The organism is Nonomuraea sp. NPDC050451, assembly GCF_044458585.1.
In genome coordinates, this window is record NZ_JBITHZ010000055.1 from 1 (window position 1) to 56,476 (window position 56,476).

General features: G+C 70.0%; 53 protein-coding genes and 2 pseudogenes. 39 read left to right on the top strand and 16 right to left on the bottom strand.

What is annotated here, in order from left to right:
• Positions 1-459 precede the first annotated feature (459 nt).
• The 3 genes and pseudogenes from ACIBI9_RS62565 to ACIBI9_RS62575 all read left to right on the top strand — a co-directional run bounded on the left by ACIBI9_RS62565 (position 460) and on the right by ACIBI9_RS62575 (position 2,389).
• Positions 460-1,155, top strand: a complete 696-nt coding sequence (locus ACIBI9_RS62565; protein ID WP_397237858.1) for a DUF6431 domain-containing protein — start codon at positions 460-462, stop codon at positions 1,153-1,155.
• A pseudogene (locus ACIBI9_RS62570) lies at positions 1,121-1,447 on the top strand (IS3 family transposase); the annotation flags it as partial. The gene ACIBI9_RS62565 and the pseudogene ACIBI9_RS62570, both read left to right, overlap by 35 nt.
• A gap of 90 nt (positions 1,448-1,537) precedes the next feature.
• Complete coding sequence (locus ACIBI9_RS62575; protein WP_397237746.1) at positions 1,538-2,389, top strand: hypothetical protein; 852 nt, start codon at positions 1,538-1,540, stop codon at positions 2,387-2,389.
• 157 nt (positions 2,390-2,546) lie between these two features.
• Here ACIBI9_RS62575 and ACIBI9_RS62580 read toward each other — a convergent pair whose 3' ends face one another.
• Positions 2,547-3,530: a transposase gene (locus ACIBI9_RS62580; protein WP_397237748.1), complete on the bottom strand. Its 984-nt coding sequence runs from the start codon at positions 3,528-3,530 to the stop codon at positions 2,547-2,549.
• Between the two features lie 259 nt (positions 3,531-3,789).
• Between ACIBI9_RS62580 and ACIBI9_RS62585 the strand changes: the two genes are divergently transcribed.
• From ACIBI9_RS62585 to ACIBI9_RS62600, 4 genes are all read left to right on the top strand, one after another.
• Positions 3,790-4,758 (top strand): alpha/beta fold hydrolase, encoded by a 969-nt coding sequence (locus ACIBI9_RS62585; protein ID WP_397237750.1) that lies wholly within the window; start codon positions 3,790-3,792, stop codon positions 4,756-4,758.
• A 359-nt stretch (positions 4,759-5,117) separates the two neighbouring features.
• Positions 5,118-5,543 carry a hypothetical protein gene (locus ACIBI9_RS62590; RefSeq protein ID WP_397237752.1) on the top strand — a complete coding sequence of 142 codons (426 nt, stop codon included), beginning with the start codon at positions 5,118-5,120 and terminating at the stop codon, positions 5,541-5,543.
• Between the two features lie 32 nt (positions 5,544-5,575).
• The gene (locus ACIBI9_RS62595; RefSeq protein ID WP_397237754.1) at positions 5,576-5,698 is read left to right on the top strand and encodes a hypothetical protein; all 123 of its coding nucleotides are present in this window, start codon (positions 5,576-5,578) and stop codon (positions 5,696-5,698) included.
• A 15-nt stretch (positions 5,699-5,713) separates the two neighbouring features.
• Positions 5,714-6,505 (top strand): GNAT family N-acetyltransferase, encoded by a 792-nt coding sequence (locus ACIBI9_RS62600; protein WP_397237755.1) that lies wholly within the window; start codon positions 5,714-5,716, stop codon positions 6,503-6,505.
• A 62-nt stretch (positions 6,506-6,567) separates the two neighbouring features.
• Here the strand turns inward: ACIBI9_RS62600 and ACIBI9_RS62605 are convergent, their stop codons facing one another.
• Entirely contained in the window at positions 6,568-8,646 is a 2,079-nt protein-coding gene (locus ACIBI9_RS62605; protein WP_397237757.1) for a HEAT repeat domain-containing protein, read from the bottom strand.
• A gap of 234 nt (positions 8,647-8,880) precedes the next feature.
• Here ACIBI9_RS62605 and ACIBI9_RS62610 point away from each other — a divergent pair, with 234 nt between their 5' ends.
• The 8 genes from ACIBI9_RS62610 to ACIBI9_RS62645 all read left to right on the top strand — a co-directional run bounded on the left by ACIBI9_RS62610 (position 8,881) and on the right by ACIBI9_RS62645 (position 16,250).
• Positions 8,881-9,678: a nitroreductase gene (locus tag ACIBI9_RS62610; protein ID WP_397237759.1), complete on the top strand. Its 798-nt coding sequence runs from the start codon at positions 8,881-8,883 to the stop codon at positions 9,676-9,678.
• A gap of 104 nt (positions 9,679-9,782) precedes the next feature.
• A complete protein-coding gene (locus ACIBI9_RS62615; RefSeq protein ID WP_397237761.1) occupies positions 9,783-10,631 on the top strand; it encodes an aldo/keto reductase in 849 nt (282 codons plus the stop codon).
• A 75-nt stretch (positions 10,632-10,706) separates the two neighbouring features.
• On the top strand, positions 10,707-11,681 hold the full coding sequence (locus ACIBI9_RS62620) for a patatin-like phospholipase family protein (RefSeq protein ID WP_397237763.1): 975 nt from the start codon (positions 10,707-10,709) through the stop codon (positions 11,679-11,681).
• A complete protein-coding gene (locus tag ACIBI9_RS62625) occupies positions 11,678-12,901 on the top strand; it encodes a macrolide family glycosyltransferase (protein WP_397237765.1) in 1,224 nt (407 codons plus the stop codon). The genes ACIBI9_RS62620 and ACIBI9_RS62625 overlap by 4 nt, the downstream gene beginning before the upstream one ends.
• A gap of 3 nt (positions 12,902-12,904) precedes the next feature.
• The gene (locus ACIBI9_RS62630) at positions 12,905-13,393 is read left to right on the top strand and encodes a hypothetical protein (RefSeq protein WP_397237767.1); all 489 of its coding nucleotides are present in this window, start codon (positions 12,905-12,907) and stop codon (positions 13,391-13,393) included.
• Complete coding sequence (locus ACIBI9_RS62635; protein WP_397237769.1) at positions 13,390-14,355, top strand: hypothetical protein; 966 nt, start codon at positions 13,390-13,392, stop codon at positions 14,353-14,355. Before ACIBI9_RS62630 ends, ACIBI9_RS62635 begins: the two co-directional genes overlap by 4 nt.
• Positions 14,356-14,468: 113 nt before the next feature.
• Positions 14,469-15,395 carry a hypothetical protein gene (locus ACIBI9_RS62640; RefSeq protein WP_397237771.1) on the top strand — a complete coding sequence of 309 codons (927 nt, stop codon included), beginning with the start codon at positions 14,469-14,471 and terminating at the stop codon, positions 15,393-15,395.
• A gap of 36 nt (positions 15,396-15,431) precedes the next feature.
• Positions 15,432-16,250, top strand: coding sequence for a hypothetical protein (locus ACIBI9_RS62645; protein WP_397237773.1), 819 nt, complete (start codon positions 15,432-15,434; stop codon positions 16,248-16,250).
• 61 nt (positions 16,251-16,311) lie between these two features.
• On the opposite strand, the gene ACIBI9_RS62650 is transcribed toward ACIBI9_RS62645, so the two are convergent.
• Positions 16,312-21,492: a DNRLRE domain-containing protein gene (locus tag ACIBI9_RS62650; RefSeq protein ID WP_397237775.1), complete on the bottom strand. Its 5,181-nt coding sequence runs from the start codon at positions 21,490-21,492 to the stop codon at positions 16,312-16,314.
• 72 nt (positions 21,493-21,564) lie between these two features.
• The gene (locus ACIBI9_RS62655) at positions 21,565-22,518 is read right to left on the bottom strand and encodes a hypothetical protein (protein WP_397237777.1); all 954 of its coding nucleotides are present in this window, start codon (positions 22,516-22,518) and stop codon (positions 21,565-21,567) included.
• A 429-nt stretch (positions 22,519-22,947) separates the two neighbouring features.
• Here ACIBI9_RS62655 and ACIBI9_RS62660 point away from each other — a divergent pair, with 429 nt between their 5' ends.
• Entirely contained in the window at positions 22,948-24,522 is a 1,575-nt protein-coding gene (locus ACIBI9_RS62660; protein ID WP_397237779.1) for a PucR family transcriptional regulator, read from the top strand.
• Here ACIBI9_RS62660 and ACIBI9_RS62665 read toward each other — a convergent pair.
• From ACIBI9_RS62665 to ACIBI9_RS62680, 4 genes are read right to left on the bottom strand one after another with little or no spacing between them, the layout of a single operon-like run.
• Positions 24,510-25,412, bottom strand: a complete 903-nt coding sequence (locus ACIBI9_RS62665) for a polysaccharide deacetylase (RefSeq protein ID WP_397237781.1) — start codon at positions 25,410-25,412, stop codon at positions 24,510-24,512. The two genes, ACIBI9_RS62660 and ACIBI9_RS62665, sit on opposite strands and share 13 nt — an antisense overlap.
• Positions 25,409-26,536: a tRNA-dihydrouridine synthase gene (locus ACIBI9_RS62670; RefSeq protein WP_397237783.1), complete on the bottom strand. Its 1,128-nt coding sequence runs from the start codon at positions 26,534-26,536 to the stop codon at positions 25,409-25,411. Before ACIBI9_RS62670 ends, ACIBI9_RS62665 begins: the two co-directional genes overlap by 4 nt.
• The gene (locus tag ACIBI9_RS62675; RefSeq protein WP_397237785.1) at positions 26,533-27,141 is read right to left on the bottom strand and encodes a DUF1989 domain-containing protein; all 609 of its coding nucleotides are present in this window, start codon (positions 27,139-27,141) and stop codon (positions 26,533-26,535) included. Before ACIBI9_RS62675 ends, ACIBI9_RS62670 begins: the two co-directional genes overlap by 4 nt.
• Positions 27,102-27,752, bottom strand: a complete 651-nt coding sequence (locus ACIBI9_RS62680) for a hypothetical protein (protein WP_397237787.1) — start codon at positions 27,750-27,752, stop codon at positions 27,102-27,104. The genes ACIBI9_RS62675 and ACIBI9_RS62680 overlap by 40 nt, the downstream gene beginning before the upstream one ends.
• Positions 27,753-27,896: 144 nt before the next feature.
• Between ACIBI9_RS62680 and ACIBI9_RS62685 the strand changes: the two genes are divergently transcribed.
• Positions 27,897-29,156: a serine hydrolase domain-containing protein gene (locus tag ACIBI9_RS62685; RefSeq protein ID WP_397237789.1), complete on the top strand. Its 1,260-nt coding sequence runs from the start codon at positions 27,897-27,899 to the stop codon at positions 29,154-29,156.
• 117 nt (positions 29,157-29,273) lie between these two features.
• Here the strand turns inward: ACIBI9_RS62685 and ACIBI9_RS62690 are convergent, their stop codons facing one another.
• Positions 29,274-29,888, bottom strand: coding sequence for a TetR/AcrR family transcriptional regulator (locus tag ACIBI9_RS62690; protein ID WP_397237791.1), 615 nt, complete (start codon positions 29,886-29,888; stop codon positions 29,274-29,276).
• A gap of 69 nt (positions 29,889-29,957) precedes the next feature.
• Here ACIBI9_RS62690 and ACIBI9_RS62695 point away from each other — a divergent pair, with 69 nt between their 5' ends.
• Genes ACIBI9_RS62695 through ACIBI9_RS62705 form a run of 3 tightly spaced genes read left to right on the top strand, consistent with a single transcriptional unit; the run spans position 29,958 to position 32,368 of the window.
• On the top strand, positions 29,958-30,617 hold the full coding sequence (locus ACIBI9_RS62695) for an MSMEG_1061 family FMN-dependent PPOX-type flavoprotein (RefSeq protein ID WP_397237793.1): 660 nt from the start codon (positions 29,958-29,960) through the stop codon (positions 30,615-30,617).
• A 23-nt stretch (positions 30,618-30,640) separates the two neighbouring features.
• On the top strand, positions 30,641-31,549 hold the full coding sequence (locus ACIBI9_RS62700) for a PDR/VanB family oxidoreductase (protein WP_397237795.1): 909 nt from the start codon (positions 30,641-30,643) through the stop codon (positions 31,547-31,549).
• 48 nt (positions 31,550-31,597) lie between these two features.
• Positions 31,598-32,368 carry a siderophore-interacting protein gene (locus tag ACIBI9_RS62705; RefSeq protein WP_397237797.1) on the top strand — a complete coding sequence of 257 codons (771 nt, stop codon included), beginning with the start codon at positions 31,598-31,600 and terminating at the stop codon, positions 32,366-32,368.
• Positions 32,369-32,477: 109 nt separating this feature from the next.
• Here the strand turns inward: ACIBI9_RS62705 and ACIBI9_RS62710 are convergent, their stop codons facing one another.
• The gene (locus ACIBI9_RS62710) at positions 32,478-33,476 is read right to left on the bottom strand and encodes an AraC family transcriptional regulator ligand-binding domain-containing protein (protein WP_397237799.1); all 999 of its coding nucleotides are present in this window, start codon (positions 33,474-33,476) and stop codon (positions 32,478-32,480) included.
• A 316-nt stretch (positions 33,477-33,792) separates the two neighbouring features.
• Between ACIBI9_RS62710 and ACIBI9_RS62715 the strand changes: the two genes are divergently transcribed.
• A complete protein-coding gene (locus ACIBI9_RS62715; RefSeq protein WP_397237801.1) occupies positions 33,793-34,626 on the top strand; it encodes an oxidoreductase in 834 nt (277 codons plus the stop codon).
• Between the two features lie 285 nt (positions 34,627-34,911).
• A complete protein-coding gene (locus ACIBI9_RS62720) occupies positions 34,912-36,234 on the top strand; it encodes an aspartyl protease family protein (RefSeq protein ID WP_397237803.1) in 1,323 nt (440 codons plus the stop codon).
• A gap of 74 nt (positions 36,235-36,308) precedes the next feature.
• Here the strand turns inward: ACIBI9_RS62720 and ACIBI9_RS62725 are convergent, their stop codons facing one another.
• The 4 genes from ACIBI9_RS62725 to ACIBI9_RS62740 form a co-directional block, all read right to left on the bottom strand.
• Positions 36,309-36,707 carry an SDR family oxidoreductase gene (locus ACIBI9_RS62725; protein WP_397237804.1) on the bottom strand — a complete coding sequence of 133 codons (399 nt, stop codon included), beginning with the start codon at positions 36,705-36,707 and terminating at the stop codon, positions 36,309-36,311.
• A gap of 661 nt (positions 36,708-37,368) precedes the next feature.
• Complete coding sequence (locus tag ACIBI9_RS62730) at positions 37,369-37,833, bottom strand: hypothetical protein (RefSeq protein WP_397237806.1); 465 nt, start codon at positions 37,831-37,833, stop codon at positions 37,369-37,371.
• Entirely contained in the window at positions 37,815-38,528 is a 714-nt protein-coding gene (locus ACIBI9_RS62735; protein WP_397237808.1) for an SDR family oxidoreductase, read from the bottom strand. Before ACIBI9_RS62735 ends, ACIBI9_RS62730 begins: the two co-directional genes overlap by 19 nt.
• A gap of 184 nt (positions 38,529-38,712) precedes the next feature.
• Positions 38,713-39,477 (bottom strand): alpha/beta fold hydrolase, encoded by a 765-nt coding sequence (locus ACIBI9_RS62740; RefSeq protein ID WP_397237810.1) that lies wholly within the window; start codon positions 39,475-39,477, stop codon positions 38,713-38,715.
• Between the two features lie 68 nt (positions 39,478-39,545).
• On the opposite strand from ACIBI9_RS62740, the gene ACIBI9_RS62745 reads away from it, so the two are divergent.
• The 4 genes from ACIBI9_RS62745 (at position 39,546) to ACIBI9_RS62760 (ending at position 42,958) form a co-directional block, all read left to right on the top strand.
• Positions 39,546-40,766, top strand: coding sequence for an FAD-dependent monooxygenase (locus tag ACIBI9_RS62745; RefSeq protein ID WP_397237812.1), 1,221 nt, complete (start codon positions 39,546-39,548; stop codon positions 40,764-40,766).
• 91 nt (positions 40,767-40,857) lie between these two features.
• Positions 40,858-41,577, top strand: coding sequence for a TetR/AcrR family transcriptional regulator (locus ACIBI9_RS62750; RefSeq protein WP_397237814.1), 720 nt, complete (start codon positions 40,858-40,860; stop codon positions 41,575-41,577).
• A 377-nt stretch (positions 41,578-41,954) separates the two neighbouring features.
• Complete coding sequence (locus ACIBI9_RS62755; protein WP_397237816.1) at positions 41,955-42,278, top strand: transposase; 324 nt, start codon at positions 41,955-41,957, stop codon at positions 42,276-42,278.
• Between the two features lie 41 nt (positions 42,279-42,319).
• Complete coding sequence (locus ACIBI9_RS62760; protein ID WP_397237818.1) at positions 42,320-42,958, top strand: hypothetical protein; 639 nt, start codon at positions 42,320-42,322, stop codon at positions 42,956-42,958.
• Positions 42,959-43,143: 185 nt separating this feature from the next.
• Here ACIBI9_RS62760 and ACIBI9_RS62765 read toward each other — a convergent pair whose 3' ends face one another.
• Entirely contained in the window at positions 43,144-43,278 is a 135-nt protein-coding gene (locus ACIBI9_RS62765; RefSeq protein ID WP_397237819.1) for a hypothetical protein, read from the bottom strand.
• A gap of 54 nt (positions 43,279-43,332) precedes the next feature.
• On the opposite strand from ACIBI9_RS62765, the gene ACIBI9_RS62770 reads away from it, so the two are divergent.
• On the top strand, positions 43,333-43,488 hold the full coding sequence (locus ACIBI9_RS62770) for a hypothetical protein (protein ID WP_397237821.1): 156 nt from the start codon (positions 43,333-43,335) through the stop codon (positions 43,486-43,488).
• 101 nt (positions 43,489-43,589) lie between these two features.
• Here ACIBI9_RS62770 and ACIBI9_RS62775 read toward each other — a convergent pair whose 3' ends face one another.
• The gene (locus tag ACIBI9_RS62775; RefSeq protein WP_397237823.1) at positions 43,590-44,138 is read right to left on the bottom strand and encodes a hypothetical protein; all 549 of its coding nucleotides are present in this window, start codon (positions 44,136-44,138) and stop codon (positions 43,590-43,592) included.
• A gap of 241 nt (positions 44,139-44,379) precedes the next feature.
• Here ACIBI9_RS62775 and ACIBI9_RS62780 point away from each other — a divergent pair, with 241 nt between their 5' ends.
• From ACIBI9_RS62780 to ACIBI9_RS62835, 12 genes and pseudogenes are all read left to right on the top strand, one after another.
• Positions 44,380-45,399: a serine hydrolase domain-containing protein gene (locus tag ACIBI9_RS62780; protein ID WP_397237825.1), complete on the top strand. Its 1,020-nt coding sequence runs from the start codon at positions 44,380-44,382 to the stop codon at positions 45,397-45,399.
• A gap of 947 nt (positions 45,400-46,346) precedes the next feature.
• Positions 46,347-47,659: pseudogene (locus tag ACIBI9_RS62785) on the top strand (acyltransferase domain-containing protein).
• Positions 47,660-47,893 (top strand): acyl carrier protein, encoded by a 234-nt coding sequence (locus ACIBI9_RS62790; protein WP_397237827.1) that lies wholly within the window; start codon positions 47,660-47,662, stop codon positions 47,891-47,893.
• A gap of 34 nt (positions 47,894-47,927) precedes the next feature.
• Entirely contained in the window at positions 47,928-48,680 is a 753-nt protein-coding gene (locus ACIBI9_RS62795) for a thioesterase II family protein (RefSeq protein WP_397237829.1), read from the top strand.
• Between the two features lie 21 nt (positions 48,681-48,701).
• A complete protein-coding gene (locus ACIBI9_RS62800) occupies positions 48,702-50,429 on the top strand; it encodes an amino acid adenylation domain-containing protein (RefSeq protein WP_397237831.1) in 1,728 nt (575 codons plus the stop codon).
• A 2-nt stretch (positions 50,430-50,431) separates the two neighbouring features.
• Positions 50,432-50,719, top strand: a complete 288-nt coding sequence (locus tag ACIBI9_RS62805) for a hypothetical protein (protein ID WP_397237833.1) — start codon at positions 50,432-50,434, stop codon at positions 50,717-50,719.
• Complete coding sequence (locus ACIBI9_RS62810) at positions 50,710-51,426, top strand: cytochrome P450 (RefSeq protein ID WP_397237836.1); 717 nt, start codon at positions 50,710-50,712, stop codon at positions 51,424-51,426. The genes ACIBI9_RS62805 and ACIBI9_RS62810 overlap by 10 nt, the downstream gene beginning before the upstream one ends.
• Positions 51,427-51,429: 3 nt before the next feature.
• Positions 51,430-52,284 (top strand): 3-hydroxyacyl-CoA dehydrogenase family protein, encoded by an 855-nt coding sequence (locus tag ACIBI9_RS62815; protein ID WP_397237838.1) that lies wholly within the window; start codon positions 51,430-51,432, stop codon positions 52,282-52,284.
• Positions 52,281-53,369 carry an acyl-CoA dehydrogenase family protein gene (locus ACIBI9_RS62820; protein ID WP_397237840.1) on the top strand — a complete coding sequence of 363 codons (1,089 nt, stop codon included), beginning with the start codon at positions 52,281-52,283 and terminating at the stop codon, positions 53,367-53,369. Before ACIBI9_RS62815 ends, ACIBI9_RS62820 begins: the two co-directional genes overlap by 4 nt.
• Positions 53,366-54,439 carry an HAD-IIIC family phosphatase gene (locus ACIBI9_RS62825; RefSeq protein ID WP_397237842.1) on the top strand — a complete coding sequence of 358 codons (1,074 nt, stop codon included), beginning with the start codon at positions 53,366-53,368 and terminating at the stop codon, positions 54,437-54,439. Before ACIBI9_RS62820 ends, ACIBI9_RS62825 begins: the two co-directional genes overlap by 4 nt.
• Before the next feature lie 96 nt (positions 54,440-54,535).
• Positions 54,536-54,688: a hypothetical protein gene (locus ACIBI9_RS62830; RefSeq protein ID WP_397237844.1), complete on the top strand. Its 153-nt coding sequence runs from the start codon at positions 54,536-54,538 to the stop codon at positions 54,686-54,688.
• Between the two features lie 130 nt (positions 54,689-54,818).
• Positions 54,819-56,183, top strand: coding sequence for an ankyrin repeat domain-containing protein (locus ACIBI9_RS62835; RefSeq protein ID WP_397237846.1), 1,365 nt, complete (start codon positions 54,819-54,821; stop codon positions 56,181-56,183).
• Positions 56,184-56,476 lie beyond the last annotated feature (293 nt).

Below are 56,476 nucleotides of genomic sequence, written 5' to 3' on the forward strand. Positions count from 1 at the left end.
CTCATCCGCAAGATCGGGCCAGGCATCTACACCGCCCAGCCAAATCCCTCAGTGCCCTTGCCAGCGGCCCAAAAGCCTTAACTACCTGGCCTTGGGGCCTCCCCCCGATGTGTGGACACCTTGAAGTGCCAGATCATGGAGATCTGGGGACAAAGGAGTTCCTCGTGGCCATGAAGGCCTATTCGGCCGAGTTCAAAGCCGATGCCGTCAGAAGTTCCGGCGGATACAACGCCTCATCGCCGAGATCGTCGGCCCCGGCGGCCTGGTGGTGTTCCCCGTCACTCTAGATGGTGATCTAGGAAGCCTCTGAGTCATTCAAGATGGGGACGGACCACAGAGATGTCGGCGTGGTGGGGATGAGTGGTCGGTGTGCTGGGGTTTCGCCCCCGCGATGTGACGATGCGGAATCGATCGTGTCGTTTGTGCTGATCGTCCGGCTGGGCGCGAGTCAGCGTGACCATGTTCGTGAAAGGCCACGACCCTCCCGCTTTCGATTGGCGCCGAGACCGGGAGGGCCGTGGGTGGCAGTGCCGGAGGCACTACGTGGTCACGGTAGAGGTCGATGCGGCCTGCGTCGAGCGCAGGCTGAATTGCCCCCGATGCGGCGGTGATCTGGCCCGATGGGGATACGGGCGATCGCGCCGGTTGCGCGGGCCCGATGGCGAGGTGGAGATCCTGCCGCTGCGGTCACGGTGTTCACGCTGCGAGCGCACCCACATGCTGCTGCCGGTCGGCGTCCTGGCGCGGCGGGCCGACACCGCCGAGGAGATCGGCGCGGCGGTAGAGGCGGCCGCGGGCGGGCAGGGACATCGCCGGATCGCCCGGGAGCTGGGGCGACCACCGGAGACGGTGCGGGGCTGGTTGCGCCGGTTCGGCGCGCGGGCCGAGCGCGTGCGCGCGGCCTTCACCACGCTGCTGGTGGCGCTGGCCGACGACCCGGACGGGCTGCCTGCGCCGGCCGGGTCGCCGCTGGCGGATGCGTTGGCGGCACTGGTCGCGGTGGCGGCCGCGGTGACCGGGCGGTTCAGTCCGGCGTTGGTCACCGGGACGTGTTCGGGGCGGGCGTCGTTTGGTCACCACGTTGCCGGTCTGGCCGGTGGCCTGCGAAGTCTCCGGCGAGGAAGCCGGTCGGCGGGCCGCGCTGGGACATGCTGACAACGCCATCACCGAGAGCTTCTTCGCTTCGCTGGAGCGTGAACTGATCGACCGGCGAACCTTCCGCACCAGGCCGGAAGCCGAACGTGCCCTGTTCAGCTACATCGAGGGGTTCTACAACCCACGTCGCCGGCATTCCGCCCATGGCCGGCTCAGCCCTGCCGAATACGAGCGCCGACACACCCTCAAGAACATCCAAGATCTCGACTACGCTGCCGCTAAGTCGCAAGCCCTGATGTGTCTACTGAACTGGGGCAACTCCACACCTTCGCCCTTGATCGAGTTGTTCTGAACTCGTTCTGGCATGGCCAGCGGCAACAATAGGAACATGGAGGGTTTATCGACCAGAGCTGTCCTGGGGCGTGCAACCCTCATCGGGTTGATGACGGGCATCATCCCCACCGCGGCCATCATCTGGATGGACATGCAGGGGGAAGAGCTCGACGGGACTGTTCTCCCGCCGGCCATGTTCCTCCTGGCGATAATCCTGGGCACAGTGGGCGCGCGGCTGGCCGGGCTGCCGCTCTGGGGCATGGTCGGTCTTGTCGGGGGCTCTGCGACTTGGTTGCTCATTGGTGCCCTCGCGGTGCTGGTGCCGGTGCCGGAGTCGGAGCTGCTCGGCCCTCTACCGGCCCTTGTCGCCCCTGTCTACGTGGTCGGTGGTGTGGTCGGCTTCGCTCTGTCGGCGTGGTCGTTCATGTTGCCCGTGCGCTGGTGGGCGGTAGCCCTGGCTGTAGTCGTGCCCCTCGGATCTTGGGGCGCGGCGCAGTACAAGCCGCAGATCCTGGCCTGGTTGGCAGTCCGCAGCTTTGAGAGGTCCGGCGTGCCGTTGATCGCTCCAGCGATCCAGGGTTACCGGCTGGTCCACGTGGATCTCAATGCCGCCGGGCAGCGGGAGCCGGAACCGTCCACCTGGCTGGAGTACTGGCGGGACGCCACGCCGGATCGGGGATTCTCCGAGATCCAGGTCACGGTCTGGCCCGCCGCGGCTGGAAACCCGCGGGATTCCTGCTTGGCGGTCACCGAGAACTTTGACGTTCCGCTGCGGTGCAAATCGCTCCCGGGAGACCGATGGGTCCGGACCGGTGCCGGGTCCTCCTGGGTCACTGTCTTCGCCAGGTCGGGCGATGCGCTGGTCATGCTCAACGGTTCGGGTATCGCTGAGGCTGACCTGGTGGCAGCGCTGTCCACTTTCCGTCCCATCTCGGCTTACGAGCTTGCCATGGTCACGTGACCAGCAGGAGTACGGCGGCGCCTGGCCCGGCATTGCGCCTTCACCGCGGCAGCGATGTGCCGGGGCGCGCTGGGCGGAACACGATCAGGCTCATCCTCCCTTGCAGGAGGACTCGCAGCCGTCGGACAGAGTTGGCGATCCCCGCCAACTGAAGGGCTCAGTCACACAAGACGCGTTCGACGGGCGCCGAGGCCACGCTCATGCGGCGTCTGCGATTGTCCTCTTGGATGACCGTCGAGGAGAGCGCAAGGGGGGAGCGAGGTCCTCTGGCCGGCCGTGTTCCGCCGCTGACCGATATGAGTTGGCGGCGGGGATCGGGTTCGCTGTGACGCGGGAGCTGCTGGCCGAGATGGGTCTCGGGCAGGCCGATGTAGCGGCTGGTGCGGATTCCTGATCTGCACTGCCTGGGAGATGGTTCCTTCCACGCCCGCCCTGACCCCGTAGCCAGCCTTGAACTCCTCGGTGTCCTGTTCTCGTCGCCGTGCGTCCTGTGCTTCTTGGAGGAGACGAGCCAGAAGCTGGAGGCCACGACCCCAGCGGGGACCGGTGTACGGGTGCACGCCTGGCGCAGGGGACATGGCTCACAACCGGTGCGACGGAAGAAGACCTGGACGATGGGCACGCCCCGGACGTTATGCCGCTGGGCGGACCACACGGCGCTGGTGTGTCCTTGCGGACAGGTGACGCGGCGGGCGTCCCAGTCGATGGTGAAGGCATCCTGCGCGACTTCGGGCGTCTGCCGACGCTGCCGGGAGACATCGATGCGGACCGCCCTTACCAGGTTCAACCCGTACTCGGTCCGACCCTGAGCCAGAAGGGTCGCCGAGGTGTAGCCATGGTCCACCAGGTGCTCGTCGGGCAGCAGGCGGCGCTGTTGCAGAGCCTGGTGAATGGGCGCCGTCATCTCGGTGTCGGTCACCGTCGCCGCGGTGGTGGCGACATTGGTGATCATGTGCGGTGCGTCGGGTTCGCCTGTTTCCGAGAAGTGGACCTTGTAGCCGGTCCAGCCCGTGCCGCGTTTGATGCTGTGGCGGGCCTGCACGTCATACGGCGTCACCAGGCGTATGGCGCCTGGCGAAAGGTCCTTGCCCTCCCGCCAGCGCACCCCCTTGTCATCGCGGTGGCATTGCTTGATCCACATCCTGCGCAGCGCCGGCCCACCACGGCGCGGGAACGCGGCGGCGAACTGCTCATCACGAAATAGCGGACCAGCTCATCGCGGACCCGCATGGCCAGGCAGCCCTTGGGGAACGCCGCCCGCGCGATCCGGGCAGTCTGCTCAGGAACCTGACGCGCAAGTTGCGGACGCAGAGACATGGCAGATCTCCTACGCTGAAGGAGGTCACCCTGTCGCAAAGGCATTGACCCTGACCCTGGGTCAACCTCTCAGCATGGTCGGCATGACTACGAGAACCAACGCGGCCGAGGTCGTCGCCGGACCGGGCAAGCCGTACGGCGACAACGCGGCAGACCAGACATCTCGCCAACGGACGACCACCGACATACCGACCGACCACGATGAGGCGCGAGGTGAAACGACTGTGCGGGGCTTCACGGTCCACCACGACGGCGTCACGATCCCGGTGTCTCGCGGCGGCCGCGGGCGACCGCTGGTCCTGTGCCCTGGGCTGAACTCGACGCAGGCCGACCTGTACGAGCTGACCGGGCTGCTGCGGCGCGACCACGACGTGGTGACCTTCGACCTCAGAGGCCACGGTCTCGCCTCGGCCGCCGACCGGTACTCCTTCGAGGCGTTCCTCAGCGATCTCGTCGCCGTACTGACGGAGCTGGGACGCCTCGGCCTGCCCTCGCCGCCCGTGCTCGTGGGCTACTCGCTGGGCGCGGACCTGGCCGTGCACTATGCCTCCGAGCGTCCTGACGACGTCGCCGGGCTGGTGCTCATCGACGGGGCGAACCCCTTGCCCGAACCTTTCATCACCGATGCTGACCTGGCGGATTTCCGCGCGATGGCAGACGATCTGGCGACACGGCAGGAGGCCGTGCGGGGGACCGAGCGTCAGGTGTTGCTCACCGCACGGGAGATCCACGAGCTGAACCTCGAGATCGACGTGGTCCGGTCCGGAATCCTCGACCGGTACCGGAAGATCGACCGGCCCATCAGCATGATCATGTCGAGCTCGATCGCCGGAGACAGCGGCGAAGGGCGCGCACCGCGGCACAACCGGCTCTGGCGGGCCGGTATCGAGCGGCTCGTCCGAGAGCGGCCGCACGTCGCCACATCCTGGCTCGACGCCGATCACCGGCTCGTCTTCACCCATGCCCCGCAGATCGCCCAGATCATCCGGAGTGCGCACGGCCCGGCGACTTCTGAACGGCTCCGGGGAGACTGGCGCCGTACGCCGGGGTGATCGTGCGCGCGGTGCGGCACCAGCCGGAGCGGGACCACTCCGGTAGCGGCGATGCGACGCCGACGTCGAGCTGATCAAAGGCCCGGACGTTCGCCGGGGCCGGGGGTTCCGCTCGCGCGGGTGCGGGAGTTGCTGCAGGCGGACGAGGAGGAGCACTGCGGTGTGGTGTTCCCGGCGTTGGCGGTAACGGCGGCGGAGTCCTGTGGGGGAGAGGGCCCCGGCGCCTCCCGAACCCGTCACCGCTCCGGGCCATGACCGCTAAGGTGTGGGTGATCTTCGGACAGACGTACCTGGGGGCTGGGAGAGCGACCACGATGACACGGTTGAGACGGTGGCGGGAGTCCCCTGCGTTCTGGCGCGTGCTGACTCTCATCCTGGCAGGGATCCCGCAGTTGCTCAGCACGGAATATCCCTTCGTCGGCGAGGAGGGCGACCGTATGTATGCAGACGCCGAAGCGATAACAGTGGTTGCCACCACCCACCTTCCGCTTGCCCCGCGGTTGCTCGAATACGCCCTGAACTCTGGCCTGGTCCTTCTGCTGGCCGCCATCGTGTTCGTGCTGCCCCGAGGCCACCGCCGGCGCATCACACCCTGGACAGCGGGAGCTCTCGCACTTTTCGGGCTGATCCTCGGATATGCCGGGATGTCAGCACTGGAGAGCAGCGACAACCTGTCGATGGGATACCTGCTGCTTCTGTCCCCGTTCTACCTGCTGGCCGCGGTCACCCTTGTCATCGGCGAGCGACAGACCGTCTCCATGCAGGCCGAGGGCGATCAGCCGTAGCAGATCGACGCTGACGGCCCAGCACCTCCGGTGTGCTTGCGCAGGGGACCACCATCCGCCCGATCACCGGGCGCGAAGAACTCAACGTCTTCTCCCGCCTGCCCTACGTCCTCAACGAGGAACTGGCGGACGACCTCGCGGCCGGCCGCCGCTGACCGGAATGGATGTGGGTGGCCCTCCGCGGCGACCACCTGCTGGCCAGGGCCGCCTGGTGGGGCCGGGCGGGAGAGGACACACCATTCCTCCTGGACATTTTCGACATCGACGACAACGGGGTGGACATCGGCGTACGGCTGCTGCAGACCGCCATGGCGGAAGTTGTCCCAGCAGGCGCCCGTCCGCCCGGGTGCATCCGCATGGTCCCACCCGATTGGCGCGAGGCCGGAACGACCAGGCGCGCCGTCGAGGACCGCATGCTCGCCCTGGAACGGACCGGCGCCCGCGTGCTCGTCGAACGGCTGCGTATGGAGTGGCGTCCCGGGACGCCGATCTCAGAGCCCAGCGGGCGCCTGGCGTTCCGGCCGGTCCGCGACACCGAGGAGATCCTCGACCTGATGACCCTGGTCCTGGACGGCACGCTGGACGCGCACAGCAACGACGACCTGACCCGGATGTCCCCCCGCGAAGCGGCGGTCAGACACTATGAGGACGAGCTTGCGCACTACCGGAGCCCGCGGGACTGGTGGAGGGTCGCGACGCTGCCGGACGGCGAGCCGGTGGGGTTCGTCACGCCGGCCCGCAACGACTACAACCCCGTCATCGGCTACCTCGCCGTACTGCCCGCACATCGGGGCAACGGCTACATCGACGACATCCTTGCCGAAGGCACCCGTATCCTCAGCGCGCAGGACGTCCCGCGCGTCCGGGCGGCCACGGATCTCGGCAACACTCCCATGGCGAACGCCTTCCGACGCGCCGGATACGCCAACTTCGAACGCACGATCAACATGACCTGGGACTGACATTGACGGCCTGTGGCTGATCGGGAGGGGAACCGCCCCGAGATGGCCAAGGCCCTGATCGCTCATCGCACGTACCCGCCGACGGCGGTCAGAGCCGCGCGGCAGTGGCCGAGCAACGTCTCGTCCTCGGTGACCTGAGCGGTGCTGTAGCCGTCCTCGCGCGCGTTGTGCCGGCGTGCGCGGCCCAGTTCGGCGGTCAGCAGCGGGACGGAGTCCGCTGCGACCGGGCCCAACTCGGCCCAGAGCGCGGCGACCCTGGGCCGGGTGTGGACGTTCGCCGTCCACACCCGTTCCAGTACCGGCAGCGCGGGGGCCGGGTCGCCAGTGATCCGCCACAGCGCGTGGGCGGCCGAGAGGACGAGCCAGCCGTGCGGGTCCTTGCGGCGGGCCAATCGCCGCAGCCGCGCGCTCTGGGACTTCGTGGCCTGACCCAGCTCGGCCAGGAGGTCGGCCGCCTCGCGCCAGGCGTACGTGCTGTCGTCGTCGAGACACCGGTCTGCGACCGCAAGGGCCGCGTCGGCGGAGCCGGTGACCTGCCACAAGGCCCGGGCCGCCGGCACCGCGAGCCGGTGGTCCGCCGCGGCGGCGGCCTGGCGGAGGACCGGCAGGCATTCCCCGGCATCGGGATCGATCGCCGCGAGTGCCACGAGCACGGCCGGGGTGACGGGGCCGCCGAGCAGGTCGGGCAGGGCTTCGGTGGCGGCCGGGCCGATCGCGGCGAGCGCGCGGGCGACGCTGTCGCGACGGTGGTCGTGCGGGTCGTCGGCGGGCAGGTCGCGCAGGCGGCGCAGCAGCAGCGGCATCAGGGGCACCGCGCGTGGCCCGAACCTGATCACACACGAGCCGGGGTCGTTCGGCATCGGCTCGCGATCGAGCGCCCAGGCCAGCATCGGCAACGCACGCGGGTCACCCGTCCCGCTGAGAGCCCGCAGCGCCGGCGAGACGGTCGGCAGCCCGTGCGACCACTCGATCACCCACGGCAGGTGCGCGTCCGCCTCGGTGTGCGAGGCCCGCCGGGTCGTGGACTCCAGCGCCGCCGCCAAGGCGTCCGCGGCGGGCGCGGTCAGCTCGCCCAGATGCTCCAGTACGCCGACCGCCCGAGGCCGCGTGCGCGGGTGCCCATCGCCGATCCGCTCGCCGACCAGACCGATCAGCTCACGGTAGTCGCCGCGCCAGTCGTCGACGAGATTGCCCGCAGCTGTCAGGGCGTCCAGGTGACGCTCCCAGTCCCGGGATCGCAGCAGGCCCGCCAGCAGGCGCACCCGGTCGTCCACGCGGTCGCCGAAGGACGCGCTCAGGTCACGCACGAGTGCGGCTGCTCCGGGGGCCCGCCGGCCTTCGTCGTCCTGTTCGCGTAACCGGCGTACGGCACCGATGAGGGTACCGGTCTCGAACCCGGCGGGCGCGGTGACCGCCGTACCCGATCCGTAGACGGCCGCGAGCATCTCCAGCGCGTCGTCGACCTCGGCCACCGGCGGCTCGTCCGGCGCGCCGGGCAGCGAGGCGAGCTCGGCCAGGGCCACCAGCCGGAGCTGCAGGTCAGGCTCCGCCGCGACGATCCCCGCCAGCCAATCGCGCAGCGCGGGGTCGACGCCTTCCTCGCACCGCGCCAGTGTGCCGGCCGTACGCACGATCGCGCGCCGCACATGCTCGTCGGTCTCGTCCGCCAGGCGTCCGGCCAGGCGCGCCAGCGCCTCCGGCCGCCGGCGCGTGCAGGCGGGCAGCACCTCGAGCGCCCCCTCGCGCACCCGCGGGTCCGCGTCCGCCAGCAGCCGCTCCCACAGCGGGTACGCCGCCGCGACCGCCTCGTTCGCCTTCCGGTACGGCCCGGACAGCTCGGTGGGATCCTCGGCCGAACCCATACTGGCCAGCAGCTCCACGACGCCGGGACGGCCGGGGAGCTCCGGGCGTTCGGCGATGCGCAACAGGAACGGGATCGCCGCGATCGTGCACGGATAGACGTCGCCCTGGTGGTGCACCGCGCCGTACATGCCGTCGAGCGCGCTCTCGCGGACGGCGGGATCGGAGTCGATCAGGTCACGCAGCAGGCCCGGGACCTCGGCGGCGGACCCATAGGCGTGGCGCATGCGCCCCCAGCGAATCTCGTCCAGGCCGGCGAACAGGTCCTCCTCGACTGTCATGGGCAGACATCTTGCCAAAAGGTACGGGCGCGAGCCCGGCCCGGCCGGGCACGCTCGGGTCGGCCACCGCCGCCAACATGGGGCGCGCCGTCTCCAGCTCCTTCCAGGCGGACGAGGTCGCTGCGTGTGTTGCCTTTATCACAGCGTGCGGCCGACAAATCGTATTGAACGATACTGTCTCACTTGATACCGTAATGAATATAGACGCACTGAGTAAACGGGGAGGTAACGATCATGGATGTCTATGAGGCAGTCACGAGCCGACGGGCGGTGCGCGGATTCACCGATCAGCCTGTCCCGATCGAGGTGCTGGAGCGTGTGCTGTCGGCAGCGGCCTGGGCGCCGTCCGGGTCGAACCTCCAGCCGTGGCACGTCTACGTGGTGACGGGCGAGCCGCTGGCCGAGATCAAGAAGTGTGCCGCCGAGCGCCTGGCCGCGGGTGACCCCTGGGACGAGCGGGAGTACGAGATGTACCCGCCCGCGCTGAAGTCCCCGTACCACGAGCGTCGATCCGACTTCGGCCGGGAGCGCTACGGCGCGCTCGGAATCGCGCGTGAGGACTGGGAGGCGCGGCAGAGGGCCGCGGCCGAGAACTGGGACTGCTTCGGCGCGCCCGCCGCCCTGTTCTGCTACATCGACCGCGACTTGGGGCCGCCCCAATGGGCCGACGTCGGCATGTATCTGCAGACCGTCATGCTGTTGCTGCGCGCCGAAGGGCTGCACAGCTGCCCGCAGATGGCGTGGTCGGTGTACCGCAAGACCGTCGCGGAGGTCCTGCACCCTCCGGACGAGCTCGTCCTCTTCTGCGGCATGTCCATCGGGTTCGAGGACGTCACGGTGGACCACGTCCGCACGGGCCGCGCGCCGCTCGATGAGACGGTCACGTTCGTCGAGGGTTCCGGTCCTGCGATCGCATGCGGTGTGACCGGGTCCCGCTCTCGATCCACCGAGCACTGCGCACAAGCTGCTCCCGCACGCCGCCGCAGGCGATCCACGCGTACGAGCACACCCGCTCCGGCGGGCCGCACTTGACCCTTGCGGCGGACGTCGCCGCCTTCGTGCAGCTGACGACGCTCAGCTGACTTCTTCCGGCTCCGGCCTCCTCGCAGGAGCCACATCAGATCACGTGGAGAGACATGACCAGCCAGTTCCGCCTCGGCGGCGACCTGACGATCGACCGGCTCGGCTTCGGCGCCATGCGCCTGCCCCAGGCCGGCCCGGGCGGGCCCGCCCGCGACCCGGAGACCGGCCGCGCCGTCCTGCGCCGTGCCGTCGAGCTCGGTGTCGACCACATCGACACCGCCGACTTCTACCGAAGCCAGGACGGCTCCGTACGCGCCAACACGCTGATCCGCGAAGCCCTGTCCCCGTACCCGGACAACCTGGTCATCGCCACCAAGGTCGGCCCGATCTTCGGTCCCGGCGGTCCCCGCCAGGGCGGCGCCGCCGATCTCCGGCCGCAGGTCGAAGCCAACCTCGAGAGCCTGGGCCTGGACCGCCTCGACCTGGTCTACCTGCGCATCGGCACGATGGAGCCCCCGCACGGCGAGTCGCTCGCCGAACGCTTCGAGGCGCTCGCCGCGCTGCGCGAGGAGGGCCTGATCCGCCACCTGGGCCTCAGCAACGTCGACGCCGGCCATCTCGCCGAGGCCCGCGCGATCGCCCCTGTCGCGGCCGTCCAGAACGACTTCCACATCGCCAACCGTGACGAGACGGCCGTCCTGGACGCCTGCGCGCAGGCCGGCATCGCCTTCGTCCCCTTCTTCCCCCTCGGCGGCGGCAGGGCCGACATCGACAACCCCGCCCTGGTCAAGGTCGCCGAACGGCACGGCGCCACCGCCCACCAGATCGCCCTGGCCTGGCTGCTGGCCCTGTCCCCGGTCGCCCTGGCCATCCCGGGCACCGGCTCCGCGGCCCACCTGGAGGAGAACCTGGCCGCCCGGCCGATCGCCCTCACCGAGGAGGACCTCGCCGACCTCGCCTGATCATCCCGGCCCAGGCCGGCCGATCTTGGTAGGGAAACGAATCCGCGAAAGCGCCGCAGTGAGAGAGGACGGACCATGAAGGTTACATATCGCCGGAGGCCGGCCTCCACGGCCCTCGACGGCGCCGGCGGCGACGAGCGGGCGCGCCGCCCGGACGAGGGCCTGAGGGCGGCAGGCCTGCGCGCCCTGCCCCGTCCCGTGGCGGTCGCGGTAGGGGGCGGGGGAGTGCTCGGGGCCGCGCAGGTCGGTGTCGGGTACGCGTTGGAGCAGCGAGGATTCGTCCCGGACCTGATCGTCGGAACATCGGTGGGCGCCCTCAACGGAGCGATCGCGGCCGCCCACCCCGGCAAGGCCGCACCATGGCTGGATCTCACCTGGACCCACGCGCGTCGCCGTGAGGTGTTCCCGCTCGGCCACCTGTCCTCGCGGGCCAGTGTCTGCGCCGATCGCGGCCTGCGCAGACTGATCGCCCGGGCCGGGCTGCCGTCGCGGATCGAACACCTGGAGATCCCTTTCACCGCGGTGGCCATGGATCTGGCCACCGGCGCTCAGGTGCTGCTCGACCACGGAGACCTCGAGTCCGCGTTGCTGGCCAGCGCGGCCATTCCGGGGATCCTGCCTCCGGTGGAGCGGGAAGGCCGGACGCTCGTCGACGGCGGAGTGATCGCCTTTGTCCCCGTACGGGCGGCTCTACAGGCAGGGGCGGCCAGCGTGGTGGTGCTGTCGACCGGGCAGACGAGCTCGCCGCCGCGCCCAGCCGGCCCGCCCCGGTGGGCCGGCGCGGTTGCCGCCAGGGCCGGGCTGCTGCTGTTGCAGCATCAGATCGAGCGCGACCTGGACGAGGTGTCCGAACGGATCCCGACCGTCGTGCTGCCGACCGGCATCGAGAGCTGGCCCGCCCCGTGGGACTTCCGCCATTCGCGGCAGCTGATCAATGCTGCCGCCCTCGCGGCGGGTCACTTTCTCGACGGGCTGCGCATCAGCGGGCCGGGCTTGTACCGGGTCGCGGGACCGGCCATCCCGGGCAAGGTACGGGAGGCCGGCCGATGAGCACTGTCGCGTTCCTCAACATCGCCATGCACGGGCACGTCAACCCGACGCTGCCGATCGTGGCCGAGCTCGTCCGCCGCGGCCACTCGGTCACGTATCACACCTCGCCCGCGTTCTCGGAGGAGGTCGAGGCCACCGGTGCGACCGCGTGCCTCTACCCCGGCGGCGACCAGCCACTTCCCGACCCGCCGGTGCCGCTCACGATGCTGGACGGACTCGCCCGCACCGCCGTCGCGCTGCTGCCCGCCGTGCTTTCCGATCTGCGTCGTATCCGGCCTGACCTGATCGTCCACGGCTCGGCCTGCCCCTGGGGCGCGGTGGCCGCCCGGGAGCTCGGGGTGCCGGCGGCCGCGACGTTCACCACGTTCGCGTTCAACCGGTACGCGCCGAGTCCCACCCGCCTCTCGTGGGATCTGCTGGCCGCGGCGACGGCCCGGCCCCGCAACGCCCGGAGTTACCTGCGGTCGCGGTGGGAACTGTCCCGCAACTACGACACCCGCGGTTTGCCCCTGCTCGACCTGGCGAACGTACATGAGCCGCTCAACCTGGTCTTCACCTCGCGGGCGTTCCAGCTAGGCGTCGACGCCTTCGACCGGTCCTACCGGTTCGTCGGCCCGAGCCTCGGCGCCCGGCCGCCCGACCCGTCCTTCCCCGCCGATCGCCTGCAGGGCCCGGTGCTGTACGCCTCGCTGGGCACGGTGGTCGACGCCGACCCGCAGCTGTTGCGCAACTTCGCCACGGCGCTCGCACCGCTGGGCGGCACGGTCGTCATCTCCACCGGACGGACTGATCCGGCCGCGCTGGGCCCGCTGCCGGCCAACGTGCTCGCCCGCCGCTTCGTACCGCAACTTCAGGTGCTGGACCGCGCCGCGCTGTTCGTCACCCACGGCGGGATGAACAGCGTCAACGAGGCCATGCACGCCGGCGTCCCGATGCTGGTGGTCCCGCACGGCGCCGATCAGCCGCTGGTGGCCAGGCGGGTCGTCGAGCTCGGCGCCGGGCTCTCGATCCGGGCCCGGGACGCGGAGGCGGGACCCGTGAACGCCCTCGCCCGACGACTGCTCGACGAACCCCGCTTCCGGGCCGCGGCGGCCACCTTGCAGGCCGCCCAGCACGAGGCCGGCGGTTACCCGCGGGCCGCCGACGAGCTCGAGCGCTACCAGCACCAGGCCGGCCGTGTCGGCCGACCGGCCCTGGCGGATTCGCGGCGGGAGCGCTGACCGATGTCATCCCTCGTCGTCGCCCTGCTGCTGCTCGCCGGTCTGTCCGAGTCCGCCGGACGGATCCTGCCCCTGATCGCCCGCCATCCCAACGTGTCGCGATCCCATGCGATCCTGCTACTCCTGACCGGCGCCGTGGTCGAGGGCGCGGTGTTCACGCTGTGGCCCCTGACCGCATGGACCCTTGCCGATCTCATGCCGTCCGCTCATCCGTCGAGCGCCGTGCCGGAATGGACGCCCAGTCTGGCTGCGCCGCTGGTGTTCTCCGCTGTCATCGCGTTCCCGCTGCTCGGGCCCCTGCTGCATCTGCTGCTTTTCGTGGGGGTCGGGGCCGGCCTCGTCGCGCCGCTCGCCGCGGCGACGGGGCTGGGCTGGTGGCTTGCGGCGAGCTGCGTGACCATCGCCGGAGCCGCGCTCGCCACCGCCGTCGAAGGTGTCCGGCGCCTGGTTGTCAAGATCAGCGCCATCAGCCGGCGGGAGCTGCTCGCATGACCGATCTCCCGCTCCTCGTCCTGGCGCTCGGGCCGGTCCTGCTCGCGGAGGCTCTGCTCGCCCGTTACGAGGTGCTGGTCTACACCGCCGGCTGGCGGACTCTCACCACCGAGCTTCCCGAGGGCATGCCGTACGCCCGGGGCGCGGACCCGGACCGCCCTCCGGCCGCGTACCTGGTCTATCTGGACGGCATCGGGAAGCGCCGATTCCGCGACACCCGCGACGGCGGCCAGCTGGTCAAGGCCCTGCTCGCCGGGGCGCCGGAGCTGCGGGTCCTCGGCCAGGTGCAGCCCTACTCCCCGCTGGCCCACCCGCTGGTCAACCGGCCTGTGTGGGAGTGGCTCCGCCACCGCATCGGGCTCCTGCTGTTCCTGCACAACGTCATGCAGATCTTCGTCGCCGCCGACCGCCGGTACCGTCCCCTGTACAACCACGCCGTGGGCACCCAGATCGCCGGCCACCTGCGCCTTGCCGGTTACCAGCCCGACAGCGGCATACCCGTGGTGCTGCTGAGCTACAGCGGCGGCGCGCAGGTCGCCACCGGAGCGGTCGAAGAGCTGTACACGCGCCTGCGTGCCCCGCTCCTGCTGATCACCATCGGTGGCTTCCACAACGGCGCCAACGACCTCACCCATGCCCATCACCTCCACCAGCTCACCAGCGAGAGCGACTGGATCGAGCGGGTCGGCATCTGGATCTTCCCCCAGCGCTGGCGGTCTTTCCGCCGCAGCGGATGGAACCGCACCGCCCGCGCGGGCAAGATCACCGTGCACCGGCTCGACCCGGCCACCCACATGGGACGGCGCAGCTACATCAGCCCGGAGGAGGAGCTGCCCGACGGCCGAACTCACCTCGACCGCACCGCCGAAACTGTGATCGCCCTCATCCGCGCCCACCGCGGCGCGCCGCGGCGGTCTCCTGTCCACGAGGCCATGCCGGGTCACCCACCTCGGCCCTCGTGACCTCGATCCCGCCCACCGGCTCGACGCGTGCCGGCGGGCGCACGCCCTCGTCGGTGAGCACTGCAAGCGGTCCGCAAGCGCGCGTAAACGGCTTCTCGAGATAGTCACTGTTCGTGAGCGTGATCGTCCTCGACCCCAGCCTCCCCGAGGGGCACCGCCGGCTGATGGCCACCCGACCGGAGCTCCTGCCGCCTACTCCCGAGCGGCCCGCCTGGGGCGGGCGGACGTCCGGTGACGTCCTGACCGCCCTGCCTCAGTCGGCGCTGTGGGGTTTCCTCCCCCTTGTCGTCGGGCTGGCCCACCGTGGCCGGATCATGCTCCTGACCGGGCTGCTGCTGCAGGCGGCCATGCTCGGCATCTGGATCCGGTACGGCTTCACGGCGTTCTTCCTTGCCGGACTGGCCGTGCAGGCAGCGGCCTTCCTCATGCTCCTGGCGCTGGCGGGCGAGTCGCCCGTGGCGGGGTACGGCCGCCGCCACCGCGGCAGGTACGTGACCGCCTCGATGCTGGAGCCGCTGGACGCCGCGCTGCTGGAGCGGACGGTGGCCGCCACCGCGACGGTCCTGCGGTCCAGGCTCGATCGGGACGGCCTGCTCGACGGCATCGCCAACCGGGTGATCCTGCCCCGCCAGGAGTGGGAGATCGCCGAGACGCTGACCGAGCTGACCCGGCTGCGGCGCGAGCAGGCGGGCGCGCGGTCGGGACGTGTCACCGAGCGCATCTCCGCCATGCTCGAATCCCAGGGGGAGGCGCTCGAAGTGGCGACCCGCGCGCTGGCCCGGCGCATCTCCTCCCTGGAGGAGTACGCGCGGCGTACCGAGGAGGCCGAGGAGGTGTACGCCGAGTGGCGGACCCTGCAGGACCTGGCGGACGACGGTGACGCCTACCGCGAGCTGCTCTCCAGGACCGTACGCGACGACCTGGCGGCCGGCGAGGTCGGCGAGCTGGCCGAACGCGCCGAGCGCCTCGAGGCGTCCCTGCGCGAGAGCGTCGAGCAGGCCCGGCTCGCCGGCCTCACCCTGATCCCCCGGGAGGGCTGACCCATGCCGCACACCTCCGACCGCATGAAGCGGCTCATGGCACCGTTCCCGAAGTGGGTCCCGCTCCTCGGCTCCGCGGTCCTCCTCGCCGAACTCGTCATCGGCATCCCCGTGGCCGTCGGCGGCGGATCCGCCCGGGAGCCACGTTCGATGCCGACGCCGGTCCCGAGCGTGACGGCCGTTCCACCGAGTCCCGCGTCCGCCGCGCCGACGCCCACCCCGACCCCCACCCTTGCGACAGCCACCCCGTCCCCGAGCGGGCTCGAGGTCACGAGGATCCAGGAGGGGAGAGTCGTCAAGCTCCGCCGCCGGCCGGGCCAGGGCTCGCCCGTGATCGGCAGGGTGACCGACCCCAAGACCGGCCTGTCGTTCGCCGAACTGGGTTCCCCGTGGCGGCCGAGCCGCCCGATCGGCGACGGCCCCATCAAGGACGGCCGCTACAACCTCCGCCAGACGCTGCTGACCGAGACCTACGGCACGGACGACGGTCGCGAGTGGTGGGCCGACATCGACTCCCAGCAGCTGTGGTCCGACCTCGACGCCGGCGACAGCCTCTACGACGCCGCCCGGGCGATGCTGGACTACAAGCAGGGCAGCGCGTTCCCCTCCGGGACGACGGGTCGTGACATCGCCTCGCAGCCGGTACGGCGTGGCTGGCTGCTCGCCCGGATGATCCAGATGCCGCCGAGCCCGGACGGCCGCAAGGCGAGGCAGGAGCTGTCGGTCGCCATCGCGGTCGACACGGGACGCCCGCGGCCCGCGGTCCTGTGGATCACGATTCCCGACACGCACCGGCGCCTGTGGCCGGACGTCGACACGCTGGTGAAGTCCCTCAAGGTCGTTCCCCGGCGCTGAGCACCGACCCAGCGCCACCCCGTCCGGGTCTCCCGGGCGGGGTGGCGCCTTTTGAGCCGGTTCAGTACGGCCGTTGGAGGAAGCGGCCCAGCGACGGGTCGTACAGGCGGCCTGACACCAGGACCGTCCCGTCCAGGGTGGTCGGGTGGAACGAGCCGCCCAGCCAGCCGTAACGGCCCGGCTGGGTGGCCAGGCCGAACTCGTCGTACCCGACCACGGTGGCCAGGCCGCTGTCGAGCTCCAGCTCGGTGCCCACGTGCCCGCCGACCGTGAGCAGCTGGAGGCGGACCGACCCGGTCGCGCCCGCGAGCGCGGCCAGCTCGCCGCCGACACCGGCCACGTTGCGGACGACCGCGCCGTTCTCGGCAACCCAGGAGAGCCGCTCGCCGTCGGAGCCGTAATGGTGGACGGCGACCGCGCCCGCCTCGCTGGTCTCCGATCTGATCCGGCCCGCCGGATCGCGCGTCCACGCCAGGCTCCGCTCGCCGGAGGTCTGCTTGGCCGGCAGGCCGTCGGCGAAGTAGCCGATGGTCCGCCCGCCCGGCAGCGAGGTGGTGCGGCCCGCCGGGTCGTAGCCGTAGCCGTCGCCGGTCAGCCTGCCGTCCGAGGTGTAGGCGTACGTCGTGATGCTCGCGGCGGAGTCGTCGGCCACCGGACAGTCCTCGTCCGACGCCTGCACGGCCAGCCGGGTCCGGTTGCCCGCGCCGTCGTGGCCGTAGCGGCGCAGCGTGCACACCGGGAACACCATGTCCAGCGCCGACGCGAGCTGCCCCGCCTTGTCGTAGCCGAGCTGCCGCTCGCTCATGGTGTCGGTGCGCATGCTGAGCGCCTCCTGCCCGTGGACGTTCCGGCCGACCTGGTCGATCATCACCGGGCCTTCCATGCCGTCCCTGGTGTAGATCCGCGCGTAGTTCTGCCCGCGCTCGTCGTACGGCGACTGCAGGTGCAGCCCGCCCGGCAGGTCGCCCTCGATCTGGCGGCCGTCGGCGTCGTAGCGGGCGGTGAAGGTGCCCGCCGCCGAGTCGGTGACCGAGGTGGGCAGGCCGCGCGGCTCGGCCGCGTGGTCGTAGGCGTAGACCCTGGTGGACGGGGCCGAGTCCGTGATCTTGACCGGGCGGTCGAGGTCGTCGTACTCGGTGCGGGTCTGGCCGCCGTCCGCGTCGGTGTGGGAGATGACCCGGCCCAGCCGGTCGTAGGCCGTCACGATCTTCTCCGTGCCGCGCCACCGCTCGGTGGGCCGGCCGGTGGCCGGGCTGTAGCCGATGCCGATCTCGGCCTCGCCGCCGACCTGGGTCGAGGCGGGGCGGCCGGCCGGGTCGCGCTTGATCGTGGTGACCGTGTTCCCCTCGGTCACGGTGTCGGGCAGGCCGGAGGCGGTGTAGGTGTAGGTCCGCCCGCCGTCCTGGCACACCAGGCCGGCCCACTCGGGCCGCCCGCCACAGGTGCCGCCGCCGGTCGCCGTGTAGAGAACCGGCCCCGCGGCATCGGTGGTCACCGCCCGGCCGCCGGGGTCGCGGACGGTCCTGATCTGCCGGCCGGTCGCCCAGTCGTAGGACAGGGCGGTGGTCTTCACGTCCACGTCCGGCTTGGACTCGCGCCCGACGATCACGGCGCCGACCTTGACGGTGGTCGGCAGGTCGCGGGCTGTCGCTCCGGACGGCCTGCCCTCGTCGTAGGTGCTGACGGTGTGCGCCCTGGCGCCGATGGCGTATCCGGCGGGCAGCTCGTCCACGTCGGACTCCAGGTTCACGATGTGGACCGGGCTCAGCTCCTCCAGCTTGCGGCGGCCGGAGGCGTCGTAGATCGATCGGGTGGACAGCAGCTCGGCGCGCTCGTCCGGGCCGTAGCCGGTGATGGCCAGCTCGACGAGCCGGTAGTCGGTCTCCGGCCGCTGCGACAGCTCCCTGTTCGCGGGGGTGAGCACCCGTACCGCGTGGCCGAACCGGTCGTAGTCGGTGGCGGACAGGTGGCCACCGGGGGTCAGCACGTTGACCGCCCGGCCCGACTCGTCCAGGTACGTCACGGTGGGGCGGTTCGTGGAGCCCGGCGGGTGGACCGCCGTGGCCGTCACGGGCGCCACGGCCTGGCCCCAGGCGGCCACCTGCCGGGACGTCAGGTCCGCCGGGCCGCCGCCCGCCGTGGTGAGCGGCACGCCGTAGCCGATCGTGGTCCTCGCCTCACCGGCGACCTGGTCGGCGGTGCCCGGCTTGAGCGTGGGGCGGCTGACGGACCGCAGCCGGCCGTCGCTCTCGTAGCCGAAGGTCCACGGCAGCTCGCCGGGCGGGGTGAGCGTGGTGACCCGGCCGGCGGCGTCGTAGCCGTAGGTCGTCTTCAGCGGCGGGCTGATCCGCGGGTCCCACACCTCGCTGAGCCGGCCCGCGCCGTCGTAGCCGTACTGGGTGATCACCGTTCCCTTCAGCGAGACGGTGGACAGGCGGCCCGCGCCGTCGTAGCCGAGCTCCAGCGTGTGCCCGGAGCGGGTGATCGACTTGGGGCGGTTCTGCTCGTAGGCGTGGCCTGTGGGTACGTAGACGTCCCCTTGCCTGGTGAAGGAGGTGGCCTCGCCGCGGGAGTCGGTGAGCGTGTACGTGCCGGTGAGGGTCAGGTCCTCGGCGCCGGGCTCCGGCCGCCAGCCGTCCTTGGTCTTGGTGAACTGCACCGGCGTGCCGTCGGCCCTGGTCAGCTCGACGGACGTCGGCGAGGTCTCCTTGAGCACGGTCAGCGCGGGCGACCACGTGACGCCGGGGTCGCGCGATGCGGCCGTGCGGGTGAGCGTCAGGCCGAACGGGCCGCCTGCCGAGGTCTGGAGCCGGTAGTCGCCGGTGAGCAGGTTCAGCACGCCGGGGCCGACCTGGCTGGTGGCGGCCCGGGTGGCGCGGCGGTCCACGACGACCTCGGCCTGGCCGGACTCCACGGTGGCCCCGCCGGAGCCCGCCACGAGCGCGCGCACCTGGACGGCGGCGTCGCCGAGCTGCGTCCCCGCGTCCCAGACCAGGCCGGACACCCCGTCGGGGGCGGCTACGGGCCAGGCGGTCAGCGGCTTGCCGTCCGCGCCCGTCACGTTCGCCACCGGCAGGTCCGCCCAGGCGTCGGTCTCGGCCCGCCGGAACTGGAACCTGGCCTGGGTGAAGGCCGTGCCCGTCACCGCGAGCGGCACCTTGCCGGTGCTGCGCAGGCCGTCGGCGGGGGCGGTCAGCGTGGCCACGGCCGCGCCGGAACCCACGTTGAAGGTGTACGCGGTGACCGGTGAGGCGTTGCCGGCCTTGTCGACGGTGTGGACGCTGAGCGTGTGCGCGCCGGTCGTGGCGGGCGTCAGCTTGGCGGTCACGGCCGCCCCCGTCGTGAGCACCTTCGTGGCGGCGCCGCCGTCGAGCTTGTAGGAGATCCAGCCGGTGTCGGTGTTCGCCGGGGTGAGGGTGAACGTGCCCGCCTTGCCGGCGTCGCCGTGCCAGCCGCCGTCGTCGGGGTAGTCCGCCGAGGTCACCTTGGGCGCGGGCGGTTTGGCGGTGTCGATGGAGAACGCCCTCGACTGGTACGCCTTCGAGGTCAGGGAGCCGTCGTTGGCCCACGACCTGATCGTGTACGTCTTGCCGTTCGCCAGCTTGCCCGCGGGCACGTTGGCGCCGGAGAAGCCGTTGCTGGCCACGTACGCGCCGTAGAGGTTGTCGATCAGCAGCGTCGAGCCCGCGTACACGTCGAACAGGCCGCGTACGTTGCCGCCGTCGGGGTCGCGTACGTGGTTGCGCAGCTGCGGGGTGACCGTGTTGGTCCAGAGCGTGCCGTCGTACTCGGTGTACGGCGAGACCCAGGTCGAGACCGGGGTACTCGGGTAGGAGTTGTACGTCACCGAGATCACCGGCACCTTCGACGAGGCGTTGCCCGAGTGGAACCTCTTCCAGGCGTACTTGTCCGACTCGTTGGCGGCCCGCAGGCCCATGCCGGACTCCTTCCAGCCCTGGTTGGCATAGTGCTGCACCAGCGAGGTGACGTTGGCGGTGACCCAGCCGTCGGCGCAGCCGCTCCCGTAGCCCTTCGTCTCGCTGGAGGAGGCGTACTTGGCGGCCATGTGCGGCCCCGGGTAGCGCGACGACGTCGAGGCGCGATCGGCCGACCAGACCTCCCACGAGCGGGCGTCGCACGACCACGAGTGGTAGTTCCAGAGCTTCAGCGTGGCCGAGATGATCTTCTTGCCCGCGATGCCGGGGGTCTTCCACGTGATGAACGACTTGGCGACCTGGCCGCTGCCGTTGTTGCCGATCTTGAGCTCGGTGGCGCCCGACTGGTCGGTGCCGTAGCCCTCCTGCACGAACGTGTCGAAGACCTGGCCCAGGTTGAGCGACGGGTCCACGGTGACGGGGTAGGCCGTGGCCGGGTCGTTCAGGAAGGCCGGGTCGGGGGTGAGGACGAGGTCGCGCCCGGAGACCTTCATGTCCACGGGGGCGCGGCGCAGGTGCTCGCCCGAGACGGGGTGCTCGGTGGCGTCCCACATGACGGGGGCGGGGATGGTGACGGCGACCTTGCCCTTGGCGTCCACCAGTTCCACGCCGCCGCCGGCCGATGCACGCGGTTCGAGGCCCGGCGCCTTCAGTCCCAGCGTGTACGTCAGCGGGGCGGCCGGACGGGACTTGAGCAGCAGGAACTGCTCGGCGCCCGTCCTGGTGGCGGTGACGACCAGGTCGGCGCCCGGCATGACGTCCGGGTACGTGGCCGTCTCGCCGGACAGGCGCGGCGCGGGCAGCGCGCCCTTCCACTGCATGGTCACCTTGGCGGCGCCCGCACCGATCGTGATCAGATCGCTCGAACCCGACACGCCGGCCTGCCGCGACAGCCCGGTGCGTCCGCCGGCGAGCTTGAGCGCGCGGCCGTGGCCCCGGGTCACGATCTCGCCCGACGGCGCCTTGGTGAGCGAGATGTCCACCGGGGCCCACGCGCCGTCGCGGCGGAACCTGACGGGGCCGGCGAACGAGTCCACCGTCAGCGTGCCGTCGGGGTTGGCGAAGGTGGTGGTGGTCTCCGTACGGACGTCCGCGACCTCGACGCGCCGGCCCGTCAGGCGGGCGGACAGCCGGGCGGAGGCCTCGTCCGGGGCGCTCGGGTCGGCGGTGAGCCGGGCGGGGGCGCTCGGGTCATCCCCCGAAGCGGCGGCGGGCGGCTCTGCGGCGGCAGGTGACGCAAGCGCGGCCAGGGGGAGAAGCAGGAGAGCGAGGCCACCGGCGAGGGCCCGTGGCGTCAAGACAGGCATGGGTGCTCCGGGAGGTGCGCGTAGGGCGACGCCCCCGCCGGATCGGGCGGGGGCGTCGGGATGGTGCGGGGGCTACTTGCTCTGGCAGCTCTTCTTGCGGACCTCGTACCAGGTGATTCCTGGAGCCTGGAACCGGATCGCGAAGCACTGGTTCTTTCTGGCGGCTTCCCGGACCTTGTAGATGGCCGAGGCGCCACCCGTCGTGTAGGCGACCTTGCAGATCAGCTTGGCCTTACCCTTGAGCTTGTCGCAGGAGCCCTTCAACGCCTCGATGGCGCCGGCGACGCCGGCGACGAACCAGGCGTTGTAGATCTTCTTGGTGAGCTTCTTCGAGAAGATCAGCCGGCACATGGCCTTCCACCACTCGCACTGCAGCTTGAGTGCGGGGTCGGCGACCACGGGGTAGGCGGCGCCCGCGTGGTCGACCGTCTGGATGAGCGTCATGCCCTCCACCCGGTACGAAGTCGGCACCGGGTTGCCGTTGGCGTCCTTGGCCCAGGGCAGGTCGATCTCGGCGAGGTAGAAGTCGTTGTTGTAGATCAGGACGGTGCCGTCGTCCTCCTCGACCTCCAGCATGCTGCCCTCGGGGGCGTTGATCGGGAAGCGGTACTCGGTCGGCGCCGAGGCATCCTTGATGATGGTCAGCGCGCGGGCGATCTGACCGGTGCGCTGGTGGGCGTAGGCCACGCTCGGCTGCTTGGCGGCGTAGGTGACCAGGCCGGGCAGCGGCTGGCTGCCGGCGCCGTCGGCCTCCGGCATGCCGATGCCGATGTCGGTCTCGCTGACGGTCGCGACCAGCGTGCGGTCGGGGTCCGTAGCGATGGCGAAGGGCCGCTGGACGTCGCCGTCCGGGATCTCGGTGGGCGGGGTCGTCCTCGCCTCTTCGACGATCTCGGGCACCACCTGGGTGAGGGCTGCCAGGGCGGGGTCTTCCTGCGCGATGGCCGGGGTGCCGGCCACGGTCGCGCTGCTGAGTGCCAGGGCCGTCGCTAAGGTGACGACGAATGCCCGAGCGGAAATGCGCATGGATGTCCTTCCACGTAGGTGGGGGAGATGCACAAACGCCGCAAACGTAAAGATCATCGGCGACCAACTGGATGATCTTGGGTGGCCGGACCGTAAACGTTTGCTGTCTTCCGGGCGAGCCGGTGGTAGAGCCCGGCGGCCAGGCAGGCCGGCGCGCCCGTTCACCGGTCCGTACGGGGAGGCGTCCACGCGATACGGCGCCGCCACGTCGAGGCGTCCGCTCGAAGGTGCGGATCGCGTAGAAGCCGTAGAGCGCCAGGCTCGACCCGGCCCATGGTGAGCGCCTTTGAGCTCGAACGCGGCGCGGCCGATCACCATCTGGTTGACGCCCTTGTGGCCCAGCAGGGAGTGGAATCCCGGGAAGCCGCGGGAATGGGCTCGATGGATAATCTTCTATGGATTGAAGCGATCCCTGTATATGGTTACAGCGTGTTCACGCTCCAATCCCTGCTGGATCGCGCCTCGCTGGAGCTCCGTGTGCTGGTGCCGGGCCGGCCGGGCGCACTGGAGGCGCCCGTCGCGTGGGTGCACAACACCGAGCTGCCCGACCCTTCGCACTACGTACGCGAAGGGGAGCTCGTGGTGACCAACGGCCTGTGGCTCGAACGGGTGCCCGCCGCGCAGTTCGTGTCGAACGTCAAGAAGGCCAAGGCCAGCGGCATCGTGTTCGGCTTGCGCGCGGAGATGCCGGACACTCCCGAGGAGCTGGTCGAAGCCTGTCGCGAAGAGGAGCTGACGCTGCTGGAGATCTCCGTCGCGGTGCCGTTCACGGCGGTCTCGCAGGCCATGGCCGACATGCTGACCGACGAACGCAAGCAGTCGCTGGTCGGCATGGTGCGCCGGGGAGACGCGCTGGCCACGGCGATCTCCCGGGGCGCCGGCGCCTCCGGCGTGCTCGAGGTCCTGCGCCGTGAGCATGACCTGCCCCTGGCGGTGGTCGACAGGATGGCGCGTTCCCTCGCGGTGGCCGGCGCGAGCCTGGACGGCGACCGGCTGCATGCCGTGGCCACGGCATTGGCCAAGAAGCCCCCGGCCCTGGAGGTGGACCTCGGAGACTTGGGGCGTGCGGCGCTGTTCCCGGTGGGCGCCGTCGGCGACATCGACGCGGCTCTCATCTGCCTGCGCCCGTTGCGCGAGCTCGCGACGCCCGAGCGGCAGGCGCTGGAGCAGACGGCTCGCTTCCTCAGCCTGGAGGTGGCGAAACAGCAGGCGGTCCAGGCCATCGAGATGCGCTTCGCCAGCGAGCTCCTGGAGATGATCCTCTCGGGAGGCTGGCGGGCGACGGAGGTTCCTGGCCGGCTGCGCGCCTTCGGCGTGGATCCGAGCGGTCCGCTGGCCGTGTGCGCCGTGGCGTTCGCGGACGGCGAGGCCGCGACGATGCACGGGCTCGCGGAGGTGATCGCGGAGTTCTTCGCGGCCGAAGGGATACCTGCGGTCGTGGCCGGTGGCACGCAGGACGTCGTCGCCGTCCTGCCGTGGCGTCATCCCGAGCACGAGCTGCCGCTGCTCGGCCGGCGCCTGGCGGGGAGCATCGAGCGGCGCTTCCCCGGTCTGCGCCCGGTCGTCGGACTGGGAGGACTCGCCGCCCACGCGGCCGAGCTGCGCCCCCAGCTCCTGCAGTCCAGGGAGGCGTGCCGCGTGCTGCGGCGCACCCGCACGGGTCCTTCCGTGCGGGCCTTTGCCGAGCTGGGCACGCACCGGCTGCTCCTCGGACTGCTCGACGCCGAGACCTTGACCGAGTTCTCCCGCAAGATCCTCGGCCCGATGAAGGACCATGACGCGCGGCGGGGCGGCGAGCTCGAGCTGACGCTGCGGACGTTCCTCGATCATGACGGGCAATGGGCGGCGACGGCCGGGGCGTTGCACATCCACGTCAACACCCTGCGCAACCGGCTGGCCAAGATCGCCGAGCTCACCGGCAGAGACGTGGGACGCACGGAGGACCGGGTCGATCTGTTCCTGGCGCTGACCGCCGAGGCCATGGACCGGGCTCAGTCCGGGTAGACGTCCGGATCCACCACCGGAGGCCGGGGCCGGCGCACGGTCAGGCCGGCGTCCGCGGCCGCCCACTCGGCGACGTCACGGCAGCGGGCGAAGGACACGTCAGCGCAGCTCTGCGCGTATTCCAGGAACTGCCGCAACGCCAGAGCGCGGCCCGGCCGGCCGGACAGGAACGGATGGACGCACAGGTTGAACAGGCCGCCGTAATGGCGCATCCCGTCGAGTTCGGCCCGCCACAGCTCCAGCACCTTCGCCGGGGACTCGATGACGGAGCCGACATGAGGCGCGGGCAGGAACGCGTACTGCTCCCAGTCGTCGAGCGACCAGTGGACGGGCAGCTCGACGATCTCGCCGGCGGGCGTGGCCACTTTGTACGGCTTGTCGTCCCCCATGAGAGAGGAGTCGTAGCGCAGGCCGTGCTCCGCGACCAGGTCAGCCGTCAGCCAGGACGCTTCCCACAGCGCCGCCCGGTGTCCCCGGATCTCGATGCCCTGGCTGTCGAAGACCGCCAGAGCGCGCTCGAAGTCCGCGCGTTCCTCCTCTGCGGTCATGGACGTGGGCGGCCGGTGGCTGTAGGAGTGGTGCGCCACCTCGTGGCCCCGTTCGACGATCGACGGGGCGAGTGCGGGGCGGTGCTCGGCAACCCAGCCGGGCACGAAGAACGTGGCGGGGACGCCCAGCTCGTCCAGAAGGTCGAGAATGCGGGGCAGCCCGACCTCGGGACCGTACGCCTGGTGGGACATCGTGCTCGCGTGGCCGGCGAAGCGGCGGCCCTGCGCGAGCACGGGGGTCTCCGCGTCCACATCGAAGGTGAGCGCCACGACCGCGGCGGACCCGCCACGCCAGCCGCCGCGGATCTCGCCCGCCCGCTCGGCCCGCCGGGGCGCGCTCAAGCCGGCACTCCGGCCGCCGGCCGCCACAGGCGGGCGTTGCTCAGCGTCGCCATGGGCTGGAGCATCCGGTGATCGAAGTCCGCCAGGGGCAGCCCTTGGGCCAGGCGCCGGGGGAAGTCCGGGTTGGCGAGCGCTCCCCGGCCGAGGGCCAGTACGTCAGCGTGACCGTCCTGCAGCACCATGGCCGCCCGGGCGGGATCGTGCATGCCGCCGTTGGCCAGCACGGGCAGTCCGGTCACCTTCCTGGCCAGGCCCGTGATCGTCACCTGCCCGTCCAGGGTCGCGGTCTCCACCCAGTCCCGTCCTTCACTGGCGATGTGCAGGTAGCTCGCCCCTGCTTCGGCGAGCGCGGCGAAGATGATCTCCGCGTCCCTGGAGCCGCCCGCCCATCTGTGGGTGAAGTCGTTGACCTTGCCCTGCGACAAACGGATCCCCACGCAGAAACGCGGACCGACCTCCGCGCGGATGGCGGAGACGATCTCTGCCGCGAGTCGTACCCGATTGGCGACCGTGCCACCATAGCGGTCGCCGCGCTGGTTGGTGTAGTCGGTCAGGAACTGGTCCACGAGATAGCCGTTGGCGCCGTGCACCTCGACCCCGTCGAAGCCCGCTCGCCGGGCGCGGACGGCCGACGTCACGAAGCCGTGCACCACCTGGTCGAGGTCGTCCTGGCTCATCGCGCGGGGCGTCCGCCAAGGGCCGTGCCCGCCGTATTCCGGCATCTTCTGCCCGCGCGGCTGGACGGCCGACGGCGCCGCCGTGTCGTCGCGGTAACGGTTGCCCTGCGAGAGCGCGCCCGCGTGCATGAGCTGGAGGATCATCGGCGCTCCGGCGTCGTGCACGCGGCTGGTGATGTCCCGCCAGGCGGCCTCGTGGCCGTCGGTGACGATGCCGGGCTGGTTGGCGTACCCCTGGCTGTAGCGCGTGTCGGTATAGGTTCCCTCGGTCAGGACGAGGGAGAAACCGCCGCGGGCGAAGGCCGTGTAGTAGTCCGCCATCTCGGACGTCGGCGTGCCGTCGGCGGCGGCGGACACCCTGGTCATGGGGGAGACGGCCAGCCGGTTGGCGAGGTGGAGATCGCCGATCCGGTCCGGTCGCAGGGCGGGGTGCTGGATGTCGTTCATTGTTCGCTCACTCCTTGCCGGCCGTCGAGGAGATCGATCGCCAACGGCGTCGGCTCGTGGCCATTGATTCCGACCAGGTCCTGAGGGCAGGCCGAGACCACGAACACGCAGTCCATCGCCGCCTCGAACGTGATCGAGTCATTTGGGCGGCTGATCGAGTTCAGCCAGCTCAGCCGGCCGTCGTCCGCCACGGGGATCCTCATGAACACGTTGACGGGCTGCGGGGTCGGGATGGCCAGACCGAGTCCGGCCATGTTCCTGGCCAGGTTGTCCGCGCAAGACGCGTGGAACCCCGGCACGCCCAGAGCGCGATAGCGGGCCGGGTCGCAGGCGGCGATGAGCAGGTCATGCCGCCCGGGGGAGGTGTCCTCCACCAGGGTGAGGATGGGCCTGCGGCGGTCGGTGACGAACTGCTCGCCGACCGCCGGGAACAGGCGGCTGGTGGCGGCTCGGGTGTGTGACGCGCTGAGGTGCTCGTTCACGTCGTCCGCGGCGAACGCGAACACGTCGCCGACCTGACCTCCTTCGAGGTCGGTGACCCGCACGCGCTGACCGGACCTGACCTTTACCGCCCGCCCTTCGGTGGCGGGCACGATGAGTCGCATACCGACAGCCAACCAGCCGGCACGCGGACAGGCCATGGAGATTCCCCCTGTGTTCGTCCGAGGCGATGGATGAACCTACAACGCTCCCGAGTGTGCGTTCCGCCGCCGGTCCCGCGGCCTCGATACCGGCCGCGCAGTCGAGAGGCGCGCGGTCCCGGCCCGCGGCGGGTGACAGGAGAAGCCCGGCACCCCGCGCTCTCTGGGAGTCCCCTCATCGCCTCGTAGACCGGGCCGGCGTCGCCCGGCCGCGCCGCGAAGCCGGCGAGCGGGCGCATGATGCCGTGATCGACCTGGACGCCGTCGCTCGAACGCAGCAGGTGCCCGTAGCGCGCGTGGGCCTCTGCCTCGACGATCGTGGCGTTCTCCGCCAGGACCCGCTTGGCCGCCTCCAGGGCGGGCAGGCTCCGCTTTAGGATCTTCACGCCCTGGCTCGCCAGCAGCGCCATCCGGGCCTCGAAGGGCCTCCGTACCTCCGGATCGCAGTCGTCGAGCAGTTCCCCGCGAGGAACCACGAGGGTGATCGGCCGGGAGTCCCCAGGGGATACTGTCCCGCCGACGAGGACGGCATCCATGGCGATGACGTCGCGCATCGACGTGGCGAAGATGCCCACGCTGTCCAGGGTTGGGGCGAGCCACAGCGTGTCACCAGCTCCGGTGGACAGGTTTCCAGGGCATTCACCGGTCGACGGAAACGCCGAGGAAACGACCTGCGTGCTTGTATCCCCTCGCACGTCGTTCCTCGTGAAAGGATGTCCATGGAATTGTCGCATCCCTCGCCTGACCACGGCCCTTCGCGCCGCTCCGCCCTCGGGTTCCTGGGCGCGGTCCCGCTGGTGGCCGGTGGTCTGCCGGCCGCGCAAGAAACCGCCGACCTCTCCTCAGGCTCTGGCCGGATTCCCAAGGACCTGCGTCCTGGAGGCGCCTTCGACCGGCACATCAAAGAACTGGCGGACAAGGATCAGTTTTCCGGCACCGTGATGATCGCGCACCGCGGCCGCCAGGTCCTGGCCCGCGCCTACGGCTGGGCGGACAAGGAAGGCAAGATCCCGAACAGGATCGACACCGTCTACGCTCTGGCCTCGTCCTCCAAGCCGTTCACCGGGCTGGCTCTCGTGCAGCTCGCCCAGCGGGGCAAGCTCAGGTTCTACGACCTGGTGAGCAAGCATCTGGACGGCTTGCCGGCGGCAATGGCCGAACGCATCACCGTGCATCACCTCCTCACCCACACCAGTGGCCTGGGCGACGCCCGGCGTCCGGGCGAGCAGCCGCCGCCGGAGAAGATCCACAACAGCTATGAGGAGCAGATGGAGGACTTCTGGGCGAATCTGAAGACCTTCGAGCTGGAGTTCGCCCCAGGGACGAAGAAGGCCTACAGCAGCATGGGCTACACCCTGCTCGGCGAACTCGTGGCGAAGGTCTCCGGCCAGTCGTTCCAGGACTACGTCCGCCAGAACATCTTCATCCCGGCCGGTATGAAGGACTCCGCCTACTACGACCGCCGCCAGTGGCTGGCCGACAGGCGCATCGCCCATCCGTACATGTATCAGAAGGACGGCTCACGGATCGACGCCGTCCGCAACCTCGACAAGGGCTCCGTCTACGGCGACGCCGGCCAAGGCAGCAACTCCGCCCGGGGATGGATGGGAACAGGCGGCGGCAACGGCTTCTCCACCGCCCCCGACCTCGTGCGCTTCGCGGTCGCCCTGCAAAGCGGCAAGCTCACCGCCCGGCCCTACACCGAGTTGTACGTGAACGGGAAGATCTCCGCCAAGCCGCTGAAGGAGGGCACCCCCGGCAGCTCCCTTCGCGGGGAGAGCTTCCAGGCATACGGGCCTGTGGCCGCCACCTACAACAACCAGCGCATCATCACCCATGGAGGCGGTGCGGGCGGCATATCGACGAGCTGGTCGGTCTACCTCGACCTGGACTGGACGGCCGTCATCCTGAGCAACTACGACCTGCAGAGCATCGAGCCGATCATCGACCTGGAACGACGCCTGATCGCCGGCACATAGCCCGCCCGTTGACGGCGGAACGATGCTCATCGGCTCCGGAGATCTGCTCTCTCCCCGAGATCTCCGTGCACGTCGTGCCCGCCGTCGAGAAGGCGCTGCACGCCCGCAAGCGGGGTCTCATCCCCGGAGGTATCGGGTGAACATCGAGACGAGTTCGTCCTCCAGGCGCTTCGGGTCGACAGGCTCGTGGTCCGCGATGACCTGGTGGACGACCAGTTCGATCGTGGCGTTGATGATCCGGGCGGCGGTGTCGACGTCGGGGACCCGCACCTCGGGATGGCGGCGCAGGAGCTCGCGGGTGTAGGCGGTCCACGCGTCCTTGTACTGGTGGACCTTCTTCACCAGCTCCTGGGAGCGCGGCGCCTGCTCCAACATGATGCGCAGCAACTGCGGGTCGTCCAGGTGGTTCGCGATGGCGGCCTGTACGAAGACGCGCATGACGCCTTCGATGGTGTCGGGCAGTTCCTCGGCCTGGCGGCGGCTGACCTCGCTCGCGCCGCTCTCGATGTGGCCGGTCATCAGCTCCAGCAGTATGGCGTCCTTGTTCGGATAGTACTGATACAGCGATCCGATCGACACGCGCGCGCGCTCGGCGATGCGGTTGGTGGTGCCGGCGGCGTAGCCGTACTCGGCGAAAACGTGAGCAGCCGCCTTGAGAATGCGTTGGCGGGTGAGCTCGGCGCGGGCCTGCTGGGGCTGTTTGCGCGGGTGGAGCCGGTGCTTCTCCGACACCGCGGACCTCCTGTCGAAGAGGGTGAAAGCGAGTAGCGCAAGAACCGAAGGATTGCTCATAATAGTGCCATGAGCAGGCAAAATGCGCCACTCGCGGAGCGTCGTCCGTCCTTTCGGCGGCCCCGGCCGCTGTCACTCGACGAGGTCCGCTCCCGGCTCGGCGAACCTGACCCGATGATCGCGAACAAGATCCGGGACCACATCGACGAGCACATCCGCCGCTTCATCGCGCACTCGCCCTTCCTGGCGATGGCCACCGCGGACGCGTCGGGCCGGGCCGACTGCTCGCCGCGCGGCGACTACCCGGGCTTCGTGAAGGTCCTCGACGAACACACGCTCGCGATCCCCGACCGGCCCGGAAACAAGATCGCCGACTCCTTCCGCAACCTCGCGGAGAACGACGGGATCGGGCTGCTGTTCCTCATCCCGGGCTCGCGGGAGAGCCTGCGCGTCAACGGCCGGGCCTACCCCACCGACGAGCCCGACGTGCTCGCCCGGATGCAGACCGAGGCCAGCGAGCCCGTACTGGCTCTCGTCGTCGACGTCGAGGAGGCCTACTTCCACTGCGGCCGCGCGCTCATCCGCTCCCGCCTGTGGGACCCCGCCAGCCAGGCACTCGCGGACGAGCTCCCGGCACTCGGCGAAGTGGCGGCGGCGCAGTTCGGGCTCGACATCGACCCGCGACTCATCGAAGCAGGCCTCGAAGAGGGCTACCGGAAACTGTACTGACCGAAACCAGACGTGATCACCTCATGCAGCTCACCATCCTCGACCGCATCGACCGGCCCGCCGAGGACGTCGTCGCCCTCACCCTGCGCGGCGCGACCGGCCCGCTGGCGCCCTGGGAGCCGGGCGCGCACATCGACCTCGCCCTGCCGAACTGGCTGACCAGGCAGTACTCCCTGTGCGGCGACCCGGCCGACCGCGGGCGCTACCGCATCGCGGTGCGCCACGAACGGCTCAGCCGGGGCGGCTCCGACTACATCCACCGCTATCTCCGGCAGGGGCGCACGCTGGAGGTGTCCCTGCCACGCAACAACTTCCCGCTCGTCCCCGCTCCGGACTACCTCTTCCTGGCGGGCGGGATCGGCGTCACCGCCATCCTGCCGATGCTGCGGGCGGCCGTCGACGGGGGCGCGTCCGGCTCGATGGTCTACACGGGACGTACGTACGCCACCATGCCCTTCGCCGACGAACTGCGCTCCGCGTACGGCGACCGGGTGACGCTCGTCGCCACCGGGCACGATGCCCGCCCCGACCTCGCCACCCTCGCCGCCTCCCTGGGGCCGGAGACCGTCGTGTACTGCTGCGGGCCCGCCTCCCTGCTCACCGCCTGCGAGGCCGTCTTCCCCGCCGAACGGCTGCACATCGAGCGCTTCCGCCCGACGCCCAGGACGTTCGCGCCCAACACCGCATTCGACGTCGTGTGCGCACGATCAGGACGTACCGTGCCGGTGCCCGCGGACGAGTCGCTGCTGGACGCCCTGACCCACGCCGGTCATCCCGTGCCCTCAGGCTGCCGGGAAGGCGTCTGCGGCAGCTGCGAGCTCACCGTTCTGGAGGGCGAGCCCGAGCATCGCGACGACATCGGCGCCGCGCCCGGCCGCATGTACGCCTGCGTGTCCCGCTCGCTGTCGGCCCGCCTCGTCATCGACCTGTGAGGAGAACATCAGGTGCTGCCGAAGGTACGCCTGCCGGAAACACGACAAATGATCACCTTGGAGGTCGTCAGGAACACGAGGCTGAGCCCCCACTTCACCACCGTCACCCTCGGCGGCCCCGCACTGGAGCGGTTGCGGCCGATGGGCTTCGACCAGACGGTACGGCTGTTCTTCCCCCGCGATGGCCAGATCGGCCTCAGGATGCCGACCCTCTCCAACGAGGCCTGGATGGCGCAGGTGCTGCTCCTGCCGAAGTCGCGGCGGCCGTGGGTACGTAATTACACGATCCGGCGGTTCCGCCCTGAAGCGTACGAGGTGGACATCGAATTCGCGCTGCACGGCGGCACGAGCCCGGCCTCGGCGTGGGCGCTACGCGCCCGGCCCGGCGATCCGGCGGGCATCTTCGACATGGGCATCAGCTACCTGCCGCCGTCCGACGCCGCGTGGCACCTCCTCGTCGGTGACGAGAGCGCGCTGCCCGCCATCCTGGCGATCCTGGAGCACGCACCGGCCTCGCTCGTCGCCGAGGTCTTCCTGGAGGTCCCCGAGACCGCGGACATCCGTACGGACGTGGCGCACCCGCAGGGCGTACGGATCCACTGGCTTCCCCGCGACGGCACCGCCACCACTCCCGGCGAGCTGGCCCTCGAAACCGTCAAGCGGGCGGCTCTGCCCGCCGGCCGCTTCTACACCTGGGTCGCGGGCGAGTCCCGCCTGCCCACAGGGCTGCGCCGGCACCTGGTGAACGACCGCGGCACGCCCAGGGGCGACATCGCGTTCATCGGCTACTGGCGGCACGGCCGCTCCAGCCCCGGCTGACACCCTCGCCCCGATCAGCGCCCGCTCGGCTGTGCCTGCGGAGTTTCGGGTCGGCGTAGCATCCGCCGAAAGTCGAACACATTTGCCTGACCAGCGGCACCGGATCCGGTCAGGCTCCGGCGGCGGCGGTGGCCCGGAGGGTGTCCGGGGTTGTCCCGGTCCAGGTGCGGAACGCCCGGTAGAAGGAGTTGGAGTCGTCATAGCCCAGTAGGTAGGCGATTTCGGCGGTGCGCATCGCGCTGTGGCTCAGATAGTGGCGGGCGAGGTCCTCGCGAGTGCTGGCGAGGACTTCTTGGAAGGTGGTGCCCTCGAGTTGCAGCTGTCGCTGCAGCGTGCGCGCGCTGACGGCGAGGTGGCGGGTGACCTCGGTCATGGAGGCGCCGCCGGCTGGGAGTGTCTCGTGCAGGGCCGCGCGCACGCGGTCGGCGACGCTGGCCGTGGCCTGCAGGTCGGAAAGGCGTCTGCGCAGTTCGGGTGCGAAGAATCGCCACATCTGCTCGTTCTCGGTCAGGAACGGGCGGTGCGCGTCGTGGGGGTCGAAGGTGATGGCGTGGGCGGACCCGGTGCGTACGCGTGCCCCGAAGAAGCCCTCGAGCGCGAGGAGGTCTGCGGGTGGCTGCGGGAGGCTGACCTTGACCGGCCGGACGTGGTGGCGGGTCGCGATCCGGGCCAGGGCGGCCCAGAACACCAGCTCGGCCGTGGCCAGCAGCTGCGGCGGGGTCATGCCGGCGGGCCAGTGGCAGGTGATCGTCAGCCCGTCGCCGCCCTGGTCGAGCTCAAGCCGCATCGGGCCGATCAACGGCTTGTACGTCGCGATGCGCTGTGCGGCGGTCGCGAGGTCGGCGCTGCACAGAGCGGCGAAGATGGGAGGGTTGAACATCTCGACCGAGATCGACCGGCCGATCCCGACAGCGAGATCGCGATCACCGCCCTCGGCGTCGAGCGCCTCCCAGAACCGGAAGTACTCCTCAGGTGCCAGAGCGATCGGCCCGCGGCCGAACAGGTCGGCCGGCAACTGGGCGCGGCGCAGCACCCGCGTCGGCGACACGCCGAGATCGTTCAGCAGTGCCTTGAAGCTCGGGTCCAGGGTGAATCGCTCGCCGCTCATCAGTCCAGCCTAGAGACTGCGAGCTCCGATGCCACTTGCGGATGACGCCAATCTGTTGGCTGATCACGTCACGGTGTGCCGGGATCACGCCGCAGGCGGGACCGGGCGCGACGGCCACCTCACCGCCGAATGCGGCGGGTCTGCGTCAGTGGCGCCGGCTGCAAGTGGATCGGCGCGCTCTGCTAGTCGATGAGCCCGGATGGGTCCCTAGCGTGGGTGGCGAAGGTCGAGATCCCCCGGAAGGCCGGCGGGAGCGGTACGACGGGTGCGCCCGCGCCGACGACCACCAAGCTCCGACACGTTCGAAGGAACCACCATGGCAACCAAGGTCGCACTGGTCACCGGCGCCTCCTCCGGCATCGGCGAGGCCACCGCGCTCAAGCTCCACGAGGCCGGCTACACCGTCTACGGCGCAGCGCGGCGGGTGCAGCGCATGCAACACCTCGCCGAGTCGGGCATCCGCCTGCTCGCGATGGACGTGACCGTCGACTCCTCCCTGCAGGCCGGGGTCGAGAAGATCATCGCCGAGACCGGCCGGATCGACGTGCTGGTCAACAACGCCGGCTACGGCTCCTATGGCGCGATCGAGGACGTGCCCATGGACGAGGCCCGCGACCAGTTCGAGGTCAACGTCTTCGGCGCGGCCCGCCTGACCCAGCTGGTGCTGCCGCACATGCGCGCGCAGCGCTCGGGCACGATCGTGAACGTCACCTCCATGGGCGGCAAGATCTACACCTCCCTCGGCGCGTGGTACCACGCCACCAAGTTCGCGCTCGAGGCGATCAGCGACTGCCTGCGTTTGGAGGTCAAGCCCTTCGGGATCGACGTCGTGGTGATCGAGCCGGGCGGCGTCAAGTCCGAGTGGGGCGGCATCGCCGCGCAGAAGGTCCGCGCCGTCTCCGGCACCGGCCCTTACGCGCCACTGGGCAACGCCGTGGCCAATGCGCTCAGCTCCGAGGCCAACGAGCGCCGCCTCTCGGCACCCGAGCTGATCGCCAAGACGATCGTGAAGGCCGTCAAGGCGCGCCGCCCCAAGACGCGGTACGCGGTCGGCTTCGGCGCCAAGCCGATGATCTTCCTGCACGGTGTGCTGCCCAACCGCACGTTCGACGCGGTCATGCGCCGCGTCACCGGCGTGCCCGCGTCCTGAGGCACGGCGGGCGACGTTCGTCACCTCGAGGAGGCGTCCAGGGCCTGTTCTGGGGTTCGGATCTTGGGGGGCTTCGGATCCGCAAGATGGCGGCGCGTAGGTGAGGGCCGGCGACCGGGCGGGCGCGACTGTGACACAACCATGACACGGCGCGAACGAGGCGGGGACGCGGCCAGCCGACAGTGGACGGGGTCGACCGGCGGGCGAGTTATGGAGCGTGCTGCGAAGCGATCCGGCCGCTGGGACAGAACGTTACGACGAAGGCGATCACGAAAAGGAGAAGGCGTGGCTGATGACGGGAAATGGGACCGGCGTTCGCTGTTTCGGGGCGCCGCTGTGCTGGCCGGTGCCGCCGCGGCCACGCCGCTGCTGGGCAGGGCAGCCACGGCGCTGGCCGGCAGTGGTGACGCCGACGCGCTGTTCAGGGCCGGGAAGTTCGAGGAGGCCGGCCGGGCGTACGAGAAGCTCCTGAAGACAGACCCCACGAACCTGCACGCGGCCCGCCAGCGCGGCTACGTCGGGCTGCTGTCCAACCGGTTCCCCGACGCCGAGAAATACCTCAAGATGGCCCTCGACCTGGCGCCCGACGACAAGGAAACCAACGAGTTCCTGGGCGACTGCTACATCCGGCAGGACAAACTCGCCCTCTCCGCACCACGCTGGCAAGCGGCCGGCGAGGAAGCCTACGCCAAGTGGTTCGCGGCGGTCAGCGGCGAGCCGTACCAGATCCATGGCGACATCGCTCGGGTGCCATTCCAGCAGCTGGACCCGAAGCCGCTGGTGGAGGCCTCGGTCAACGGCGGACCGCCGAAGCGCTTCACGTTCTACACCGGCGCCCCGAATCTGAGCATGCGCGCGTCGGTAGCCAAGGAGGCCGGGCTGAGCCCCATCGTCAGTCAGAAGACCGATTTCGAGGGCACCCCCATATGGGTGCACTACGGGGTGCTGGACTCCTTCAAGCTGGGCGGCATCGAACTGCGCAACGTCCCTGTGGGCTGGTCGGCGAAGGAGTCGGGCGAAGATGTCGGCACCGACAGCGACGGCCTGATCGGCACGTGGGTCTTCTACCACTTGCTGACCACCTTCGACTACGCGGGCCGGCAGCTGATCCTGCGCCGCCGAACCCCCGAAACGGCCAGGAAGGCACGCGCCGCCGCCAAACAGGCGGGCGCAGAGCCCCTGCCGATGTGGCTGGCCCGTGACCACGGGATCCACAGCCTGGGCAGCATCGCCGGCATCGCCGACTCCGGCCCACGGGTGGTGGGCGTGACCATCGGCGGAATCGGCGAGGTCGCCGCGGGCATGCCCGGGGCAACGGCCAAGCGGTTGCGGGTCCGCACCGACTACGACCGCCCGATCGAGACGTTCGCCCACAGCCACCCCACCATCTCCTACCCCTGCTACCCGAAGGAGATCCGCCTCGGCAACGCCGTCGCCAAGGAGGTCTACTGCGAAACGGACCCGAACATGCCGGTCAACGTGCCCTGGCCCTACGGGTCAGGGATCGACATGACGGGGCACTTCGCCCACTGCTTCTTCAAGCCCTACAACGTCACCCTCGACTTCACCGACATGAACCTCTACATCGCCCGCGGCAAGGCCACCTGATCATCCGCGACTGCACGGGCGTCATGAGAGCCGCCGGCGACATCGGGAACCTTACGTGGGGTGCCGAGAAGTCGTCAGGTCAGAGGCCCTTCTGCTACCTTCCCGGCATCCCGAACGGGATTCGAAGCGCCTTGTCGTGTTCGATGTAGGGCAGTTACCGGAAACGGCTGGGAACCGTACCGGCTGCTGGACGAGCGTGGGGCCCGGAGCGAACCCGTGGCGACGTACTTCAAGGACCTGTCGGCCGTCGGCAGTCCGGCGTCGACACGCCGGGCCCGCTCCGGCATCCGGTGGACGGTGGCGCGTCCGACCGTGAAGACCTCCATCAGCTCGGCACTGGGGCGATCAGTGGACACCGCACGGACAGTGCCGCCATCCACCGGCAGCGTGGTGCCCGTGACGTAGTCGGCGAGCGGGCCGCTGAGGTAAAGGACGGCGGCGGCGATCTCCTCAGGCCGTCCCAGCCGGCCCATGTCGTTTCTCGATCGAGTTGCGTTCGATCTCCGCCCACGTCTCGTCCCAGCCGCGGGCCGGCGAGGTCGGTGAGGAGCCTCTGGACGGTGTCGACCAGGATGGCGCCGGGGGCGACGGTGTTGGCTGTGATGCCGGTGCAGTGAGGCAGGCCGGCGCTCGGCTGGACGGCGAGCCCGCCGCCGATCTGGATGACGCGGACCGAGCCGTGTTCATGCATGCGGGGGACCACGCGCAGGATCATGCGAACGGCGGAGACGACGTTGATCTGGCTCCAGCCCGCGGCGGTCACCATGCGGGCGCTGCCCAAGGCCGCCCGGATGGCCTCGGCCATGGCCCCGGCACGCGTGCGGTCGCGGCCGTGGATGACGACGTCAGCCCCCTCGGCGGTACGGGCGCGGAGCTCGCCGGCAAGACCGCACGCACGCTGGTGCGCTGCACCTGCACCAGGCCCCGGCGAGCCTGGACGACGCGCTGGCCCGGGTGGGCGCGGTGGCCCGCGAGGGCCGGCTGGTCGGCGGCCTGGTGGCCGTGCGGACGTCCTGAGCCGTGGATCAAGTTTTGAGGCCGTGAACGACAGATGGCGGATGTGAGTGATAGCCGGAGCCGCCGGCACGTTGAAGATGCGACTCCCAGCTATACACCGCGGGCGTACGTCTGAGGTCAGCCCTGCCGAGCATCCTCGCCGAGGCGTCCGGAAGGACCGGGTCTGGTCTCCTTGAGGGGCAGCATCATGAGGATCGAAAGGATCAGGAGGCCACCCAATATCACCGCCACACTGATCTTGTCGATGATCGGGAAGACGTGTAGGTGCAGCATGTGCCACAGGAAGTGGATCGCGTTGTAGATCGACCATGCGCCCCCGGCCACCGCCAGGGACTCCCGGGTCGGGCGGCGCAGCGCCCACACGCTCAGCACCAGCAGCGCCAGGTTGAGTGCCCCCACATCGACGGCCAGATGCTCGTTGTACGGGCCGAGCGCCGCCACCCAGTGGAGCCCCGGCGCCGGGAAGTCGTTGTAGAACGACCGCGGGAACGCCGCCGCCCACACCCCCTGGTACGCCGCCGCCACCGCCAGCACCCCGGCGATCCAGCGCTTGGCCGTCACGGTCATCGCGACGCCGCCCACTGCTCGAAGGTGATCTTCCCGCTGCGGAAGTCGCCGGCCGGCAGCACGCCACCGTTCGCCATCGCCTTGCCGACGGGCACCGTCAGCACCAGTTTGCCCTTGGCCAGGCGGCGCATCATCGATGCCATCGTCAGCACCTCGGGGCCGGCCAGTTCCGTCGCCCGGCCCTGGGCGGGGCCTTCGGCCAGGCGTACGAGCTCGGCGGCGACCTCGGAGGCGGCGACCGGCCGGCTCACCATCAACGGCGCCACCTTCACCGGGCCAGGCACCTTGTCGAGCATCTGCGCCGCGAACTCGTGGAACTGCGTCACCCGCAGGAGCGTCACCGGGATCGGGCCGGCCAGCGCCAGCTCCTCCTGGCAGCGCTTGCCGATGTAGTAGCCCGAGTCGACCCGGTCGACCCCGACGATCGACAGGAGCACGTGGTGGCCTACGCCCGCCCGCTCCTCCGCCGCCAGCAGGTTGCGTGTCTCGGTCTCGAAGAACGCCACCGACGTCTTGCGGCTGAGCGTCGTCACGTTCGCCACGTCGATCACGACGTCCACACCGTGCAGCGCCTCGTCGAGACCGGCCCCCGTTATCAGGTCGACGCCGCTCGACCGGGACATCACCACGACCTCGTGGCCCTGCTCCCGCGCCCGCTCAACCACCAGCTTGCCGACCCAGCCGGTTCCCCCGGCCACCGCTATCCTCATTGTGTTCTGTCCTTTCTCGTCGAATCGGTAAACAAGACAAGTACGAGGGGCTGAATGTGACAGCCGATCGCACCTGCTTGTCGGTTGGGCGCAGCCGTGAGCGGGCAGGATGTTGCAGCCCAGAACCGTCGCGCGTTCACTGGGGCGTGGTTCTTGTACGGCGAGCCGTGATCGGTGGTCACCGTCAGCGGTCCAGCGAGTCCCAGAAATCGGTGAGCACCTGGGCACCACGGCCGGGGTCCTGGGTCATCCACCAGTGGCCGAGCCCGTCGAGCGTCGCGGTCCCGGCGCCGGCCAGCCGCGCCGTACGGCACCGCTGTTCGTAGGTCCCGACCAAGAGGTCCTCGGTGGCGAGCAGGGCGAGGCCCGGCCGCTGCGCCGCGCGTTCGAGGTTCCGGCCCAGCTCGGCCATCACCGGTTGGGCGGCTGATCGGTAGAGCGCGTGTGCGGCCCGCCCCATCGCCTCATCCTGGCCTACCGCGACCCGCTTGGCCGCCGGCTCGCTCATGCCGAACTTCACGAGCATCGCGACCCGCATCGCGAGGTCCGGGCCGAGCGGGACGGCGGGGTCTGGTCCCGTGCTCTCCGGCGCCTGCTGACTCAGGGCGAACTCGTGCCACACGTAGTCCGGATCGAACAGGCCGATCACATCGCTGACCCAGCTGCGCACGAGGTCCGGGCGTGCCATCACCGCGTTGAGGGTGTGCACGCCGCCCCAGTCGTGCCCGACCAGGTCGACGGGCTCGGCGAAACGCTCCAATTCGCCGATGAGCCAGTCCCGGTAATCACCGATGGTCGCACCGAATCCTGTCGGCAAGGGCGCCCCGAAACCGGGCGGGGACAGGCGGATCGGGCCGGGGCGAGCGGGAGCGACACGTTCGAGCTCGACGAGCAGCGGCTCCCAGACCTCCGGCGTCTCAGGGAAGCCGTGGACGAAAACGGTTGGCATGGGCGGGACTCCGTTCATGTTGGTGGCTGACCAGATGACCAATCTGGTCAGCGAGTATAGTCTCGGCCATGAAGACGAACACCACCCCGCGACAGCGGGCTCTTGTAGTCGGACTCGGCGTCAGCGGAACCGCCTCCGCGCTGCGGCTGCACAAGGCGGGCTGGGACGTTGTCGTCCTGGAGAAAGCAGCCGAACGCCGCCGCGGCGGGTACTTCCTCACCCTCTTCGGCACCGGGATCACCGCGGCAGAGCGCCTGGGCATCGAGGTGCCGAACCGCTTCTCGACGGACATCGCCTACTACAACGTCGATCGCGCGGGCCGGCGGCGGCGCGGCATGGGCTTCGCCGAGGCCGTGGCCGGCGAGTCACGCCCGGTCGTGCGCGGCGACGTCGAGCAGGCCGCGTTCGACGCCCTGCCCGAGGACGTGGAGATCCGGTACTCCTCCGTTCCGGTCGCGCTACGCCAGGACGCGGAAAGCGTGCAGGTTGACATCGAGGATCGGGCCGCGGGGACGGTGGTCACCGAACGGTTCGACCTCGTGGTCGGGGCCGACGGGCTGCGCTCGACCGTGCGCCGCCTGGCGTTCGGGCCCGATGAGGGCCGCATTTACCGTCTCGGCTACATGCTCGCGGCGTGCGCCCTGCCCGGCCCGGTCCCCGGTTTCCGGGGTACGGACGGAATCATCATGTCCGAGCTGGGCCGGTCGGCATGGGTGTTCGCCTTCGCCGACCGGCCACCGACGGTGCTGTTCAACTACCGGACCGACGATGTGGACCGCGAGTTCACCCGGCCCGCCATCGACTCGCTGCGGGCGGTGTTCGGACCGGAGCCCACGGGTGCGACGCTCGGCTGGCTGCTCGACCAGTTCGAGCAGGCGCCAGATTACCTGTTCGACACCGCCGAGCAGGTGCGGCTCGACACGTGGCACCAGGGCAGGGTGGTGCTCGTCGGCGACTCGGCGTGGTGCCTGACCCTCTACTCGGGAATGGGGGCCTCCAGCGGTCTGGCCGGGGCCGACATGCTGGGCACGATGCTGGAGCGGCATCCCGGAGACGTGCCGCGGGCGCTGCGGGCCTGGGAGGAGAAACTCCGCCCCTTCATCGAGTTCCACCAGGGCTCCGGCATGGCCATGCGTAAGCTCTTCGTCCCGGCCGACCGCACCGAGTACGGGATCCGGTTCGTCTTCGACCATGTGGTGGGGACGACGCTCGGCAGAACGCTCCTCTCGGAGGCCGAGCATCGCAGCAAGGCTTCTCGGATGAAGACGGTCGACATCGGCCTGACGTGACCCGGTTCGGGGCCCGCCGCACGGTAGGGTTCACCTCCGTGAACCCACGTGACATCATGCCGCCGAAGAGCGAACGGGAGGAACCACGACGGTGAGCCGGCTGATCGAACACGACTCCGTCAAGGCGGCCAGAATCCTCGACAGCGCGCGCGAGCTGGTCCTCGAACACGGTGTCCGCAAGGTGACCATCGCCGAGATCGCCGCGGCCGCGGGCGTGGGCAAGGGCACGGTCTACCTGTACTGGGAGACCAAGGAAGACCTGCTGGTGGGGCTGGCCGCGCGCGAGGTGCTGGCCTGGATCGAGACCATCAACAACCAGATCGCCCAGGACCCGCAGTCGATCCTGCCCCGCCGTCTCGCTCCGCTGCTTATCCGCACGACACTGGGCAACCCGTGGCTACGGTGGCTCATGACCGACGACACCGTCCTGCGGCAGCTGCTCCACCGCCCCGCCGACCAGGAGCGCTTCGCCGAGGCGACCACGAGCGCGATGGGCAACGCGGTCCTGACGATCCTGCGCGACCACGGGATCGTGCGCGACGATCTCCCGCTGTCCAGGCAGATGTACGCCCTGCACGCCGTGCTGGTCGGGTTCAGCACCGTCATGAACGACCCCGATGTCGCAGGCCCGCTCAGCATCGACGATCCCGAAACCGCCCTCGCCGACACCGTCCAGCTGCTGCTCGAACGGCCTCGCGACCCCGCCGCGCGCGATGTCGCCAAGGCCGCGGAAGCGGTGCGGGCCCGGTTCACCGAGATTCACGACAACCTCCTGGGGCTCGTTGCGGCGGGCGCCGCCGGAACCAGATGACCCGCGTCCTCGAGACCGTGCCGTTCAGCGTCGGCACCACGCCGTGCCCATCGGCTCCATGGATGTCGCCCGCGCGGCCACCACCGCGCCGTGTCAGGCCGAATACAGCGTGCCGGGGACCGAGAAGCACACACCAGGGCGGGCTCGTCGAGCCAGCGGCCCTGAAGCCACCGTTGTCCGTCTGATTAGTTCCCTCGTCCCTGCTCGGGACGCCGCTCAGGCGGGAAAATAGGGGCGGGTTGCCCGCCGACGTCGGTTCATCCATGGCGCGGGTGAGGCCGTTAATTAGTTTGATCGCTGGGAGCTGCTTCAGGGGCCGCGCAGTGTAGCCATGAGCACGAGGGGCCGCCTCTTTCATCCCCCGCCGGCTCCGGCAGGTGACCCGCGGATGCCAGGGGAGGGGCACCGTACAAGAGGTCGATGAGCAGGACCTGTACGTGGAGCGGGTCCCGCACGAGGACCGGCCCGGTCGGCGGTTGCAGGAGGTGCGCGCGTACGCCACCACCACGGCGGTACTGCTGGAGCTGGCCGACTGGCTGCGCTGCCAGAGCGTGGTCCGGGTGGTGATGGAGAGCACCTCCGATTACTGGAAGGGAGCGTTCTGGCTGCTGGAGGCTGAGGGATTCGCCTGCTGGCTGGTCAATGCCCGCCAGGTGAAGGACGTGCCGGGCCGGGCCAAGACTGACCGGGGCGGGATCTGACCCGTTACCGGCGCTCGCTGATCGAAGACCGCACCCGGGAGATGCAGCGGGCCGAGAAGCTGCTGGAGAACGCCCAGGTCAAGCTGTCGTCGATGATCAGCGACATCTTCGGGGTGTCCGGCCGGCAGATGCTGCAGGCCCCGATCGACGGCCAGCGCGATCCCAAGGTGCTCGCCGACATGGCCCGCGGCGAGATTCCCATGTTGGAGGAGGCACTGCGCGGGTTCTTCACCGACCACCACGCTGTGCTGCTGCGCATCATGCTGGCCGACATCGACCGGCTCAGCGAGCAGGCCGCCCTGCTGGACGCCGAGATGAACCGCTTTCCCACCGCCGCACACCTAGTGTCCTGCGCCAAGTTCTGTCCCCAGACGCACGAGTCGGCAGGCCGCAAGAAGGGCAAGGGCAACCGCTGGCTGGCTGGCCGGCACGCTCGGCCGGACCGTCTTCTCCTTCAGCAAGAGCGACAACCTTCCTCGGCGAGCGTTATCGCCGCATCGCCCGCCGCGGCGGCAAATGCAGAGCCCTCGTCGCCGCCAGAAACTCGGTGCTCACCGTCGTCTACCAGCTACTCTCCGATCCCCAGGCCCACTTCCACGACCTGGGCGCCGACTACTACGACACCCGCATCGACAAAGACCGTCGCGCTCGCAGCCTGGCCAGCCAGTTTCATGCCCTGACCGGCCAGAAGATCGTCATCCGCAACGGCAAGGTCATCCTCATCGAGCCCGAGCCGGCCTGACCCACAACCCACCGCGAGTTCTCTATCACCACTCGGGGGCGCTGCAGCCTGCCCATGTGAAGGTCGGATTTTCGGGTCAGCGGTGATGCGGCCGCGTGTGCGCCAGGCCCGCACGCGTCGGACTCAGCCTGCTCTGACCAGCAGCCGGAGCGGCCGGTAGATGAACCCATCGCTCCACACAACGGCCGACAGGTCCTCCTGCGCGCGCAGTCCTGGCAGGCGCGTCACCAAGGCGTGGAACGCCTCCTGCAGTTCCATCCTGGCCAGGTTCGCCCCCGGGCAGTAGTGCGGGCCGTGGCGTAAGCCTTAGTCATGGACGGCAGCGTCAGCGGCATCCTCCAAATTGCCCTGCTGGGCGTACTTGGCATCGCCGAACTGGTCTGTTTCGCCGTGCTGGTGGCCCGGGCGGCCATCCGTCTTCGAGGGGCTGGTGCTGTGACCGGAAACGATCATCGGGTTGGCGTGTAGGTCATCTGTGCTGATCACGATGGTTCTGATCAGGTTCGACCGACGACTGACGTCTCTGCGCAGGCCCGACCATAGGGCTGCGGTGAGCGGCCAGGAGGTTCTCAGGCGGTGATCTCCAAGTGCATCGCCTCGAGCTCGCGTGTAGCGGCCGGAAGGTCAGCGACGTCGGGGTGGGCGACGGCGGTCTCCCAGAATGTGTAAAGCTGATCCGATCGCGTCCATGCCAGCAGGTCGACGATCTGCGTGAACATCGATGGGGCATACGGAGGGATCAGCTCCTCAGTATCGTCAAAGATCGTCGAACGCAGGTCCCGACCCGTCTGTAGGCGTAGCCAGGCCGCCGCGGCGAGGGCCCTCTGGGACATCAGGTGGAGGTCCACATCCTGGTCTTCGACGAAGCCCACCAGGACCAACTGGTTGTAGACCGCATCGGCATCGACCGGTTCCCCGGCAGCCGCGAGGTGTATGCCCTGTACCGCCTCCGCGGTCGAGAGCACGGCCTCATCGCTGAGCGGCTCGTCTTCCTGCTGAATCTGCTCGAGAAGCGGAGCGATCAGGCCGTAGAGGCATGCCGCCTGCTCGCGTGGGTCCAGCCTCCTCGCTGCCTCATCGATGGAGGTGAGCAACTCGGTGTAAGTCCTGTCCGTCATGCAGCCTGCATAGCACGCGCGCACGGACATCCAGTGCTGTGATCGGAAAAGAGGCTCTGGCGCACTCTCGGTGATCAATTACTCATAGTTATGTCAGCGACGCGGATGGATCGCGAGTAGACGCAGTGGACTTGGACAGGCATGGATTGGGGCGACAAGCCCCTTCTCCAGGCCCGGGTTGAGGAGCCGGCGGACAGCCGTTATCGATATCTGATCAAGCTGCCACTCTGAAAGGGTTCACATGTCCCCTCTGGAAGACGTGGTCGACGCGATAGCCCACGCGACCGGGTTCGCCGGTGTGGTGTCGGTGGATCGCGGTGGCGAGAACGAGTTCGCCAAGGCGTACGGCCTGGCCCACCGCGCTCACAAGATCGCCAACACGGTCGACACCCGGTTCGCGATCGCCAGCGGCACCAAGGGGCTGACCGCGCTCGCGGTCGTCAGCCTGATCGAGCAGGGCGTGCTCGAGCTGTCCACAACCGCCCGTTCGGTACTCGGCGAGGATCTCCCGCTCATCGACGACGGCGTCACCGTCGAGCACCTGCTGGCCCACCGGTCTGGCATCGGCGACTACTTCGACGAGAACGCCGGGCACGAGATCACCGACCATGTGCTGCCGATCCCCGTGCACGCGCTGGCCACCACCGAACAGTACCTGGCGGTGCTTGACGGGCATCCCAGCAAGTTCGCCCCCGGCGAGCGCTTCTCGTACAACAACTCCGGCTACGTGGTACTCGCGCTGATCGCAGAACGCGTCGACGGCCGGTCCTTCCACGACCTGGTACGTCACCGGGTCTGCGAGCCCGCCGGCATGCACGACACCGAGTTCCTGCGCTCGGACGAACTACCGGGCCGCACCGCTGTCGGCTACCTGCCCATCGAGGGCACATCGAGGACCAACGTGCTCCACCTGCCAGTGCGCGGCAGCGGCGACGGCGGGATCTACTCCACCGTGCGGGACGTCGGTTCCTTCTGGCGTGCCCTGTTCGGCGGGAAGATCGTGTCATCGAGCTGGGTGGGGGAAATGCTGCGGCCGCGCAGCCAAGTGCCGTCGCAGTCCAGGCGCTACGGCCTCGGCTTCTGGCTCCCCGAATCGCCAGGAGCGAAAGACGCGGTGATGCTTTCGGGATACGACGCCGGCGTCTCGTTCCGCAGCGTTCACCGGCCCCAGGCGCAGCTGACGCACACCGTGATCTCCAACTCCTCCCCCGGAGCATGGCCGATCGCCCGTCTGCTGGAGAACGAGCTCACACAGCGGTGATGCGGATGCGGACCGTGTCCCGGGAACCGCGGCGAAGGTTCCCGCTCAGGAGAGCGAGGGGAATCCGGCGCTGGTGGGGCAAACCTGGCGGGCCGGCGAGCGCTTCCGCCACCCGCCCGACGACGTCCACGACGATCCCGGCCAGATGCGGGAGAAGATCTTCAATGCGCGCCGAGCCTGATCAACTACCGAAGCGTTCTACGTCACAAGACCAGCGACGGAGCCCGTTTACTCGTACCCACTTCTGCTATGTCGCCCTCCACGATCCACTCAGAAGAGTGGGAGGTGAGACGGCGGACCTCGGCCACCGCGTCGTGAGCGCGTGGGTGAGCAGGTCGAGCTGGCCCCTGATCTGGCGGCCGAGCGTGGACACCAGCAGCGGCGCCCGGACTGACCGCACCGGACAGGGCCAGCTGGACGGTGAGGAACAGCGCCCCGATGAAGGTCCTACGCGCTCTGCTGGTGCTCACCCGCCAGCCGGTGTCGTCGTCCTGCGACGGCTGGCGGATGCGGTCGAGGACCGCGACCACGTCCACGCGGTCATCCGCGGCTCGGCCATCGTCGGCGACGGCCCCCGCGCGGGCTTCGCCGCACCGGGTGCGGAGGGCCGTGCCGCCGGAGTCAGGACGGCACTCGACCGGGCGGGGGCCCGCCCCGGAGACATCGGGCTGGTGGTGGGCCTCGCACCGGACGCGCCCGGTCACAAGGCTGTCACGGACGCCGCTCTTCGCGAGGTCTTCGGCGAGACGGGCGGGGCGTCCGGGAACGGCGCTCGCGTCTCACCGGCCGCGGGAGTGATCGCGCTCATCCAAGCCGTCCGCGACGGTCCGCCCGGCTGTGCGGTCATCAGCTCGGTCACGGTCGGCGGCGCGGGCGCCCATATCGTGGCCGAGCGGCTGACGTCGTCGCATGACCGCGGCGGTGGTGATGACGATCCTCAGCTTCTCATGCTGTCGGCGGCGAGCCCGGCCGCGCTCGCCCGAGCCACCGGGAACCTGGCCGACCATCTGGCCGCCGACGCCGCGGCGGACCTCTCCGACGTCGCTTACACCCTCGCGACCGGCAGGCGGGTGCTCGCGCACCGCACGGCGGTGATCGCGCACCGCACGGCGGTGATCGCGTCCAGCACCCGAGAGGCCGGGGAGCTCCTGGCCGATGGCCGCGCACCGGTCCACGTCCGGGGGGACAAGAAGGCCATGTTCATGTTCCCCGGTGTGGGAGCACAGCGGCTCGGCATGGCGCGCGACCTCTACGCGCGGTGGCCCGTCTTCCGCTCCTGGATGGAGCGCTGCGTCAAGCTGCTGACAGCCGAGTTCGGCATGGACATCGGCGAGCCGCTGCTCGACTCGCCGGCGCCCCCGCGAGCCGGCGACCTGCGCGGCATGCTCCGGGGCACGACAGGCGACTTCCAGCGGACCGAACTCGTGCAGCCCGCGCTGTTGTCGTCGAGTTCGCGCTCGCCCAGCAGCTCATGGACGTGGGGATCAAGCCCGCCGCCGTCGTCGGACACAGCCTGGGGGAGTACGTCGCGGCGTGCGTCTCCGGCATGCTGGCCCCCGAGGACGGTCTGCGGCTGGTGGCCGCGCGTGCTCGGCTGATCGGCGGGCTGCCCAGGGGCATGATGCTCGCGGTCGCGCTGGGAGAGGACGACGCCCGTGCGTTCACCGGTGACGGCGTGGACCTCGCCACCGTCAACGGCACCATGGCCTGCGTCCTGTCGGGAGCCGCGGACCGGGTCGAGCCGATCGCCGCCGAGCTGGCCGCGCGCGGGGTCGCCGCCAAGGTGGTCGACGCGGAGCACGCCTTCCACTCCACGCACCTGGAGCCGGTCGCCGCCGAACTGACCCGGCTGGCCGGGAACCTGCCCTCGCACCCGCCCACGATCCCCTTCCTGTCTCCTCTGACCGGCACGTGGGTCACCACCCTGGAGCCGGGTCACTGGGCCAGACATCTGTGCGGCACGGTGCACTTTCACAACGCCGTGGGCGAACTGCTGCGGGCGCGCGACCACGTCCTGCTGGAGGTCGGTCACGGCACCGGGCTGAGCTCCTTCGCCATGCAGCACCCCCGGAGTGGTCCGCGCGTCCTGCCGCTGCTTCCTCCCGGTGGTCGGCTCCTGGACGCCCTCGGCGCGCTGTGGCTGGCCGGGGTGCCGCTCGACGGGGAGCGCCTGCACAGCGGGAGGAGACCACGACGGGTCCCCTTGCCTACTTACCCGTTCGACCGGCAGCACTACTGGCCGGCGGAGAGAGAAGGCTGAATGTCCGACATCGCGCTCAAGGTCAGCGAGTTCCTGGCACGCCATGTCGGCCCGACCGGACATGACACTGATCTGTTTGAGACGGGCCTGGCCAACTCGCTGTTCGCGCTCCAGCTCGTCATGTTCGTGGAAAGCGAGTTCGCGATTGTCGTCGAGGACGAGGAACTGGACTTCGCCAACTTCAGAAGCGTCGCGGCGATGGAGGATTTCGTGCTGCGCAAACTCGGTGACTGATGCGCTGCCCGGACGTCGTTCAACTGGGAAAGGGATGACCATCTTCTCCGGTGAATCGTGGCTGCGCCGGTACCATCCGGCCCCGGACGGTGCGCCGCTGGCCGTGTGCTTTCCGCACGCCGGGGGCGGCGCGGCCTTCTACCATCCGATGTCGGCGGCACTGTCGGACCGGGTGGGGGTGCTCTGCGTGCAGTACCCGGGCCGCCAGGACCGCCTGGCCGAACCTCCTGCTGCCGAGGTGGCGACGGCCGCCGAACGCGTCACGGAGGCGTTGCTGCCGTGGCGGGACAGCCGGCTGGTGCTGTTCGGCCACAGCATGGGCGGAATCTTCGCTTTCGAGACCGCCCGATGCCTGGCCCGTGAGGGCGTGGCACTGTGCGCGCTGTTCGTTTCCGCGGTGTCCGCGCCATCACGGATTCGGCCCGCGAAAGGAACGCTGGACGATGACGAGGCACTGGTCGCCGAGGCACGGGCACTGTCCGGCCAGGACGGAGAAATCATCGCGGACGCCGAACTCCTGCCCTTCGTCCTGCCCGCGCTACGCGCCGACTACCAGACGATGGCCGGTTACAGGTACGACCCCGGCGCGGGGCCGCTGAGCTGTCCGATCGTCGCAGTCGCGGGCGAAGGAGACACTGCGGCAGGCGTCGACGATATGCGTGCCTGGGCTGCGCACACCAGCGTGGCCTTTCGTCTCATGACCTACGCGGGCGGGCACTTCTACCTGTCCCGCAGATGGAAGTCGGTGGCCGACGTGGTCGCCTCGGCCTTCAGCCTGTTCCCATGAGTGAGGGGAGGAGATACGCCGGTGTCCGGTTCCCAGGGGAAGACCTTTGATCGGGTGAACTCGCTGGTCGCCTCGCGGGCGCGGGCCCGTCCCGGCGCGCCGGCCATCGTCGCGCCGGACGCCGAGTTGAGCTACGGCGAGTTGCTGGAAAGGGCGCACGGACTGGCCGATCGGCTGCGCGGGCTCGGAGTGGACCGCGGCAGCCCGGTCGGGCTGTGCGTGCCGCAGTCGGCGGCGCTGGCCGTCGGCGCGCTGGCGGTGCTCGAACTGGGTGGCGTGTACGTCGCGATGGACCCGGACTATCCGGAGGAACGGCTGCGGTTCATGCTCGCCGACTCCGGCGCGCGGGCCCTCATCACGCACGACGGCGTTGTTCCGGCGCGCGACGACGCCCACCACTCCCCGGTCCCGTTGGACGAGGACCTGGCCTACATCGTCTACACGTCGGGGTCGAGCGGCCGTCCCAAGGGGGTGCTGGTCGAGCACCGCGGGCTGCGTGCCCTGGTGGACTGGCATCACAGGGCGTTCGGGATCACCGCCGCCGACAGAGCACTCCACCTCGCCGGTCCAGGCTTCGACGCCGCTGTCTGGGAGACCTGGGCGAACCTGGGAGCGGGCGCCTCGATCCACATCCCGCCCAGGGAGATCCGCGCCCATCCCGTGGCGTTGCGCGACTGGATCGTCGAGCGAGGCGTCACGATCGGCTTCCTGCCCACCGCACTCGCCGAGGCGCTCATGGTCCTGCCATGGCCCCGCGACACGGCGCTGCGCACCGTGCTCACCGGCGGCGACGTGCTGCACCGTCGGCCGCCCGCCGACCTGCCGTTCACCCTGGTGAACAACTACGGCCTCACTGAGGCGACGGTCGTCTCCACGTCCGGACCCGTCCGCCCGGACCAGGACGGCCGGCCGTCGATCGGGCGCCCGATCGACGTCGCTGAGATCCACGTCGTGGACGACCGGCTACGGCCGTCCCTGGAAGGCGAGATCCTGATCGGCGGGCCGCTGGTGGCCAGGGGCTACCTGGGCGATCCCGACCTGACCCGTGAACGCTTCGTGCCCGACCACCTGAGCGGCCGGCCCGGTGGCCGGTTGCTCAGGACCGGCGACCTGGCCCACAGGCGGCCGGACGGCGAGTTGGAGTTCCTCGGCCGCGCCGACATGCAGGTGAACATGAACGGCATCCGAATAGAACCCGATGAGATCGCCGCCACCATCACGCGCCATCCCCACGTCCGCTCCAGCGTGGTCGTGGCGAGAACCACCCTGGTCGCCTACGTCGTGGCCGTCGCCGATGCCCCCGCCGACCTCGAACCCTTCCTCGCCGCCCAATTGCCGGAACCCATGTTGCCAAGCGCTTATGTCTGGCTGGAGGAGCTGCCCATGACCGCCAACGGAAAGGTCGACGTCGGCGCGTTGCCCGACCCGCCGGAGCACGCGGGACCGGAGCCGCACACCGAGACCGAGACCGCGCTGGCCCCTCTCGTCGCCGCGATCCTCACCATCGAGCGCGTCGGCGTCACCGAGAACTTCTTCCGCCTGGGCGGCCACTCCCTGCTCGGCGCACAACTCCTGATGCAGGTGGGGGACAGGTTCGGCGTGAACATCCCCCTGCGCTTCCTGTTCGACCACCCCACGGTGCGGGAACTCGCGCAGGAGATCGACCGCCTGCTGCTGGACGAACTGGAGGCGCTCAGCGACCAGGACGCGGCCCGGCTCGCGGCCGAGATCCAGGAGGAAGCGGGCTGACCATGACAGACGACGTCAGCGAGCTGAGCCTGCACCGGCTCCTCGCCCCCGAGGTATTGGCCGATCCCTATCCCCTCTACCACCGTCTGCGCCGGGAAGCCCCCGTCCATTGGGACCCTTATCTCCACGCCTGGGTCGTGACCCGGTACGGCGACGTTGCCGACGTGCTGACCAGGTTCTCCGCCGTGCGCACGCCGCCGCCCGACAAGCTGGTCATGCTCGGCCTCCGCTGCCCGCCATCGTCACCGCCGAGCTCTTCGGGCTGCCCACCGAAGACCACGTGCTGCTGAAACGCTGGTCCGAGACCTTCGCCGAGATGCTGGGCAACTTTCAGCACAATCCCGAGCGCGCGCATCTGCTGCTGAGCAGCCTCGAAGAGATGACCGGCTACTTCCGGGAGGCCGTTCGCCGCGCGGCGGTGACGCCAGGAGACGGGCTCCTGCGCGCGCTGGTCATCGGGAAGGTCGACGGAGACAGCCTCACCGAGGACGAGATCGTCACCAACGCGATCCTCACCATGGTCGGCGGCCAGGAGACGACGACCAATCTCATCGGCAACGGGCTGCTCACCCTGATCAGGCACCCCGGCGAGCTGACGAGGCTGCGGGCGGATCCCGCGCTCGTTCCGCAGGCGGTGGAAGAGCTGCTGCGCTACGAGAGTCCCAGCCAGCACACCGCTCGCGTGGCCACCGAGGACACGACGATCCGCGACACGCCGGTCCGGCGTGGCCAGGCGGTCATCGCGGTCATGGGGGCCGCCAACCGCGACCCGGGACAGTTCCCCGATCCTGACCGGCTGGACCTCGCACGCTCCAGCAACCGCCACCTCGCCTTCGGCTGGGCCGCGCACTTCTGCTTCGGTGCGGGACTGGCCAGGGTGGAGGGCCAGGTCGCGTTCACCGAGTTGCTGCGTCGGTTCCTCGCCTGCGCGCCGTCCCCGGCCCCATCGTCTGGCGGCCGAACCTGGGCCTGCGCGGCCTCAGCGAACTGCGGGTGAGTCATGACTGACCGACGCACAGTGGCGGTGATCGGCGCGGGCGTGATGGGCACGGGCATCGCCACGCTTCTGTCCGGCTACGGCCTGCCGGTGATCCTGGTCGATGCCGATCCGCAGGCGCTGGCCAGGGCGACGGCCCAGGTCCGCGGCCAACTGCGGCTGGCCAGGATGATGAAGGCGCTGCCGTCTGGCCGGCCGTCGGGGAAGGTGACCACGAGCACGTCGCCGGCGAGCATCGCCCCCGCGGACGTCGTCATCGAGTCGGTGACCGAATGCCCCGACCTCAAGTCGGAGGTACTGCGGGAGGCCTCGACGGTGGTCGTGCCAGGCACCCTCATCGCGTCTAACACCTCGGCCATACCCATCGACGAACTGGCCGAGGCCACGTCCCGGCCGCAGGATCTCGTGGGCCTGCACTTCATGAACCCGCCGTATCTCATCGACGTGGTCGAGGTGGTCCGCGGACCGCGCAGCGGCGAGGCGGCGGTGACCGCGGCGAAAAGCCTGCTGACCGCGACAGGCAGACGCGGTGTGATCGTCGGAGACGGCCCCGGCTTCGTCGTCAACCGCGTCCTGCAACGCGTGATCAACGAGGCGGTCCGCATCGTGGAAGAGGGGATCGCCACGCCCCAGGACGTCGACGCGCTCTTCACCGGTTGCCTCGGACACCCGATCGGGCCGCTGGCCACCGCCGACCTGATCGGACTGGACAACGTGGCCGACTCGCTGACCGTGCTGCATCACCGTACCGGTGACGCCGGGTACGAACCGGCGCCCCTGCTGCTCGCCAAGGTCCGCGCGGGCGAACTCGGCCGCAAGAGCGGCCAGGGCTTCTTCCAGCACTTGGAGCCCCTGTGACGACTGCGGCGGCCAGCATGGTGACCGAGCTGGTCGGCGACCAGGCCGGCCGGTGGGACCGAGAGGGACGGCTGCCCGCCGAGCTCCTGCGCAGGCTGGCTTCCGGCGGTCTGCTGTGTCCACAGGTTCCCGCGGCGTACGGCGGCCTGGGGATGACCGGCCTTGAGGCAGGGGAGTTCACCGCGCACGTCGGCAGCCTGTGCGGCTCGCTACGAAGCGTGCTCACCTCCCAGGGCATGGCCGCCTGGGTCGTCCAGCGCCTGGGCACGGCGGAGCAGCGCGCCGCCTACCTACCGAAGCTGGCCTCCGGGACGTTGGCGGGAGTCGCGTTCAGCGAGCGCTCGGCGGGCAGCGACCTGTCGGCGATAGCGACGCGGATCAGCGACGACGGCGACGACATCGTCGTCCAGGGGGAGAAGACCTGGGTGACGGGAGCGGCATACGCCGACCTGCTCATCGTCTTCGGCCGTGACGGCGTGGCGCTGGTCCCGGCCCGAGCGCACGGCGTACGCGTCGAACCGGTTGCTCAGCCGCTCGGCTGCCGGGCCGGCGGCCATGCGACCGTCTCCCTCGACGAGGTGCGACTGCCGCGCGGCAACCGGCTGGGGACCGGCAGGCGCCCCATCGGCATGCAGATCACGTCGGCCCTCACCTACGGCAGGCTCTCGGTGGCCTGGGGCTGCGTCGGAATCCTGCGCGCCTGCCTCGCGGCGGCCGTGGCCCATGCCAGGACCCGCAGCCAGTTCGGCCGGCCGCTTGCCGAGCATCAGCTGGTCGCCAGGTATCTGGCCGAGCTCCTGGTTACGGAGCAGTCCGCGACCAGAGTCTGCGAGCACGCCAGCCGTTGCTGGGACCTGGGCCGACCCGAAGTGGTCACGGCCGTGGTCGTGGCCAAGCACCTGTCCGCGAGCGGCGCCGCGCGGGGCGCGGCGTCGGCCGTGCAGGTGCTGGCCTCGGCGGGCGCACACGACGACCACGTCGTGGCCAGGGCGTACCGGGACGCCAAGGTGATGGAGATCATCGAGGGCAGCAGCGAGATCAGTCAGCTCCTGCTGGCCGAGCACGCGATAGCGGAGTGGTCATGACGGTGAAATGCCTCATCTGGGACCTGGACGAGACCCTGTGGAAGGGGACACTGCTCGAAACGGAGCATGTCACGGTCAGCGACGAGATACGCCGCGTGATCAGCGAACTGGACGCCCGGGGCATCCTGAACTCGGTGGCCAGCAAGAACGACCACGAGCACGCCTGGGCTCGCCTGCGCGCCCTCGGCTTGGACCGCTATTTCGTGGTTCCGGAGATCGGCTGGGGAACCAAATCGGCGGCGGTCCGGCGCATCGCCGAACGCCTGGGCTTCGCACACCACACGGTGGCCTTCGTCGACGACCAACCGGCCGAACGCGCCGAGGTCGCCTACCACTTACCGGACGTGCGCTGCTTTCCGGCCGAACAGGCCTCGGCCCTGCCGGATCTGCCAGAGTTCCAGCCTGTCGTCACCGAGGAGTCCCGGCACCGGCGGGAAATGTACCAGGCGTCCTTCCACAGGACTGCCGAGCGAGAAGGGTTCACCGGCCCCGACGAGGACTTCCTCCGCTCACTCGCCATGGTCTTGCGCGTGACGCGCGCCGCCGAGCCGGACCTGGACCGCGTCGAGGAACTCACCCTGCGGACCAGCCAGATGAACGCCACCGGAGTCCACTACCCCAAAACCGTCCTGCGCTCCCTACTCGCGGACACGGCACACGACGTCCTCATCGCCTCCCTGACCGACCGCTTCGGTTCCCACGGCTCGATCGCGCTCATGCTGCTGGAGCGCGGCCTTGCGGCCTGGCGGCTGAAGCTCCTGGCGGCGTCGTGCCGGGTGGTGTCCTTCGGCGTGGGCTCAGTGCTCCTGTCATGGCTCGGCACGCAGGCGGCACGGGCGGGTGCACACCTGATCGCCGATTTCCGCAGAACCGAGCGGAACAGAATGATGGCGATAACCTACAGATTCATGGGCTTCCGCCCTGATTCATGCACCTGCCACGTCCCGCCCACCGAGGGAAACCTCCTCCATCTGATCCCTGCCGAAGGCACTCCGCCTTCAACCATGCGCCTGATCGCCCCCGACCTCCTAGCACACCGCACAGCCTGTCCGGGGAGAACCTCGATCTGACCCCGGTCTATGCCATCGGGCCGGTCGGCGGCTACGGGCCCGGCGTGTACGAGCGGCTGGTGGAGTTCCTGGACCGCCAGCTCATTCGTCGAGCGGGTGTCGATCCCCGGCACGCTTCCGGGCCAGACCATGCGGCTGTTCAACGGCCAGTACGTGCCGACGATCGAGATCAACCTCACCCGCGGCCTGTACGGCTGGTCGATCGCCCCTTCTGGGGTTGCTTTCGCTCGGAGCCAATCAATAGTGTGAAAGGAGCGTGCGAGGGCGCTGCCAGTCCGCGGGCAGGGATTTTCCCACCTCGAGCAACACGTCAACACACCGGACAAGACCAACCTCTTTCCGGCCGGGCAAGCGGACCTCGGCGACGAAGGAGGTTGTGATGTTCGATCGTCATTTCGAGCTGCCGGCCCATCCGAACCTGGAGTACTACCGCAAGCGGGCCAAGCACCTGCACCACGCGTACGCCGCTGGCGATGCGGCAGCACAAGCTCGGGTGGCCGAAGTGCTGGGCGAGCGGGCCGCCGAGCGGTTCCTGCTCAGCGACGCCCAGTTCGTGCTCGCTCAGGAACACGGATTCCGGACCTGGGCCGAGTTTCGCGCCCACGTCGAAAACCGCAGCACCACCGAAGAACGGCCGGTCTCCCGCCTCATGGGAGTCAGGCCGGGCATCTACGCCTCGATGGCCGACGCCCTCCTCGTCGAGTTGCGCCGCGACGATCCCAGCGCGCTGCGACGGTTGCGGGCCTACCTGCCCCGGCACGCCACCACGACCTCCGCCGCGACCGCGGAGCTTCGCGACGCGCGGCTGATCATCGCGCGGGAGCTCGGCTTCCCGACCTGGCAGGAGCTCGTGTCGTTCACCGAGAAATCCCGGCGCGATCTCGACGAACGTCAGGAGAAGCGGCGGCGGCTGCACCGCGAGGCCGAAGCCCTGCTGGCCGGCGACACCGATCGGCTGGCCGGTCTGACCGCCGAGCAGGCCGACACCCTGCTGCACATGCTCGCGGGCCCCGAGACGATCCCCGGCGTCCGGCTTGAGAAGGAGCTCGGCGTGCCACGCGCCGCAGTAGAGGTCCTGCTCGGCAAGGCCACCAATCTGGATCTCCCGCTCACCTGGGCTGCCCGCTCCAACCGGGTCGAATACGTGCGCCTGCTGCTCGACGCCGGCGCCGACCCTGGCGTCCGGAAATGGGGGAGTACCCCGCTGGAGAACGCCATCCTCCTCGACAACACGGAGGTCGTCGACCTGCTCGCCGAGTACGGGATCGTCCCGCAGGCGCTCTGGACGTATGCCGCCTGCGGCCGTCTGGACCTGGTGCGGACCTGTTTCGACGCGGACGGCAGCCTCCGGCCGGACGCCGCGTCGGCGCGCCCCGACCTCGCCGACACCGGCGCGGGCTTTCCGTCTCGGCTGCCGGCGACCGATGATCCGGAGGAGATCGTGGGAGAGGCGTTCGTCCATGCCTGCCAGCACGGCCGGATCGAGGTCGTGCGCTGGTTCCTCGACCGCGGCGTCCATCCCGACGTAGCGCCCTACCTCGGGCGGACCGGCCTGCACTGGGCAATCCCGGGCGGTCGTCTCCAAGTGATCCGCCTGCTCCTGGAGCGCGGTGCCGACCCATCCATCCGCGACGATCTCCTCCAAACCGACGCCGACGGCTGGCTGCACATATCCCACGCCGCTCACCCCCACGATCCCGTGACCCAGCAGCTCCACGACCTGATCGAGGCTCGATCGCGCTGAATTCCTGCTGTGCGTCCGGGCTGCCCACCGCGCAGATCGTCCCGCCCTCGTCTTCGAGCTCACGCAGGACCTGCCCCGACATTCAGGTCCGTCGGGGGCGCGGGCCCGCTCGAGAATCGCGGCGGGTCGCCGCGTACAGCTCTATCTTGAACTTGGGCTGTACCAGCGCCACCTCATCCCGCAAGCACGTCAATACTTCCACCGCAAGCCCAGGGCGCTGTTACTTCTCAGCGGCGTCACCTTCAAGCGCAACGATCGCTGTCACATCTCATCGACACACAACCAACCCGGCG

Bases quoted from the DNA above. Each gene is read 5' to 3' on its own strand.
- ACIBI9_RS62775 (WP_397237823.1), bottom strand. From the start codon at position 44,138: ATGACGGACAGGACTTACACCGAGTTGCTCACCTCCATCGATGAGGCA.
- ACIBI9_RS62655 (WP_397237777.1), bottom strand. From the start codon at position 22,518: ATGCGCATTTCCGCTCGGGCATTCGTCGTCACCTTAGCGACGGCCCTG.
- ACIBI9_RS62615 (WP_397237761.1), top strand. From the start codon at position 9,783: ATGACCAGCCAGTTCCGCCTCGGCGGCGACCTGACGATCGACCGGCTC.
- ACIBI9_RS62675 (WP_397237785.1), bottom strand. From the start codon at position 27,141: ATGCGACTCATCGTGCCCGCCACCGAAGGGCGGGCGGTAAAGGTCAGG.
- ACIBI9_RS62670 (WP_397237783.1), bottom strand. From the start codon at position 26,536: ATGAACGACATCCAGCACCCCGCCCTGCGACCGGACCGGATCGGCGAT.
- ACIBI9_RS62825 (WP_397237842.1), top strand. From the start codon at position 53,366: ATGACGGTGAAATGCCTCATCTGGGACCTGGACGAGACCCTGTGGAAG.
- ACIBI9_RS62650 (WP_397237775.1), bottom strand. From the start codon at position 21,492: ATGCCTGTCTTGACGCCACGGGCCCTCGCCGGTGGCCTCGCTCTCCTG.
- ACIBI9_RS62605 (WP_397237757.1), bottom strand. From the start codon at position 8,646: ATGACAGTCGAGGAGGACCTGTTCGCCGGCCTGGACGAGATTCGCTGG.
- ACIBI9_RS62575 (WP_397237746.1), top strand. From the start codon at position 1,538: ATGACGGGCATCATCCCCACCGCGGCCATCATCTGGATGGACATGCAG.
- ACIBI9_RS62620 (WP_397237763.1), top strand. From the start codon at position 10,707: ATGAAGGTTACATATCGCCGGAGGCCGGCCTCCACGGCCCTCGACGGC.
- ACIBI9_RS62795 (WP_397237829.1), top strand. From the start codon at position 47,928: ATGACCATCTTCTCCGGTGAATCGTGGCTGCGCCGGTACCATCCGGCC.
- ACIBI9_RS62610 (WP_397237759.1), top strand. From the start codon at position 8,881: ATGGATGTCTATGAGGCAGTCACGAGCCGACGGGCGGTGCGCGGATTC.
- ACIBI9_RS62700 (WP_397237795.1), top strand. From the start codon at position 30,641: ATGCAGCTCACCATCCTCGACCGCATCGACCGGCCCGCCGAGGACGTC.
- ACIBI9_RS62765 (WP_397237819.1), bottom strand. From the start codon at position 43,278: ATGGAACTGCAGGAGGCGTTCCACGCCTTGGTGACGCGCCTGCCAGGA.
- ACIBI9_RS62625 (WP_397237765.1), top strand. From the start codon at position 11,678: ATGAGCACTGTCGCGTTCCTCAACATCGCCATGCACGGGCACGTCAAC.
- ACIBI9_RS62710 (WP_397237799.1), bottom strand. From the start codon at position 33,476: ATGAGCGGCGAGCGATTCACCCTGGACCCGAGCTTCAAGGCACTGCTG.
- ACIBI9_RS62805 (WP_397237833.1), top strand. From the start codon at position 50,432: ATGACAGACGACGTCAGCGAGCTGAGCCTGCACCGGCTCCTCGCCCCC.
- ACIBI9_RS62740 (WP_397237810.1), bottom strand. From the start codon at position 39,477: ATGCCAACCGTTTTCGTCCACGGCTTCCCTGAGACGCCGGAGGTCTGG.
- ACIBI9_RS62565 (WP_397237858.1), top strand. From the start codon at position 460: ATGTTCGTGAAAGGCCACGACCCTCCCGCTTTCGATTGGCGCCGAGAC.
- ACIBI9_RS62780 (WP_397237825.1), top strand. From the start codon at position 44,380: ATGTCCCCTCTGGAAGACGTGGTCGACGCGATAGCCCACGCGACCGGG.
- ACIBI9_RS62745 (WP_397237812.1), top strand. From the start codon at position 39,546: ATGAAGACGAACACCACCCCGCGACAGCGGGCTCTTGTAGTCGGACTC.
- ACIBI9_RS62630 (WP_397237767.1), top strand. From the start codon at position 12,905: ATGTCATCCCTCGTCGTCGCCCTGCTGCTGCTCGCCGGTCTGTCCGAG.
- ACIBI9_RS62770 (WP_397237821.1), top strand. From the start codon at position 43,333: ATGGACGGCAGCGTCAGCGGCATCCTCCAAATTGCCCTGCTGGGCGTA.
- ACIBI9_RS62645 (WP_397237773.1), top strand. From the start codon at position 15,432: ATGGCACCGTTCCCGAAGTGGGTCCCGCTCCTCGGCTCCGCGGTCCTC.
- ACIBI9_RS62695 (WP_397237793.1), top strand. From the start codon at position 29,958: ATGAGCAGGCAAAATGCGCCACTCGCGGAGCGTCGTCCGTCCTTTCGG.
- ACIBI9_RS62580 (WP_397237748.1), bottom strand. From the start codon at position 3,530: ATGTGGATCAAGCAATGCCACCGCGATGACAAGGGGGTGCGCTGGCGG.
- ACIBI9_RS62635 (WP_397237769.1), top strand. From the start codon at position 13,390: ATGACCGATCTCCCGCTCCTCGTCCTGGCGCTCGGGCCGGTCCTGCTC.
- ACIBI9_RS62715 (WP_397237801.1), top strand. From the start codon at position 33,793: ATGGCAACCAAGGTCGCACTGGTCACCGGCGCCTCCTCCGGCATCGGC.
- ACIBI9_RS62705 (WP_397237797.1), top strand. From the start codon at position 31,598: ATGATCACCTTGGAGGTCGTCAGGAACACGAGGCTGAGCCCCCACTTC.
- ACIBI9_RS62585 (WP_397237750.1), top strand. From the start codon at position 3,790: ATGACTACGAGAACCAACGCGGCCGAGGTCGTCGCCGGACCGGGCAAG.
- ACIBI9_RS62815 (WP_397237838.1), top strand. From the start codon at position 51,430: ATGACTGACCGACGCACAGTGGCGGTGATCGGCGCGGGCGTGATGGGC.
- ACIBI9_RS62735 (WP_397237808.1), bottom strand. From the start codon at position 38,528: ATGAGGATAGCGGTGGCCGGGGGAACCGGCTGGGTCGGCAAGCTGGTG.
- ACIBI9_RS62760 (WP_397237818.1), top strand. From the start codon at position 42,320: ATGCAGCGGGCCGAGAAGCTGCTGGAGAACGCCCAGGTCAAGCTGTCG.
- ACIBI9_RS62790 (WP_397237827.1), top strand. From the start codon at position 47,660: ATGTCCGACATCGCGCTCAAGGTCAGCGAGTTCCTGGCACGCCATGTC.
- ACIBI9_RS62725 (WP_397237804.1), bottom strand. From the start codon at position 36,707: ATGGGCCGGCTGGGACGGCCTGAGGAGATCGCCGCCGCCGTCCTTTAC.
- ACIBI9_RS62685 (WP_397237789.1), top strand. From the start codon at position 27,897: ATGGAATTGTCGCATCCCTCGCCTGACCACGGCCCTTCGCGCCGCTCC.
- ACIBI9_RS62835 (WP_397237846.1), top strand. From the start codon at position 54,819: ATGTTCGATCGTCATTTCGAGCTGCCGGCCCATCCGAACCTGGAGTAC.